Here is a 57671-nt window from a genome sequence, read left to right on the forward strand (position 1 = left end):
ACGCGGTACCACTAATGGTAGTATCGTTGGCAATCCCCCCTTCCCCTATGTTTTGAGTCTCGAGGGCCTCCAACGTTTCCCCTGTCACTTCTTCCCCAATAACCTCGGGGGTAAAGGCGACTGAAGCGCAGGGACTGCCTAATATACCGAAAATAAGAAGCGCTAAAACTGACAGGTTGCCACGAGGATACTGGCGTATTAATTGTGCTCCACAACCAACCGTTGCAGAGCGATTAATGGGATTGGGATTTTTATTCATATCTAAAAGACCTAATGATTTATTGATTGAAACTTCACTGGTGAAATAGGATGTGCAGAAAATAACTTCATAATATCCATCGAAAAATTAATTTATGTTTGGATTTTTGATAACATCACTAATAAAAAATTAACATTACAGCATCTAAAATAATAAAGTTCAAAAGTGCACGTGTATTTATTATTGCTTATATATACAAAGTGTATTCTCGCTATATAGTAAATGACTATTTTACGGTTGATATAAGAAGCGGCCATTTATTTGTGGGAAATATCCCAAACTAAAATATTGAGATATTTCACCTATTAGTGACCCATGTCAGGTGGGTAAGATTACTGATTCCGGACAAACTCGTTCATATGTTGAGTAAGGATAAGTCTCACGCTATACACTATATAATTGAGGGTTCCCCCCTCAAATGCGAAGTTAAACAGGCTTCAATTGTCTTCAGTGAATGCCTCCCGACCAATGGGTTTGAGAAAAATATGAAGCAAGACTACTCTAACTGATATCCAGAAGGAGTTTTCTTCGGTGACATACAAACCTGTTGTTGTGTGGATAAATATAGTCTTGCAACTGCTATTGCCGTTGAGCCTATTCTTTTCCCCAGTAATCGCTAAAATGCTAACCCCTTCCTCGCAGACAGTTCCGAGGATGCTATATGAAACAATGCCATACACCTTAGCACCGGGTGAAACGGTGTTTATAGTCGCGAAGAAATGTCATCTTACAGTGGATGAGTTAAAGGAAGTTAACCAGTTTCGCTCATTTTCAAAGCCTTTCATTCAACTGGGCAGCGGCGATGAAATCGATATTCCGCGTATTACCCCGTTACCCGAGAAAATCACGACAGCAGAAAATGCTAAAACTGTATCCTCTTCGCAATATAAAGAGCGGTTGGCACATAATTTATTAAAAGGGGCCACAGTCCTGGCTGATGACAATACGCCGTTGGCGGCAGCAAGCATGGCGCGTTCTGTTGCTGTCGGTGAGGCCAATGACGCCGCGCAGCATTGGTTGAGTCAGTTTGGTACCGCACGTGTCCAACTTAATCTGGATAATAATCTTAGCCTGAAAGGCAGTGCATTCGACATGTTGCTACCGCTTTATGATGACCAGAAATCCTTGTTATTCAGCCAATTTGGTCTACGTAATCATGATAGCCGCAATACCATTAATATTGGCGCGGGTGTACGAACCCTACAGGATAACTGGATGTACGGTGCCAACGTTTTTTTTGACCGAGATATAACAGGGAAGAATAACCGTATTGGTTTTGGCGCTGAAGCCTGGACGGATTACCTGAAGTTATCGGCTAACAGTTATCTGCGTCTTACAGATTGGCATCAGTCCCGTGACTTTGCCGATTATAATGAACGACCTGCCAATGGCTATGATTTGCGTGTCGAGGCTTATTTACCCGCTTACCCTCAGATCGGCACTAATTTGAAGTATGAACAGTATAAGGGTAATGAAGTCGCATTATTTGGCAAGGACGACCGGCAGAAGAATCCCTATGCATTCACGGCTGGAATTAATTACACGCCAATTCCCTTGATCACTATCGGGGCCGAGCAACGCGCCGGCAAAGGCGGTAGAAACGACACCAATATTAGCATTCAACTGAATTATCGCCTCGGGGAGCCATGGCAATCGCAAATAGATCCCTCGGCGGTGGCAGCCAGCCGTACTCTGGCCGGTAGCCGTTATGATTTGGTGGAACGTAATAACAACATTGTGCTGGAATATCAGAAGCAAGATCTAATTCAATTAGTATTACCGAACCAAATGACTGGCAGCGCATTTGAAATTATCAAAGTTGAAGCGCAGGTAACGGCGAAGTATGGGCTTAAAAGAATTGACTGGGATACCGCCGTAATAGTGGCGGCGGGTGGAGTGGTGACACAAACCTCTTCACAAAATATCTCGATAAAACTGCCGCCTTATACCGCAGGCAGTAATGTCTATATGCTAAGTGCCGTAGCTTACGATAATCAGGGTAATACCTCAAACCATAGCACCACCCAAATTACTGTCACGCAACAAAGTGTCAGCCACCTCAATTCTACTCTACAGGTTTCTCCAACTGAAATATCTGCGGATGGTGTTGCCGTCAGTCTTATTACCCTTAATTTAAAAGACGATAATAACTTGCCAGTTAAGGGTATGGGGGATCAACTGACACTGGATTTACATTTTACGCCAGACACCACGGCAACGCAGCCTGTCAGTTATCCTCTATTAAGCACTGTGACTGAAACCGCTCCAGGTATTTATACCTATCAGTTAACCGCAGGGTTCACTCAGGGAGAGGCTAATATTGCTCCAACTATTCAGAATATCTCTCTGGCATCAGCTAAAGTTATTTTAACAGCGAGTGATAACGCATTGAGTCCCGAGAACTCTCTTTTCAGTGTCGAGCCTACAGAAATTATTGCTGATGGAGTACAGACCAGCGTTCTTAGTTTTACTGCTCAGGATATTCATCATCTGCCGATTAAAGGATTAACAGTGGCCTTTGATGTCACCGGTATTCCTGATGTGATGTTGAGTGCAGTAACGGAAAATAACGGCGTGTATGCCGCAACATTGAAAGGAACTGTAGCAGGCACCGTGACAGTGGCTCCTACTGTAAATGGTTCTGCCATAGTGGGAAAATCACATGAAGTGATACTCACTGCAAATCACAGCACCGCCAATGTGGATCTGACGGTGATTATCGATGATGCATTCGCTAATGGTGTTGATGTGAATAAAATCAAAGCACATGTCATCGACCTACACGGTAACCCTGTTGAAGATGTGGCGGTGAAGTTCGAGGCGGACAATGGTGCAACCGTAATCACTCCCGAAGGCATCACCGACACCGAGGGGATCGCGATCGTGGAACTGGCCAATATCAATCCGGGAGTGACCACTCTGAACGCAATAATCGATGGTCATGAAGAACGTGTTGAGACCTCGTTTATGCCAGAAATACCGCTGAAATTGTTGATATATCGTAACGGGGCCGAATTGATTGGGCATCCCGCCGTCGGAGATACCTTGGTGGCGGTGGCAATGTGCTCAATTGCCCTATGTAACGGGGTGCCCATAAATTACCAATGGGAAATTGAGTCTTCTGTTGGGTCAGGGGGGTTCATCGCCATTGCTGGTGCCACTTCAGAAACCTTGACGGTAACCGGTGATTTACAAAAACGAGCTATTCGCGTGGTTTCGCATTGATACTGGTTTTTTATCATCATTTCAGACAAGCCCAAAATGTGATTCAAACATTGATATTGAGTACAGAAGAGGAAAGAAAACTATGGACAACAGGATTAGCTCTTTGCTTGCGGGGATGTTACTCAGCATGTTGATAGTTGGATCAGCATGGTCAGCTATCTCGTCCACACCGACCTCTACTGTCAGAGGGCGAGCGCCGGCAGTGACGCCAAGTACGATTGTTTCTGACAATGCCAGCGGTAATGGGTTAATCGACATCGGAGACACGCTAAGTATCAGCACCTCAGGGACATTCAGCGATGAAGACGGTGATGTGGCATTACCGGAAACCTATCAATGGCAGGCTGATGGCATAGATATTCCTGGTGCAACGGGTAATTCCTACACCATTATTACCAGTGAATTGGGCCGAACTATTACTCTCTTGGTGACCCCTCATACCGACCCTGCCATCACTGATCCGGCAGAGGGTTTACCTGTAGCCTCTAACGCCTTGACGGTCGTTGCTGGCGGCACAGTCACAGGCATAACAGTAACCGGTGAAGTGGGTGGCTATCCACAAGTTGATACTGCTCTGACTGCGACAGCAACTTGTGCCGGTGGTGCATGTACCGGTGTGACCTATCAGTGGCAGATTGAGACTGGCGTCGGTACCAATACCTTCAGCGACATCAGTGGAGCAACTAGCAGTACTTATACTCCAGTACGGACAGACCAGAGATTGAGAGTTCAGGTAGTTGTTAGCAACTCACCCGCTCAGTAAGACAGAGCCAGCCCAGACACATGCTTGAGGCATCAAATGTGTCTGGGCCAATTAATTCAACAAATCAGTATGATGGATACGCTGGATGCTGCACTGTTACGGTAATTTTAATGGTTTTTCATTCATTATAATTCTGGTTCTGATTATCGTCATGAGCCATACAGTGCAGGCCGTCCAGCAATCCACAACACCCACTAACGGGCGAGCGCCGACGACGACTCTCTCGGTAAACAATACACAACCGCAGGTTGGTGATGTTATTACCGTGACCTCGGCTTTCAATGATGCCGATGGTGATGCCGAACACGGAACAACCTATCAATGGATGTTAGATGGTGCTGCGATTAGTGGTGCGACCAGCCCAAGTTACACCTTGAGTCTCAGCGATATTTTGACTGGCAGTGAACTGAATGTGGTCGTCACCCCGCAAACAGACCCCAATATCACTATTCCCAGTGAAGGATTACCGGTTCAGCTACCCACTGCGATTAATATCAGATGGCAACAGATGATTGCCAACCTCGAATGGATTGACTCGCCATTAGGCGTGGTTGCGGATGGACAGGCAGTGAATACCATCCGCGCGACCATTCAGTATCTGGATGGCTCACCTGCTGCGGGGGTTACCGTACTGTTTGATGCAGATAATATGGGCAAGGTCTCAGCGACTGCGCAAACTGGAGTTGATGGTGTGGCAAAGGCTTACGTGACGAACACTCTCGCGGGTATCACTCAGGTTACGGCCAGCATTGATAATGATACCCAATCGATAAGCACGTTGTTTGTTGCCGGCTCAGCAGATGCGGTATATGCGAAAGTGACTCAAAATAATGCATTGGCCAATGGCATTGACTATAACAAGGTGCTAGTCAAGGTCGAGGATAAGCATGGCAATTATGTTGTCGGTGAAACTGTTAATTTTACCGCAACAAACGGCGTAACGTTGCTCGCAGTCAGCGGCCAAACCGACAGCAATGGTGAAGTGGCAATCGCCCTGACAAGTGACTTGGCCGTCAGTAGTGAGGTGACGACCACTGCCAGCACCGGTGTCTCTGATACCGCTACCGTTGAATTTTTCGATGAAATCCATCTGACACACATCCTCGTCAACGGTGTCTCCTTCTCAGTGAGTGACGGATTCCCTGGAACCGGATTTGTCGGCGCAGAATTCCAGTTAGTGGTGGGCGAAAACCCAGTAGAGAATAGTGCTTATCACTGGCATGCTGATCAGAGTTGGGTTAGCGTTGATGGCAGTGGCAATGTCAGATTTAATCAGGAACCAACATCGGCCAATAACAGAGTCACCATCACAGCTGAACATCAGGACAATGGTTCATCATTGACTTACCAATTTGCCGTCAACCGCTGGTTTAGAAATAATAGCTCAGCGATTATGCCATACAGTGATTCTGCGGCGTGGTGCAGTTCCCAAGGTAATGGTTACACAATACCCGGTTATAGCCAGATGACTGACAGAACACCCACCCTCCAGACCGGAGCCAGTCGTTATGCCAATGGTCGACTGTGGAATGAATGGGGTGTTATGAGCCGCTATGCTAACGGTTGGTTCGCGGGTAACTACTGGGCAAGTGAACTTACCAGTGACGGTAATGCTCGACATTATGCTTATTTGGGGAATGGTAATCTATTCAGCTTCCCATTGGACGGTTCGACTTATGTCACGTGTTCGACAAATCTCTAAGCTCATCGATATTGATGCATTGTAATGTCCAGACTTTGAGTCAGTGATTGCTGTCCGGGTTCAATTAACAAGATACAACAACCAAGAACCGCCCCCAATATCTCCATTCTTGTTGACTCTCTGGTTGTATCGACTTAATGCGAGAGAGCCATATTAAATGTTAGTTTCTGTTTTAGAAAACGTCATTATCCAATGATGAATAATGTATTCATGAAAAACTCTTTTTGTTTGGGATATTTCCTACAAATAAATTAACTTATCCTATTTTAATTCTTAAATGGTTAATTTAATGTGCGTAAACATCATGGCTTATATGTGTAAATAAAGGTAACAAATACATTTATTATTTTCGGTTAGATTAATTAAATATGTTAATTTTAGGTTTGTTTTTATTGAAAGCTCATAACAAAACCATACCAAAATTAATTTTTCGATGGATATTATGAAGTTATTTTCTGCACATCCTATTTCACCAGTGAAGTTTCAATCAATAAATCATTAGGTCTTTTAGATATGAATAAAAATCCGAATCCCATTAATCGCTCTGTGGCTGTTGGCTGCGGAGCAACATTAATACGCCAGTATCCTCGTGGTAACCTGTCAGTTTTAGCTCTTCTTATTTTCGGTATATTAGGCAGTCCCTCCGCTTCAGCCGCCTTTACCCCCGAGGTTATTGGGGAAGAAGTGACAGGGGAAACTCTGGAGTCAGGAGATACTCAAAACATACGAGCAGGAGGGATAGCCAACAATACCACCATTAATCGCTGGGGGGAGCAGCATGTCCATGATGGAGGGATAGCCAACAATACCACCATTAATAGCTGGGGGGTGCAGCATGTCCAGGATGGGGGGAAAGCCAACAATACCACCCTTAAGGATAATGGGGAGCAGTATGTCCATGATGGGGGAATAGCCAACGATACCACTATTAATGACTATGGGTTGCAGTCTATCTTTAATGGCGGCATCGCCAATGACACCACGATTAACTATGGTTATCAGCATGTCCACAATGACGGCATCGCCAATGACACCACGATTAACGATCGTGGTGGCCAGAATGTCATTGGCGGCATCGCCAACGATACCACCCTGTATGACCGGGGGGCGCAATTTATTAGCAATGAAGGCATAGCCAACAATACCACCATGTATGGCAGTGGGTTGCAATTTATTGGCGATGAAGGCATAGCCAACGATACCACCATTTATGATGATGGGCGTCAGCAGGTCTACGAAGGTACAGCCCATAACACCACAATATACAACAATGGTAGTGTCGATGTGAATGCAGGGGGACGACTGACGGGCCTGACCACCGTCAACGACCGGGGAACCATGATTTCTTATGATGGCCCCGTACACAACGAAGGCGAGTTGATTTTCCAGCGTAGCGACGATTACACCCTGAATTTCGACCTCACCGGCACCGGCGGTCTGACACAAAATGGCCCGCACACCCTGACCCTTTCCACCGCCAGTTCCTATTCCGGTGCCACCACGGTCAATGGCGGTACACTCAAAGCCGGAGCAGACAATGTGTTCAGCGCCAGCTCTGATCATATCACCCAGGCCGGCGGCACGCTGGATTTGGACGGCTACCACCAGACACTTCAGTCCCTCAATAATGGCGGGGCTGTGAACTTTGGCGGACTCGGTGGCAACACCCTGACCATTACCGGCGATTATACCGGCAACAATGGCCTGCTCAATATGAATTCGGTGCTGGAAGATGACAGTTCTGTCACTGATAAACTGATTATCGCTGGCAATACCTCGGGTAACACCTATGTGCAGGTCAATAATCTGGGCGGCAGTGGCGCGCAGACCCTGAACGGCATTGAGCTAATCACGGTGGGCGGGGTGTCTGAGGGTGAGTTTACTCAGCAGGGACGTATCGCTGCCGGAGCCTATGACTACTATTTACAGCGCGGGGCGGGCAGTAATGCCGCCAACTGGTACCTGAGCAACGCTATCCCGACAGAGACCCCGGAAGTTCCGGGCGAGCCATCTCCCCCAATGGTTGAGCGGCCTGAAGCCAGCGGTTACAGCGCTAACCTCGCCGCGGCCAACAACCTGTTTGTCACCCGCCTGCATGACCGTATGGGGGAAACTCAATACATTGATGCGCTGACCGGCGAGCAGAAAGTTACCAGTTTGTGGCTGCGTAATGAAGGCGGGCACAACCGTTCGCGCGATTCTCAGGACCAACTACGCACCCAAAGTAACCGCTATGTGATGCAACTGGGCGGCGATATCGCCCAGTGGAGCAGCAGTGGACAGGACCGTTTCCATCTGGGGCTGATGGCCGGTTACGGTAACAGCAAAAGTACCAGCGAATCACGTTTATCCGGTTACAGTGCCCGTGCCTCGGTGGACGGCTATAGCACCGGCGTCTATGGCACCTGGTATGCCAATAGCGCCGATAAAACCGGCCTGTATGTCGATAGCTGGGCACAATACAGCTGGTTCAATAACACCGTTAATGGTCAGGGTTTGGCGGCTGAAGAGTATAAATCTAAGGGCGTAACGGCTTCTGTTGAAAGTGGCTATACCTTTAAAGTCGGTGAAAACACCGCGAAAAATGCCACGTATTTCATCCAGCCGAAAGCCCAGGTCATCTGGATGGGTGTCAAAGCCGACGAGCATAAAGAAGCTAATGGCACAAATATCTCCGGCGAAGGCAATGGCAATATCCAAACCCGTTTAGGGGTAAAAGCCTTTATGAACGGCTATGCCGAACAGGACAAAGGCAAAGACCGGGTATTCCAGCCGTTTGTGGAAGCCAACTGGATCCACAACACCAAAGACTTTGGTACTACCCTGGACGGCATCACCGTGAAGCAGGACGGTGCGGCGAATATCGCTGAGTTGAAACTGGGTGTGGAAGGTCAGTTAGGCAAGAAAGTCAATCTCTGGGGTGTTGTTGGCCAACAGGTCGGTAATAAAGGCTACAGTGATACCGCAGTGATGTTAGGGGTTAAATATAACTTCTGATTGACGCTGCACTGATGAATATAAAAGGCGCATACATCAGCTATGCGTCGTTTTATATCAGGGCTCCGTTTGGGAAACGGAAAATATTTAGCACTGTGCAATAGTGCTAAATTAAGACAGGGAGTTGCACATGCAAACAGCCAACGCACTGGTCTTTGACCGGCATCCTTTAATCAGAGATACCCTCAGGTACCTGCTTGAGGAGCGGTCTTTCACGGTTTACGAGACAGATTGTGAGCGTGAATTAATCCGCAGGGCCTCAGAAAAAAAGCCCACCATCATCACGGTTGATATCACCTCACCGGTCAGCGCGATAGAAATATTAATCAGTCAATTAAAAGCAGTCGCCCCTCAATCAAAAGTATTAGTGATAACGTCATTGCCCACCGAGCATTACTCGTCTTGTTGCATCAGGGCGGGTGCGTCAGGGCTGGTATCAAAAAAAGTCAAAATGGTGTGCCTCAATGCGGCGATTGATGCGGTTATCCATGACTATCTGTTTTTTCCGGTCAGGGATTTGCTGGTGATATCAGAGGGAGCCTGGTCATTTAACAGGGAAAAGCCCAATTCCCTTGATGGCTTAACGAAAAGAGAAAAATACGTGTTGTATAAAGTGTTACAAGGGAAATCGCTGACCCACATGGCTGAAGACCTGGGCGTGAGTGTCAAAACAGTCAGCACCTATAAAAGCCGAATATTGAAAAAATGGGGGTGACGAATGTGGTTGAACTCTCACAGCAATTAGACAAGATTTTACTTAAGAATAGCGACAGGCACAATTGCAAATAGGGCTACTGTTCACAACTATCGCGTTTGAAGAAATTTCCCACATAAAAAAAGTCATTTCTTATATAAGGGCAATCATAGCTAATTTATTCTTCAAATAAGTTAGCTGAGAAAATAGATTTAAATCCGTGCTTCCACTCCAATCAATAAGATTAGAGAGTATCTCCAGTAACTTATCTCAATTATCTTTCACCCGTAAATAGATAATCGAATAATCAACATTAAGAGTCTCCATTCATATGAATAAAAATCCGAATCCCATTAAGCGCCCTGCAATTGTTATTTGTAGGGCAGCATTAACTATTATTACTTGCGTGGCTTTGAGCCATACCCCTGCATTGGCGGCATATACTCCTGAAATTGTTGATGACATCGTCACTGGTGAGGTTCTTGATGCCGGTGATGTACAAAATATAGGATTGAACGGTGTTGCCAACGAGACCACCATTAACGGTGATAGGTATTCGCCTTCTGTTCAGTATGTCTACAGTGGCGGAATAGCCAACGATACCACCATTAATGATGGTGGGGAGCAGTCTGTCTACAGTGGTGGAATAGCCAACGATACCACCATTAATGATTATGGGCGGCAGGATATTTACAGTGATGGCATAGCCAACGATACCACCATTAATGATTATGGGTTTCAGTATGTCTACAGTGGCGGAATAGCCAACGATACCGCCATTAATGATGGTGGGTGGCAGGATATCGACGCGGGCGGCATAGCCAACAATACCACCATTCATAGTGATGGAACTCAGTTTGTCTACAATGGCGGCATCGCCAATGACACCACGATTAACAGTGGGACTCAGAGTGTCTGGAATAGCGGCATAGCCAACAGTACCACCATTCATAGTGATGGAACTCAGGATCTTAAAGGTATAGCCAACAATACCACTATTCATGGTGGTGGAGTTCAGAATGTCAAGGATGTCGGCATAGCCAACAATACCACCATTCATGATGGTGGGTCTCAGTATGTTTGGGATGTCGGCGGCATAGCCAACAATACCACTATTAATGATGGTGGGGATCAGTATGTCCACGATGGGGGAATAGCCAACAATACCAGCATTAATGATGGTGGGGAGCAGTCTGTCTACAGTGGTGGAATAGCCAACGATACCACCATGAATGGTGGATATCAGGGTATTGGCGGCATAGCGAACAATACCACCATTAATGACGATGGGCGGCAGGGTATCGACGGGGGTGGCATAGCGAACAATACCACCATTAATCACAACGGCCTCGTACAGGTAGGCTTCAGGGGAACCCTGACGGGCCAGACCACCGTCAACGACCGGGGAACCATGATTTCTTATGATGGTGTCATACACAATGAGGGAGAGGTGATTTTCCAGCGTAGCGACGATTACACCCTGAATTTCGACCTCACCGGCACCGGCGGCCTGACGCAAAATGGCCCGCACACCTTAACCCTTTCCACCGCCAGCTCCTATTCCGGCACTACCACGGTCAATGGCGGTACACTCAAAGCCGGAGCAGACAATGTGTTCAGCGCCAGCTCTGATTATATCACCCAGGCCGGCGGTGCGCTGGATTTGGACGGCTACCACCAGACATTTCAGTCCCTCAATAATGGTGGGGCTGTGAACTTTGGTGGGATTGGTGGCAACACCTTAACCATCACCGGCGATTATACCGGCAACAATGGCCTGCTGAATATGAATTCGGTACTGGAGGATGACGATTCCGTTACCGATAAACTGATTATCGCTGGCAATACCGCCGGTAACACCTATGTGCAGGTCAATAATCTGGGCGGCAGTGGCGCACAGACCCTGAACGGCATTGAGCTAATCACGGTGGGCGGGGTGTCGGAGGGTGAGTTTACTCAGCAGGGGCGTATCGCTGCCGGAGCCTATGATTACTATTTACAGCGCGGGGCGGGCAGCAATGCCGCCAACTGGTATCTGAGCAACGCGATCCCGACAGAGACCCCGGAAGTTCCGGGCGAGCCATCTCCCCCACTGGTTGAGCGGCCTGAAGCCAGCGGTTACAGCGCTAACCTCGCCGCGGCCAACAATCTGTTTGTCACCCGCCTGCATGATCGTCTGGGTGAAACTCACTACATTGATGCGCTGACCGGCGAGCAGAAAGTCACCAGTTTGTGGCTGCGCAATGAAGGCGGCCATAACCGTTCACGTGATAGTCAGGACCAACTGCGCACGCAAAGTAACCGCTATGTGATGCAACTGGGTGGCGATATTGCCCAGTGGAGCCATAATGGCACAGACCGTTTCCATCTGGGGCTGATGGCCGGTTACGGTAACAGCAAAAGTACTAGCGAATCGCGACTGTCTGGTTACAGCGCCCGTGCCTCGGTGAACGGCTATAGCACCGGCGTCTATGGCACCTGGTATGCCAATAGCGCCGATAAAACCGGCCTGTATGTCGATAGCTGGGCACAATACAGCTGGTTCAATAACACCGTTAATGGTCAGGGTTTGGCGGCTGAAGAGTATAAATCCAAGGGCGTCACGGCTTCTGTTGAAAGTGGCTATACCTTTAAAGTCGGTGAAAACACCGCGAAAAACGCCACGTATTTCATCCAGCCGAAAGCCCAGGTCACCTGGATGGGGGTCAAAGCCGACGACCATCAAGAAGCCAATGGCACAAATATCTCCGGCGAAGGCAATGGCAATATCCAGACGCGTCTGGGGGTAAAAGCCTTTATGAACGGCTATGCCGAACAGGATAAGGGCAAAGACCGGGTATTCCAGCCATTTGTCGAAGCCAACTGGGTTCACAACACCAAAGACTTTGGTACCACCCTGGATGGCATCACCGTGAAACAGGACGGTGCGGCGAATATTGCTGAATTGAAACTGGGTGTAGAAGGTCAGTTAAGCAAGAAAATCAATCTGTGGGGTAATGTCGGCCAGCAGGTGGGCAATAAAGGCTACAGTGATACGGCGGTGATGTTAGGGGTGAAATATAACTTCTGATTGACGCTGCACTGATGAATATAAAAGGCGCATACATCAGCTATGCGTCGTTTTATATAAGGGCTCCGTTTGGGAAATGGAAAATATTGGGTACGGTTGCAATAGTGCTAAATTAAAACAGGGAGTTGCACATGCCAATAGCCACCGCACTGCTCTTTGACCAACATCCCTTAATCAAAGACACTCTCAAGCATCTGCTTGAGGAACGGTCTTTTACGGTTTTCGAGACAGAATATGAGTGTCAAAATAGTCTGCACCTATAAAAGCCGGATATTTAAAAATAGGAGTGACGAATGTTGTTGAACTCTCACGGCAATTAGACGGAATTTTACTTAAGGGTAAAAATTGATCTGAGTCAGGTTTTTCGATATTAAGAACCGCGTAATGATATTACCGCCACATCGAATAACCTTTTTACTCAAATTTTTATCGATGCCCGCTAATGGAAGCATGACCTCATAAAAGTAGCTATTCTACCTTAATGAACTGTTTTAATATGTTATCTGACGATGTCTCTGACCCGAGAACTTCCTTAACTGGTTGAATCATCTCGTTGATATTATATCGTGCAGTGCTTACTACGGGTATATTTACAGTGAACTGATTCGATGATGTTGTGTTACTGCTATTTCCCGTCTTGTTCTGAACAGAAGTTTCCAACCAGGCTATTGATTTAATTAACCCTCTTTAATTTTGATAATAAGATGAACAATGAAGCAATAAAATGTAATGACAGAGAATCACAGATACTGGCCCAATTGCGAGAATTATGTTTAGCGCGTATGGGGCCGGGGGCTTTGCCGCATTTACCCCCGCCAGAACGATGGCCAAAAACCCGGGAAGTAGCAGACCAGAGCGATGAAGATATCTATGCAACTCGCACCTTGCTACTGGCGTTGGAGAAAAAAGGGAAGGTTCACTGCACACATCGCTCTATCAACAATTCTTTGCGTTGGTTTATCAATGTTGAAGACATGCTTTCAGATTTAAACGAACAGGCAGGTATTTAATGTGTTGTGCTGCAAGGACTATCTACTACAAAAGCGACATTGTGGTGTGTCAACGTTCACGCAGCGTTCGGCCAGCATCTCCTACAGTTCACGATAGCTAATACCGTATTTACAATACCAACTGATGGCCCACAGGATGATATCGCGAGTAAAGTATCGGCCTTTGAAAGGATTTATGGCAAGTCCCTCTGACGAAATCATCGCCAGACGGTATCAGCTACCGAAGTTTTGCAACAGTGCCTTATTTTCTGACTAAACAATTTTAAACCATTTTTAATCGTGCCATATTTTGTGCCTGCTGCTTATCTATTCAAACAATAGGGAATGAAAAATTCAATACTGGCCATAATAGGTGTTTTGAGATATTTCCTACACAGAAAAAGGAACATCCTATATCTAGCACACAGTGATTGGTTTACTGTTTGCTGCAATAATACAGCGTCATGTATCAGGCTTAATAATAGATATAAGGTTTTCTGGCAACGATATTAAGGAACCGTTAAATTAATGTTTAACTCCATGAGGTATTATCGTCGCTTAATTTTTCTGTAATGAATTTATTACCGAATATTATCAAGTTACCGCTTACTCATCTCATTATTTTCCCCTCATAACGTTTCAATCTAATCATCAATATTGAGAACCTTTTCAGCTATGCGTAAAAACTCCATCAACCGCTCTGCGGTTATTTTCCCCAGAGCAAAATTAAGATGTCAGTATTCACAGGTAAAGGTATCAGTATTAGCCACTCTTATTTGTGCGATTTTGGGTCATACCCCGGCATTGGCGGCGTTTACGCCTGACGTTGTTGATAAAGTAGTGACTGATGAAGTTCTTGATAACCGTAATATACAAACTATAGGGTCTCACGGCACGGCCAACAACAGCACCATCAATATGGGTGGGCTGCAGCATATAGTCAATGGCGGGACAGCCAACAATACCACCATTAATGGCATGCCCGGCAGTGGCATTAATGGTGGGATTCAGACGGTCATTGATGGTGGAATAACCCACAACACCACCATTAATGGCAAGAGTAGTCAGGTAGTCAATAATGGCGGGACAGCCAACAAGACCATCATTAATGAGGGACATCAGGAGGTCAATAATGGTGGGATAGCCAACGATACCACGGTTAAACAATTTGGGCTGCAGACTGTCGCCGGTGGTGGTATAGCCAACAATACCACCATTGAACACGGTGGGTATCAGTATATCTCGAATCGCGGCATAACCAACAACACCACGATAAATGCTAATGGCGCTATGTCTGTATATAACGGAGGCATAATTACCGGCAAGACAATAATCAATAGCCTGGGAGTCATCAAACTTGGAAGTGGATACAAGAATAACCTCGTGTACAACGAAGGCGAGTTGATTTTCCAGCGCAATGGCAGTTATATTTTGGACTTCAACCTCACCAGCACGGGTGGCCTAACACAGAATGGTCCGTATACTCTGACTCTTTCCACTGCCAGCTCCTATACTGGTACCACCACCGTTAATGGCGGTATTATCAAAGCCGGAGCAGACAATGTGTTCAGCGCCAGCTCTGATTATATGACCCAGGCCGCCGGCACGCTGGATTTGGATGGCTACAACCAGACACTTCAGTCTCTTAATAACAGCGGCACCGTGAATTTTGGCGGTATCGGCGGCAACACACTGACGGTCACCGGCGACTATATCGGCAGCAATGGCCTACTGAATATGAATTCGGTGCTGGAGGATGACGATTCCGTTACCGATAAACTGATTATCGCTGGCAATACTTCGGGTAACACCTATGTGCAGGTCAATAATCTGGGGGGCAGTGGCGCACAGACCCTCAATGGCATTGAACTGATTACCGTGGGCGGCGTGTCGAATGGTGAATTTACTCAGCAGGGCCGTATTGTCGCCGGGGCTTATGACTACTATTTACAGCGCGGGGCGGGCAGCAATGCCGCCAACTGGTATCTGAGCAATGCTATCCCGACAATGACTCCAACCCCCGGGGTTCCACCAATAGTCGAATCGCCCGAAACACCAGAAGCACTAGAAACACCCGAAACACCCGTGACACCAGAAACATCGTCACCGATGGTTGAGCGGCCTGAAGCCAGCGGTTACAGCGCTAACCTCGCCGCGGCCAACAACCTGTTTGTCACCCGCCTGCATGACCGTTTGGGCGAAACCCAGTACATTGATGCGCTGACCGGCGAGCAGAAAGTCACCAGTTTGTGGCTGCGCAATGAAGGTGGCCACAACCGTTCCCGCGATTCCCAAGACCAACTGCGCACGAAAAGTAACCGCTATGTGATGCAACTGGGCGGTGATATTGCTCAGTGGAGCCACCATGGTGCAGACCGTTTCCATCTGGGACTGATGGCCGGTTACGGCAACAGCAAAAGTACCAGTGAATCACGTTTATCCGGTTACAGCGCCCGCGCGTCGGTGGACGGTTACAGCACCGGCGTCTATGGCACCTGGTATGCCAACAGTGCCGATAAAACCGGCCTGTATGTCGATAGCTGGGCGCAATACAGCTGGTTCAATAACACCGTCAATGGTCAGGGTTTGGCGGCTGAAGAGTATAAATCTAAAGGGGGCACGGCTTCTGTTGAAAGTGGCTATACCTTTAAAGTGGGCGAAAATGCCGCGAAAAGTGCCACGTATTTTATCCAGCCGAAAGCCCAGGTCACCTGGATGGGGGTCAAAGCTGACGAGCATAAAGAAGCCAATGGCACAAATATCTCCGGCGAAGGCAATGGCAATATCCAAACCCGTTTAGGGGTAAAAGCCTTTATGAACGGCTATGCCGAACAGGATAAGGGCAAAGACCGGGTATTCCAGCCGTTTGTGGAAGCCAACTGGATCCACAACACCAAAGACTTCGGTACTACCATGGATGGTATTACGGTGAAACAGGACGGTGCGGCGAATATTGCTGAATTGAAACTGGGTGTGGAAGGTCAGTTAAGCAAGAAAGTTAATGTCTGGGGCAATGTGGGCCAGCAGGTCGGTAATAAGGGCTACAGTGATACGGCGGTGATGTTGGGTGTTAAGTACAACTTCTAATTGACGCTGTACTGATGAATATAAAAGGCGCATATATAAGCCATGCGTCGTTTAATTATAGGCTCTACCGTAATTCTTGTGCTCTTCTGGAGGCAAGTATTGTAGATAGCAGATTCAATTAACTCCCTGAATTGTCGTTCCATCAACCTAATATGATAATTCGACATATTCCTTAGTTTTTATTATGTTCTGTTGAGGTAGATTTCACTTACTACCTCAACAGGGTACATCACTACTACAAAATGATAATCAATTCGTACTCGCTACCATCGAGCGCCACTCGTAACCCATCTGGTTGATGAGATAGAAGTGAACCATTCAATGTCGCCGAAGTGATGCCCTGACAGCGCTGCTCTGGGTTTTCAACACGGATAACGTAGCGAGTATTTGCTAGGTTAATGGTCGCCTCAAACCCCTGCCAACGGGTAGGGATACAAGGGTTAATCACCAGTTCTTCTCCCTCACGCCGGATTCCAAGAATACCCTCAATACCCGCGCGATGCATCCAACCCGCAGAGCCGGTATACCACGTCCAGCCACCACGCCCGACATGGGGGGCAACAGAATAAACATCAGCAGCCACGACATAAGGTTCGACTTTGTAACGCGCAATGCCGTCCGGAGTGTTCCCATGATTGATCGGGTTAAGTAACGCGAACAAGTCACCGGCTTTATCTCCTTCTCCCAATTTGGCAAAGGCCAAAATCACCCACATGGCAGCATGGCTATATTGCCCACCATTCTCACGCAATCCTGGTGGATAGCCTTTGATATAGCCGGGATCATCGGGTGTGTTGTCAAACGGCGGTGTGAACAGTAGCGCCATCCCCTCATTGTGACGAATAAGGTGTTGTTCCAAAGAGGTCATCGCCTGTTCCGCCCGCTGTGGATCTGCTGCCCCCGAAAGCACCGCCCATGACTGTGCAATAGAATCGATGCGACACTCTTCGCACTCTTTGGAACCCAGCCAACTGCCGTTATCGAAAGTGGCACGCCGATACCAGTCACCGTCCCATGCTTCTCGCTCCAATGCAGCAATCAACCCAGTGAGATGATGCTGCCACTGGCTAGCACGATGCGGATCGCGCTGAGTGGCTAGCGGAATAAACATTTTCAGTGTTGCCGCCAGCAGCCAACCTAACCACACACTCTCTCCTTTGCCTTCTTCACCTACCCGATTCATACCATCGTTCCAGTCACCGGTCCCCATCAGTGGCAGGCCCAGTTCTCCAGTCAGTTCAATACATTGATCCAATCCTTTCGCGCAGTGTTCAAACAACGAGGCTGTTTCTTGTGCCTCTAGCGGCTGGAAGAAAGCATCGTGTTCACCCGGATGCAATACCGGTCCTTCAAGGAAGGGGACAGTTTCATCCAACACCCCGACATCGCCACTGGCGAGAATATAGGTGGCCGTAGCATAAGAGAGCCAAACTCGGTCATCAGAGATTCGGGTTCTAACCCCTTGGCCTGAATGAGGTAGCCACCAGTGTTGGACATCACCTTCAATAAATTGCCGCCCAGCAGCACGTAGCAAATGGTGGCGGGTGGTATCTGGCTGAGCAAAGGTCAGTGCCATACCATCCTGTAATTGGTCGCGGAAACCGTAGGCACCACTGGCCTGATAAAAAGCAGATCTTGCCCAAATTCGACACGCCAGTGTTTGATACAACAGCCAGCCGTTGAGCATGATATCCATATGCCGATCCGGGGTTTTGACCTGAACCGCTTCCAATAGACTGCGCCAGTAAGTGATAACTTCACTTAACACCGCATCCAGATTTGCTGCGCGGTAGCGCGTAATTAAAGTCTGTGCCGCACTGACCGAGTCACTCTGGCCGATAAACCAAACCACTTCAACCTGTTCACCCACCGCCAGTTCAATCGTCTGTTGTAATGCACTGCATGGGTCGAATCCAGCCCCGGTCGCACCCGATAGCGGCATTGTTGCCAATAAAGCCCGCGGCGCGGAATAATCCCCATAATGACCAAGGAATTCACTGCGGTCAGCTGTCCAGCTGTTTTGCTGCCCATTTAGGTCAGCAAAAGAAATTCTGCCGGGAAAGGCGGTACTCCACGGATTGCGCGCCAACATGGCCCCGGTTGTTTCATCCATCTCGCTGATAATAAATGGCCCGGTTGCCCCACGAGAGGTCGCCAGCACCCATTCGGCATAAGCGGTTACTGAGATACGCCGTGGTTTATCCGACATATTGTGCAGTGTTAGGCGAGATATCTTGATAGGGTCAGCCAGTGGAACATATTGCAGCAACGTCATGCCAATACCGTTAGCCTGATGCTCAAATCGGCTATAACCATGCCCATGGCGAGCAATATAGGTGCCGCTATCACGAATCGGCTGCGCTGTCGGGCTCCAGAGTTGGCCAGAGTCCTCATCTCGCAGATACAAGCATTCACCTGAAGGGTCGATAACTGGATCGTTCTGCCATGGCGTTAACTGGTTTTCCCGGCTATTTTCAGCCCAGGTATAGCCACTACCGGTCACGGACACCTGGAAGCCAAAGTTCTGATTAGCAATAACATTGATCCACGGCGCGGGGGTATTTTCTCCCTCATTCAGACAAGTGATATATTCCCGCCCCTCGAGACCAAAACCGCCAATACCATTGAAAAACTCGAGATTCTCGGGTTGCGGTAGCAGGGTTTTGGATAACGGTAACCCTGTTGTCGCCAGCGACAACGACTTTTCCGTTGGAAAATTAGCGGATTTAATCAGTGAAAAGCGCGTTTTCTTATCCGCAATAATTGTTTTATTCGCAACGAGTAGAGCCTTATTCGATGACCGATGCTTCTTATCTTGGGCGATTAACTGTTTATCAGACATGAATGATTTTTTGTCTGATGGAACCACTTTTTTGTCCAGAGTGAACAATAACTGGTTGAGTTGATTGCCTAATTTTCCATAGCGGGCTGAAAGTACCACCCGCGCTACTGAATGCAACAATGCACGTGTTTCTGCATTCATCAGATCGGCCCGCAAAGCATATGCCGAACCTTGCCGCAGTTCATCACCCAAGCGAGGCCGCGACTGGCTGCTGCGTACCGCAGTTTCAATGGCGATTTGTAAGTCTTGCACATAAGAAGACGCCCGCTCATTGATAATAACCAAATCAACGGCCAGACGTTTCATGCGCCAGTATTCATGCGCGCGCAATAATTGCCGCACTTGCTCAATGTCTTCGATATCTTCAATGCGCAGCAAGACTATCGGTAAATCGCCCGAGATTGATTGTGACCACAGTGCTGACTGTACCCCAGCACCCCGTATGATAGTGGCGGATGGCGAGCGGAAGCGGGCATCGGCATAGAGAATAGGGGCGGCCAGTTGCTGAAAATCAGCCGCTTCTTCCGCTTTAATTTCCAGATGACGTAACTGCACCTGCGCCTGAGTCCATGCCAGTGTTTTAGCCCGGTCATAAGCGCTACGATCGCGGTGTTTATCTATCATATCTAGCAAAGCTTGTTTTGAAGAAGCGATCAGCGTCCAGAAGGAAACTGTGACGGTTTTACCGCCTGGTACCAATAGACTTTGGCGTAATGAGAATATTGGGTCCAGCACCGTCCCGACAGTATTTGACAGCGCCACCCCTACTTGCATTGCTGCCGAAGTGGCAACCCGATTGCCACGACCAATAAATTTGGCGCGATCCGATTCATATTGCAGTTCAGTGGCTGGCAGGCCATCGGCTACCAAGAAATGTGCCGCCCAGATCTGAGGCTCTTGTGCCGTGCGGGGCCGACGCGTTGCAATTAATGCGCCTATTGCCGGTAGATACTCAGTAACCACAAACATTTTGGCGAATGCCGGGTGGGCATTGTCTGCCGACACGGCAGCGAGCACCACTTCAGCATACGATGTCAGTTCAATCTCCCGAGCTCGACGGCCGGTGTTAAGTAACGAAATCCGCCGAACTTCCCCATCATCTTCACTGGAAATCAGCACATTCATCGTGCTGGTCAACGTACCGTCGCGACAAATAAACTCAGCATGATCCTCACCAAAAATCACTTCGCGGTGTGCATTGTCGCTGGCGGCCAATTGCGCCCCAGCCGACCAACTACGCCCACTGCGTAAATCGCGCAAGAAAATAAATGAGCCGTAATCGTCGCAAGTGGCATCTTCCCGCCAGCGGGTGACGGCAACATCCAACCAGCGGCTGTAACCCGCACCAGCAGTTGTCAACATCACGGCATAGCGGCCATTGGATAACAGGTGGGTGATGGGGGCGCCAATAACAGGGGACGATAGGCGGCGCATGGTTGGCAATGCATTGTCTGCCACTGCGGAAAGCAACACTTCGTCGGTTCGTGGGTAGGATATCGCTACATTGCGCGGCATGCGTTCTTGTAGCAATAACTCGCAGGCCTGTATCATCGGCTCATGGTGGAAGCGGTTGCGCATTCGCCCTTGTTGCAAGGTATTAGCGATCGCCACAATGGTCATGCCCTGATGGTGCGCCATATAGTTACGTACAATGACTGCCTGCTGATTTTCTGGCAAACGGGAGCGAGTAAAGTCCAGTGCCTCATAAAAACCATAGCGCCCCAATGCGCCCATTTCGGCTAACCTTTCATAGTTTTTCAGGGCACCGTGCGGGTCAATCATCGTCGCCAAACCGGTGGCATAAGGGGCAATAACGGTGTTTTCTGATAGGCCGCGTTTTAATCCCAGGCCCGGCACACCAAAATTCGAGTATTGATAGGTGAATTCAATATCCCGCGCACTGTACGCCGACTCAGATATTCCCCACGGGATATCCAAGCTGTGCCCGTAAGCCTGTTGGCGTTCAACCACCAACTGATTAGTTTGTTCCAGCAAGCTGCCTGCGGGCGCACGCATCACCAGTGAAGGCATCAAGTACTCAAACATTGAACCAGACCATGAAATCAACGCCGCCCCTTTGCCGATAGGTGTGGCAGCCCGCCCTAAACGAAACCAATGACGGGTGGGTACATCCCCTTTGGCAATAGCAAACAAGCTGGCAAGTCTGGCCTCTGAGGCCAGTAGGTCGTAGCAACTCGGGTCAAGGCTGTTATCCACCAGAGAGTAACCGATGGACAACAATTTGCGTTCAGGATCAAGTAGAAAAGCAAAATCCATCGCCAGTGCCATGTGGCGAGCCTCTGCGGCTAATTTGAGCAGTCGATCAATGACTTGCTCTTGCATCTCTTGGGGTAACCGTTGGTCATATTCATGTTCTGCCGCTGCCAGAACCAGAGATTCAATCCAATAACTCATATCAATAAATGCATTATCATCGATTGGACGAGCGACGCCATGCACCATCGCGGAGGCTTTCGCAAAGAGTGTTTTCAACGCCAATGGCAGCATTTCAGCCTCACCGACGCCTTTTAAATCCAGGCGAATTTGTTCCAGAACAGCCCAAAGTTTGCGTTTAAAATCCGCATCTCCCGGAGGTAGCTGCCGGAATGAAGCCTCAGCCAGCAGCAGATTATCCATCAATCCTTTTGCACCATTCGCGGCCAACGGCTCTGCAGCCCACTCTTCACAGGTATTAGCCAGCACAATCAAATGCCCAGCCAAATTCCCACTGTCGACGGAAGAAACATAAGCGGGCTCTAATGTCCGCAGATCCTGCGTGCCATACCAGTTAAAGAAATGTCCTCTGAAACGTGCCAATTTATCTAAAGTCTCAAAAGTCGCTTCTAGCCGCAGTAATGTTCGATAGGTACCTGCCCAACCAAAATCACGAGCGACCACGGTCGAGAGCAAATACAGGCCCACATTGGTTGGCGAAGTTCGGTGTGCGACTACCGGTTTTGGGTCCTCCTGAAAATTATCCGGCGGCAGCATATTCTCATCCGCAGTGACAAAAGTTTCGAAGAAACGCCATGTGTGGCGAGCGGTCAGACGCAGCTCATGAATATCGTCTGTTGTCATGGGTTTATGCGCGATTACCTGATGGGCGCGACTGGCCCACAATGCAATGGCGGGCGCAAAAAACCAGAGCGCGGCAAAAGGTAAAATCAGTGGCCAGACTGCAGGAGAAACAATGAGTGCAATGGTCGCCATCAGCAAACCAAATAGCGTTCCTCCGGCCATATGGCGATAGAAACCGGATAATCCGGGGCGTGGCTTCCCGGCAGATTGAGCCGCTGTCGTCCACTCCAGTAAATTGCGCTGAGTCATAAACAGACGAATCAGTGTCCGTCCGATTGCATCAGCCATTTGCCAGGCGTGGTCGGCTAGAAAAATCAATGAAAGTAATGTCTGGCTGGCGGACCGTTTGGCGTCGTCTAATAAGGTGTGTAAATGGCTACTGAACCGAATATTTTGGGCGGGCCATAGTGAGAATAAAACCGGCAAGAAAGAGGGTAATGCCATCAGCAAGATGACCAGCAGCACCCCAGCCCATGCAGTTGGCACCGGTAGCATCCAACTACACCCAAGCAACAGCAACGCAAAAGGGGCAACCAATGAGCGCCGCAGATTATCTACCATTTTCCAACGCCCCAGCAGCGGCACACCGTGACTGTCTTTGCCATTTTTGACAATCCAGGGCAATAACTGCCAGTCACCTCGTGTCCAGCGATGCTGGCGCTTAGTTACCACGTCATAGCGGGCCGGTGACTCTTCGACCACTTCAATATCTGAGGCTAATCCAGCGCGGGCAAAAATTCCTTCAAACAGGTCATGGCTGAGTAGGGCGTTTTCCGGCACTCGGCCCGCCAGCGATGCTTCAAATGCATCAACATCATAAATACCTTTACCGGTATAAGAACCTTCGCCAAACATATCCTGATAAACATCTGAAACTGCTGCAGCGTAAGGGTCCATACCGCCGGGGCCGGAAAAGACCCATTGGTACAATGATCCGCCCTTACCCATTGGTAGTGCCAATGTCACTCGCGGCTGAAGAATACCGTAGCCATCAATGACCCGTTGCTGGTCAGTACTGAAGCGCGGCCGATTAAGGGGATGAGCCATTTTGCCAATCAGACGTAGGGCAGCATCCCGAGGCAGCCGGGTATCGGCATCGAGTGTAATGACATAGCGCACATCCGCAGGCACCCAAGGCTCACCGGCTGCGGTGGCAATAAATGAAGTATCTGTTGCTCCACGTAGCAGGCGGTTAAGTTCATGTAACTTACCTCGCTTGCGCTCCCAGCCCATCCAGCAATTCTCACTTTCATTAAATAGCCGTTGGCGGTATAGCAGCAGGAAGCGCGGGCCTGCCGGACCGGGGCCATATTGTTGATTAAGCCGCGCAATAGCTTCATCGGCTAATGCCAGGAGTGGGCCATCACTTGTGACCACTTGGGTGTCAGCATCAATGCCATCCAATAGCAGGGCGAAAGTGAGCGAGCTGGTGGAACCCGACAAATAGTGAACTTCTAACTGCTCGATTTGCTCCAGTAAATCCACTTTACTGGTCAATAATGTGGGCACCGCCACCAAGGTCCGTAGTTCGTCGGGCACGCCGTTGGTCAACTCCAACCCCGGTAAAATTGTGGCACCAAAGCTCCAGGTGATGGCTCTATTTACTAGTGCTGTAGCCACTTCAGTCACCGGTATAAATCCAATTGCAGCAAACAGCACCAACCAACCTGCCGCCAAGCCGGGGAAAGAGACCATCCACAAGGCCAATGCCAATAACCCGACAGTAACCAGTAAAATAGCCCCTATGTAACCCCCGACTCCCAGACTGACACTCAAACGGCTCAACCATAAACGTATTGAGGGGCTGAATCTGATCTGGTTTTCTAAATCATGCCGTCCGGCACCAATCAGATGATAGCCTGGATCACGGCAGCGTTCGGCCTGGTCGGGTTCTGCGCTGGCTGCGGCATTCTGGGCTGCTTGCAAGGCTAGACCGGCAATTTCCAACTCGGTGAAGGTCGAACCACGGCATAATTGCTCAATGGCGCTGCGGTACAGATTGCGAGTTTGAAAATCCATGCTGCCAAAGGCACTTCCTTGGCGTAAGCATTCATCCACCAAACTGATACTCTCAAATAAATCAGCCCAATCAATATCTGAAATCAACCTCATGCTGGTAATAACATTTCGTACCGAAACGTTAGATGCTCCCTGCCGCAACTGGGCATGCTGTACCACTTCACTGACCGATAGTCCCTGTAATTTCAGTCGGTCTTCCAACCAACCCAGTGCAGGTGTGGTACGCGGATCCTGATCCCGCAACCGTTTTGCCAACTGAGATGCAAATTGCTCTGATAGGGGTTCAGTAGAGCGCACTGCAATATCGGACTCCAGAACTAACCGGCTATCCGCTGCTTTCAATAAGCGATTCGCTAATGCTTCAGCATCGGCACGCGCTTTGCGCCCTTGCGATATTTGATCCGCCAGACGACGCAAATTCTCTATCAGCACGATACGCAGAGTGATCGCAACCGCCCAAAGTTCGCCGATGGTCAACGGCTGAACACGTTGATACGCCATGATAAAACGGCACAAGACATCGGGGTCCAAGTGGCTGTCGGTATGAGCCACAAATGCCCAGGCAATCCCAAACACGCGTGGATAACCTGCAAAGGGCCCATCAGCGAGTTTGGGTAACTGCCGGTAGTAGCCCGGAGGTAAATCATCGCGGATCTCTCGGATTTGTTCTTCAACCAGATGGTAATTATCCAGCAACCACTCAGCCGCAGGTACCACAGGGCGGCCATTTTCCAACTCTGCGGCACTAGCCCGGTATGCAGCCAACAAGGTATTAGCGTTATCATTCAGACGAGCATGGAGAGTCGAAACCCGTGGAGGATGGCGAGTGATCGACTGTGCTTTAGCAAGGCTTTCAGCATGTTGCTCCAATCGCTCCACGCTAAACAATTCCTCCCTAACTGGTGCAAGATCATGCCAGGGGGTGACTGTCTTTCGTGATCCAAGAATTGTCTTTAGAAATAAGTTCATAGATACCTTTCTGGTCAGGTGCTAATACAGTCTGGTGGTAATCTGCATAACAAAAAGTCGACAAAACGCCTAAAAAAGCGCATCTAAACGCGTTACTCAGATGATTTTCCTGAGTTATGTGAGCTGTGTGATATTGAGCAGTCAACGCCATTATCGGCAAAATGCTGTCAAAAAATGTTAAATGAAGGTGGAAAGCAAAAGACTGTCACTAAGGCATACAGTCATAAAAAGAGGCGAGTATAAAAGCTGCCGATACGCAATAAACGTACTACAGCAAAAAAACTGAATAGTGCTAACTATAGTCCAAAGAGGAGATTACGGATCATCAGTTGATATAAGATAAATAAATCAATATCTTAGAGGGGGTGTATTGTCTCTGTCGCATTAACGGAAAGAAGAGGAAGAATGGGGTTACCTATTTTTTAGGTGGCCAACAGATAAAATGGTTCAGCCGGTGACAACGCGGTGCCAGCAGGATGATGAAGTTGTCCTTTGCGTATCATGTGCACTAACTCAATACCGGCCAATATCGTTTGTTCGCCGAAATGAGCTGAATCCCAGCATCGGCCTTATTCGTCGTTTGATATTGCGGCGACGATTGAAGCGCCGTTATCAGACGAAGGCGTAATACAGCAGAACCACAGCTAGCTTTTATTGTCGGGTAAAAAACCGTTTTTTTGCCAGAAATCCAGATGCAGCAGTAACTGATTCTTATCCATTGGTGTGAATTTTAGTTGGCTATTAGCTGCAGCCAGAGCCGCTTGTGTATTGCTGGCGTCATATGCGGGCATGTTTTCATATACTTCCCAACGAGTCTGTTTTTGATAAACCGTTTCGGACAGCATCGGCAGTAACGGCATTAGCGGGTTATCAAAAAGCTTGGGGTCAGCATCCAGTCTGGTGATCCACTCGGAGTATGGCAGCCTTTGCAGTGGATACCCGCTTTGGCATATCAATTCGAAAAATTGATCCAGATCGATGGATTGAGCATAGTCTGGCGGAACCAGATGATAAGCCTGTCCAAGATTATTGTTGTCCTTTGCGATGGTTAATAATGCCGTGCTGACGTAATCAACCGGAATAAACTCTTTGCGCTGGCGAGGAAGGATAGGGTAAGCACCGATCGCAATGCATCCTCTGATCAATCGAGAGACAAAATCTTTCGGGTTTCCCATGCCGTTTATGCTGTCCCCCATAATAAATCCGGGTCGATATACCGATAACGGGATCCCTCGTTTTTTAGCTTCCCAGATAAACTGCTCGACAACCCATTTACTTTGTGAATAACCGGAGTCATATTTCATGCCTTCAAGATATGGTTTTAAATCGTCATTTTCATAAATTCTGTCGACTTTATTCAATAGTCCGGCAGGGCCATAAACAGCAATAGTTGACATATAGTGCAGTGACTTAGGTTTACTTTGTGTCGCCAGACGTAAAATATTCAGCGTCCCTTCAATATTACCTGCACGATGAGCCTGATAAGGTTGGATGTAATTAACATGCGCACCCAAATGAAAAATCACATCACTCTCTGTTGCCAACTGATAATATAGTTCGTCACTTAACCCTAATTTTGGTAGAGACAAATCGCCAGTAATGATGGTAATACGCGGGTTAAAAATCAGGTCACACAAACCATATTGCGAGAGGTTCTGTTCAATACGTTGACGAGCAGCCACCTCATCGGTTGCACGAATAAGGCAAATAACCTGCTTAATATTCGACATCGCCAATAGGTCACACAACAAAAATGCAGCAAGGAAACCAGTAGAACCGGTCAACAGCACTGTTGCATCGTTTAAAGTGCTCCAATTTTGAAGGTCTCCTGATAATGGCTGAATGTCATCTGGCAACTGAGCATCCTGCAGCCACTGTGCAACATCATTGTGTATACGAGCTACGTTTTCTTGTGAAATTATGTCAGCAAGTTCTCGCAACGTAGGGGCATCATAGAGTGTTTGTACTGAAAAATGCCGGATGAATTGCCGCCCTAATTCAATAATCAAGCTTGCTGCCTGTAATGAACTGCCACCCAGTTGGAAAAAGTTATCATCCAAATTAATATCTGTCTTATTCAGGATTTTCCGCCAGAGAAGTAACAGTGAATATTCCGTATCATTGAACACTTCAGGTCTTTCGACTCTCACGGTGTTTTCTTCCATATTTATTAGTAATTGTTGTTTATCAGTTTTCCCGGTTGATGTTAGAGGAATAGTGTTGACGACAAACAAGCGTGGCAGCATATATTCTGGTAAATATTGGTGAAGTTTTTTATCCAGCGCTTTTATCTTAAAATTGTCTGGTTTGTGGGGAACGATAAATGCTGCCAAGAAGGGATCAGTATTCTCGTTTTTGACCAAAATAACCGTTGCTGCTTTCACCAGTTCACTGTTTAAAAGTTGGAATTCAATTTCTTCTAATTCAATGCGATGTCCGCGAAGTTTGACTTGGTTATCCATACGCCCATGATACATAAATACCCCATCGGGACGTTGACAACTTAAATCACCAGTTTTGTAGAGTCTCAGCGGTTTTGAATCGCCAGGCAAAGTGACATTTACGAATTTTTCTTTGTTCAGTTCATCACGGTTCCAATAACCACGAGCTAGCCCTTCACCGCCGATGTACAAATGGCCAATTACCCCTTGAGCAACAGGTAACAAGCGATCATCGAGGATGAAAGCGAGAGTACGATCAATAGGTTGGCCAATGGGAATACTTCCGCTTGTTAAATCATCAGCTTGAATATTATACGCTATGGAAAATGTAGTGCTTTCTGTAGGACCGTAGACGTTAAAAAGACGTTTTGGCGGGGCTGCATCCAGAATAAGCTTCAGAGTGTGTGGGTTCACTGTTTCGCCACCTACCAATAAATTACGTAAAAACCGAAATGCTCGAGGTGATGTTGTAGCGATCAGATTAAACAAGGCTGTGGTGATAAACATAATGGTTATCTGCTGCCGAATTATCTCCTTCTCAAAATCCTGGATATTCAGAACGTCTTTTTTTGGGATAATGACCGTGGTGGCTCCATTAAGTAATGCCCCCCAAATTTCAAACAGTGATGCATCAAAAGTCGGATTGGCAATACAAGCAATGCGATCATCGGCAGTTAAATCTACATAGTGGGTATTCACAACTAAACGTAAAATACCTTTTGCTTCAATTTCAACGGCCTTTGGTTTTCCCGTTGTTCCTGATGTAAATAAAATATGGGTCCGATGTTTCAGTGAAATATCTTCATAAGTATTTTCGATATGCTGTTGGTTTATTAGTAAACTATGAAAATCAAGCAGTGTAGTATGCAGATTTCTATGTTCTTCCCGTGAAATTGCGATTGTCCACTGAACATGTAAATCGTCCAACATACTGTTAAGACGCTCTTCAGGTATATTGGGGTCCAAAGGAACACAACTTCCATTAGCTATCAGGATACCTGTTTGGCTGATGATTTGTTCAATACCGGGTGGTAAAAGAATGGCAACAGGTGTCTCCCGAGTAACCCCTTTGTTCTGTAAGGCTCGTGCAATAATTGCCGCTTGTTTAGCCAGGGTATGATAAGTCAGCGTCTTTTCAGGTGTAATAATGGCTATTTTATCTGGTAGGTTATGAACTTGCGTAAAAAAATGCTGGAGGAAACCGGTAGGTTGATGGGATGACAATTCAGGGAGTTGATTGAATTTGGTATCCACGATACTTATCTCCAAAAGAGCACTGGAATATTACAGTCTCAATTGAGTGTAGAACGTTATAATTAAATTATTTCTCTGATTAAAATTCAATTAGTTATAATTAGCGACTAAATAGTTATATGGCCCAAGATGGCCTAGTTACCTTAAGGTGCTGTTGTATTACACACTGTTTTTAATGGTGTTTCTGTTAATTCCGCTGTTCGGAAACGCTTTCAGTCGCCTGCATTATCCCGTCGATGTTATCGCCCAACGTGTTCGCCGTTGGGTTATTCGTCAGGTGCCTGTTTTTGGATAAGGTTTTTCGCCAATACAAGCGCACAGTAGATCGGCGGTGGTGAATAGAAGGGACCTACATCAAAATCAAAAGCCAGTGGAAATATCTATACCGGGCACTTGGCTACAATGGCCAAACCATCGATTTCGGCTGACTGCTAAACGTGATTGCGCAGCTGCACTGTGTTTCTTTCGCAAAGCCATTCGACACTATGATGAGCCAGAGATTGTTACTATCGATAATAGTGGCACCAATACTGCGGCTTTGGCCTCGTTCAACGCGGTAAATTTGGATGAGGAAACTATTATTGTTAGGCAAAGTAACTACCTGAATAACCTGATTGAGCATGAAACGCAAAGGGCAACTTCATTATCCCGCTGGAGACGGATGGTCACCCGCGGAATAATTTTATCTGTTGACCGTCTAAAAAACGGCAGCGCAATTGTTGCTGACTTGCTCACATTATGCGCCGCTGCTGAGTGGAGCGGGTCTAGCACCTGCGATAGCTCATATCGCTATCCATCGTTAATAGGTAATCGACCGGTTGGCTACATTGCAATACCTTAAGCACATTGGGGCCGTCGGTCGCGAGGTAAAACTCCTCGGCCTGCTGTGGTGATAAACCACCGCGGATCTTGCGTTCAATAAGGCGGTCCCGTAATAATTCCGGTGCTGCATTAATAAAAATAGTGTAATCAGCCAGTGCTTTCAACTGCTGCCAACCGGGTTGTTGGAGTAATAACCAATTGCCTTCCAGCACGATAATCGGTGCTTCGACAATAATGGCATCTTCAACAGGGTCGTGTAACTGGCGATCATAGGTAGGCCAAGTGGCACCTGTTTGCTGCAAACGCTGGATTGCCTGATGCAGCTTAGGTAAATCAAAAGTTTCAGGTGCCCCCTTTTTACTGCGCAATTGGTGGGCATCAAGATAGTGATTGTAGTGGTGGAAACCATCCATCGGCAGGCATTGTACCGGCGTTAGTGTGGTGTCCTGTTGGGAAATCCATTGCCAGAAAGTCGCGAGGGTTGATTTACCGGTACCGGGTGGCGCACATAAAAAGACGACCATACGGCGCTGAAGTTGTTGCTGCTGCTGAGACAGTGAGGCTAATAGTGGCAGGTGCAGATGAGTAATATCTCGGTCGGGAAAATGCGCGCTGTTCTGTAGCCCATTAATGTTAAGTTCCACTCTCATAAGTCAATTCCTGTAATAATGACGTCACTGCCAACGTCAGCCCGGTTTTCACCATATTTCCGTAGCGTGTCTGATTAAAGATAGTGAAGTCAGAAAACTTCATTTTTTCAATCAGTTGAAATAAGGTTTTATTCTGGGTTACGGCATTGAGATTACCCATAAATTCATAAACGATGTCGTCATGAAATTCGGCGATCTCACCTGTTTCCTGCAAATGCTCACTGAGCTGAGAAAATAACAAAATATCGGCATACACTGCTTTTGTTATTTGTCCCAATGCATAAATTAAGCGCAAAGAAACATCCAGACTATCCAGCGGACCTGATTTGGCTAATAAAGGTTTGACGGCGTATTCCTGAATATCTTCATCATTATTGATAAATAAATAGGGTAGGAGGCTTTTAATACCCTGAAATAAGATCTCATTAGCATTCAGCAGAAAATCATTGAGATTTTCAGGGCTGGCAAGCCTCTCGAGTACGTCATCTTCAGTTAATGCAGTCATCCTACCCTTAACACCATTATCGATAGTGGAGGGAGTTGATGATATTACAGGTGTTATCCAGTCCGTTAATCAAAAGTGTTTGGGTTTGAAGTTGGCCCCCATTTTTTTCCTTAATACCTGTAACGATATCGCCCTGAGTTATCCCGGTTGCGGAAAAAATAATCTGTTCAGAACGCACCAATTCTGTCAGAGAGTAGACCTGATTAATGTTAACCCCCATTTGCTGGCAGCGTTGATGCTCCATGATAGCAATCTCCCGATTTGCCACGCTTTCGCCTTTGGCCTGACAAAAGTCAATTAATTCAGCTTGCATATCGCCCCCCAGAGCACGAATGGCACAGGCAGAAATTACCCCTTCCGGTGCGCCACCAATGCAATACATCACATCGACTTGGCTGTTGGATAAGCAGGTCATCAGGCTGGCGGCCACATCACCATCTGCAATGGCATAAACCTTGACCCCTAATGCATTGGCTTGTTCAATGGCTTGCTGATGGCGCGGTTTGTCGAGGGTAATCATACGTAGTTCATTCAATGACTTGCCTAGTTTGGCGGCGACACAACGCAGGTTATCTGCGAGTGACTGGCGCAAGTCAATTGACCCTTTTGCTTGCGCCCCCACCACTAATTTACGCATATACATATCAGGGGCATGTAGCAACATACCTCGCGGGGCAAAGGCAATCACGGCCAATGCATTGGCTTGCCCCATCGCGACCATGCGGGTACCTTCGATAGGATCAACGGCAATATCAACAGGAGGGCCACCAGCACCGAGTTGCTCGCCAATATAAAGCATTGGCGCATGGTCAATTTCACCCTCTCCAATAACAATGCTTCCTTGCATTATCATCTGATTTAAGGCCTCGCGCATGGCGCTGACAGCAACGCCATCAATCAGATTTTTATTGCCGCACCCAAGCAATGGCCATGCTGCCATTGCGGCTTGTTCAGTGGTGCGAAAAATATCATATGCCAGTGTTTTCACTATCCACTCCGGTATCCACGTTAAAGTGCGCTAATAGGTAGCGTTCCGCCCTTTCATTCCAGACTCCATGGGTTTCGGTAACAAGTTCCGCCAATGCTGCAAATAGTGGATCTGTTTTACCTCGCTCGGCAAAATCATCAATGGCGGTCAGAGGCATGGTAATACCGTTATAAATCAATTTTTTCCCACCGGGAATGTGGGGCAGATTGAGCACGGTTTCAGGTACGGCGTCCAGACCACCAATATGCGTAATCATAAAAGAGGGCTGTATGCGCAGCTGGGCTGACAGCGAGAGGGCTTCTTCCATATCACCGGTAGATCCGCCGGAAGTACCAACAATATGTGTGCTGGAATAATGGACGTGATAGAAGTTAAACGGCACTTTAAAGTGCTTATCCGTCGGGCCCGCGAAGAAGTTCAGACACCCATCTTCCGCGAGCAAGTCATCACCTAACTCAATCACTGATGGCACTGCGGCGTAGACAAACACATCATCAAAGCCATGGTCATCTGTTAACTGACGTAAAAAGCTGCTTGGGTTATCAAGCTTGCTGCTATTGATATAAATCAGTTCAATACCTTGATCTGCCGCCTGTTTTACGGGCAGGAGTTGCTCCGCACGAGCCAGGCGAGTTTCATCTATGTCCACCACAACTACACGGGAGGGTTTGATATCTCCGTTAATAGCATAATCGATAGCCCCCATTCCCATTGGTCCAGCACAAGCTAAAAGGGCCAAGTTACCGCCGGGTTTAATTCCCATGCGATGTTCATAAACATATTGTGTGGTGTGATAACTGGCATGATAGGCCCCGATAATGCAACACATGGGTTCAGCCAGAGATGCTGCCGCAAAATAGCTGCCGTGATAAGGCAGCACGCAACCAAGCTCAATAGCCAGTTTGGGAATAATCATGTAGGTGGCATTACCACCAAAATATTCGTAGCTGTAACCAGCTGAATAGCCACTCGGCAACCCCATGGCTGGTTGCAAGACAAAGCGCTCACCGGCACGATAGCGGGCAGCCAGATTCTTACCGACTTCAACAATTACCCCTGCACATTCATGACCGGTAATCGCTGGGTGTTGTTCCACATCTTCTGGCACACGTTTATGCTCGCTACCCAACAGAGCAGCCTTGTAGGTTGATAGACAGACACTGTCAGAAATTACGCTAACCAGCAGTTCATCGTCACTGATAGGGGGTAATTCAAACTCACGCAGACGAACATCTTGCTTCCCGTATATTGCTGCCACTTTTGTTTTCATACTGATTCCTCTAGCCTGTCACTGGTGGTCAATTGTTCGAACAATACATCCAGAGTCTGGTCGCCAAGATAATTTTTAATCAGTATCAATGGCTTGTCGGTAACACCTCTAGCCCGATCCTCAAGGCTGGCATGAGTAACAATGATGTCGGCATCGGCCGGAATGTTTTCAATGGCGTAATGTTTCACTGCAATCGGGTAACCGGCTTTCTCCAGTTTTTTTCTAAACGTTGTTGCTCCCATGGCACTGGATCCCATTCCGGCATCACAGACAAAGGCAATCAATCGAACCGGGCGGTCACTCTTAAGATTATTGGCCAGCACACCCACACCTTCGGCTTTTAAATTCTTCATCGTCGTTTGTGATTCTTCAAAGTTTTCTTCGCTGACAGTTTTTTCCATTTTGAGGATGACCGAGCCGACCAAGAACGACACCGCCGTGCCCGCAAAGACACCTGCGATAGTTGCCAGGAAGCCACCACGAGGTGTTAATGCCAGATAAGCGAAGATAGATCCCGGACTCGGGCCTGCAACTAAGCCAGCACCTAATAATTCAAAAACATATATGCCACTCATAGCTCCGGCGATCATGGCAATGATCATCAGTGGTTTCATTAATACATAAGGGAAATAAAGCTCGTGAATACCACCGAGGAAATGAATAATCATCGCACCAGGCGCTGACTTCTTACTCATGCCTTTGCCAAATAAGGCGAAGGCCAACAAAATACCTAGCCCTGGTCCTGGGTTTGAGGCGACCATAAAGTAAATTGATTTACCGTGGATGGCCGTTTCCTGCATTCCCAGTGGGTAATAGATACCTTGGTCGATAGCATTATTGAGGAATAACACCTTGGCTGGTTCATTAATGACTGCCAGCAGAGGTAAGAAACCGGTGGAAACCAGCGCTTCGATACCTCGTTTGACTATATTATTGGCTTCCATAACCGCCGGGCCAATGACTTCATATGCCAGTAGGCACAACAACATGCCGCTGATACCGAGTGAGAAGTTATTAATTACCATCTCGAAACCGGCCGGAATATGTTTATCCAGTCGTCTATCGATCTGCTTAATTAAATATCCTCCCAATGGCCCCATGACCATTGCGCCGATGAACATCGGAATATCAGCACCCACAATGACGCCCATTGTGCCGATACCCCCCATTACAGCACCGCGTTTACCACCAATCAGGTGCCCGCCAGTAGAACCAATCATCAATGGCAGTAGGTAGGTAATCATCGGGCCGACTAACTTGCCGAAATGCTCGTTCGGTGTCCATCCGGTCGGAATAAATAATGCCGTGATAAAACCCCAGGCAATAAAAGCGCCTATATTAGGTATTACCATTGCGGTTAGAAAGCCGCCAAAGGATTGCACCCTGGCGCGTATTGATTTATTAGCCATATTAATTCCTTGTTATTCTATTATTGGAATAAGTTAATAGTGCTTAAGAATTTCTTTTATATTCTCAGTGTTGGTTGCGTTCAGTAATGAGGTAATCGAATCATCATCACAAAACATTTCACTTAATGCCTGAATAGCATAAATATGGGAGTCAGCATCTTTCGCAGCCAATCCAATCAGTAATTTTACCGGCTCACAGTCAGCATCGAAAATCACACCTTCACGTAACAATGTCAGGCTGAGTGCCGTATGGTTCACGCCGTTTTCTGGGCGAGCATGTGGCATGGCTATTTCTGGGGCCAAGATATAATAAGGTCCTATTTCACGAGTAGCATCTTTGATCGCCTGACTATATTCGGGTTTAACAGCATGGCTCTCTATCAGGCTTGCCATTGATAGATCGATAGCCTGTTCCCAGTGTTCAGCAGAGGGATATATCGCAATACTATTTTCAGGAAAAAAATCGATGAGCGTTTGCATCGGGGATCCTTATATTATTTTATCTTGGTGTCCCATTAATTCATTTTTTGGGAATTAACTGAAATGGAGCTTATTCTTGAGAGCGCGCTTAATCAAACCGATGGAAAAATGTGATCTGTGAGATCAAAAAGACGCAAAAGACAAAAAACAAAAAAAAAAAAAAAAAAAAAAAAAAAAAAAAAAAAAAAAAAGTATTGCATGCATTTGTATTCGTATTTTATTGCAGAATAAAAGCTACCGAGTAGGACCAGACAAAAGAACGTATATGTTTCTGATCGGAAACGCTTTCAGTCGCCTGCATTATCCCGTCGATGTGATCGCCCAACGTGTTCGCTGGTATCTGGTTTACTCAATGAGTTTGCACAACTTAGAAGAGAGGATGGCAGAGTGCGGTATTAAGGAAGAGACCTACATCAAAATCAAAAGCCAGTGGAAATATCTATACCGGGCACTTGAGAGCAACGGTCAAACCATCGATTTTATGAGGCCAAAACGTGTCAACGATACCTAGGTCTATTCAGTGCCGATTATGACGCCCATAAGGGACTGTCTTTTATGTATCCCATTATTCATAAATTAGTCTAATTATTAACCATAATTGTCGAAATGCTCACATTGTTCTACAGTCAAAAGGAGCTAATGTTTTCAAAGGAAAATGGGATAGGCCGATAAATAAATGCTCCCCTTTTATTGACAGCTAATTTTAGCGGGTGATTGGATGATTCGTGCATTTTCTGTAATTGAAGATAAATGTAGGACAATATCTACATGGGTAAAATCATTTTGCTATATATCATCAGGTAAGTGTGATTTAAGGATTGATCTGCTGCGAGGTACTGCTCTGGTGATGATGATAGTCGCCCACATTGAAGTGATGTTGGTCTTGAATATCTTTACCTGGGAGCATTTTGGCCTGACAACTGGCGCTGAAGGATTCGTTATTCTCTTGGGATTTATGTTGGGTGTAATCAATCGTCAACGTTTAAAAAAAGAAGTTCTGCTAACTGTAAGCTACTAACAATATGTTATCTGGTATTGAGTTACCTTTGGAAACCAATAAACAAGGTATACGGTTGGTTCTTAATAACACTAGGCCAATATTCTTTGTCTGTGGTTTTATTGGTTAGTCAGGTAGTAGACTTTGACTTATGGCATCGGGCATGGTTGCTAAATACACTGGTCCATCTCTGTGCCTTAATGATGCTGTGGCTATTTGCAAAATATGATGTCGGTAGGAGATTCATTCCTAACTGATTTGTATTTTTTCGACTCAATCTTATAAAGAGGTCAGAAGTGAAAAATACTCCATCGACTCCAGATAATAATCAGATTAGCGAACTACGTAATAACATACTTTATGAGCTGAAATATTCTCTTGGGGCGAGACTGTCAACAGCGTCATCCAGTGATATTTTTAGTGCATTAGCACTAGTTGTGCGACGTAACCAAACTGATGATTATTTTAACACTCGAGAACGACATCATCAGGCAAGAAAAAAACGTATTTATTATATTTCTATGGAGTTTTTGATTGGTCAATCTCTGAGGAATAACTTAATAAATCAGGGGATGATGGAGATAGCTAAAGCTGCATTAGAGTCTCTTGGAGTAGATTTTGAAGTTATTGTTAAAAGTGAAGAAGATGCAGCATTAGGTAATGGGGGATTAGGGCGTCTTGCTGCATGTTTCATTGATTCACTGGCAACCTTAGATATTGCTGGTTCTGGTCACGGTATCAAATATGAATATGGCCTGTTTCACCAACAAATTCATGATGGACAACAAGTAGAAAAGCCAGATGATTGGCATTCCGCGCACTCACCTTGGCTGATAGAACATCAAAGTCAGGCAATGATAATTCCGCTGTATGGCCGCATAGTTGAAGTAGAAGATCAGCAAGGAAATTACAATCCAATGTGGATGGATTGGAAAATAATTATTGGTGTGCCCCACGACTATCTGGTCTCTGGTTACATGAATCACACCGTAAACTCGTTGCGTTTATATAGTGCTTGCGCTTCAGATTCATTTGATATTCATATCTTTAATCATGGTGATTATCTGAATGCTGTTAATCAAAAAATAGCATCGGAAAATATCTCTAAAGTGCTTTATCCTTCCGACGAAGTGCTGGCAGGGAAAGAATTACGCTTAACACAAGAGTATTTTCTGGTGGCTTGTACACTACGCGATGTTATGCGTGATTTCTTCTTACTTTCCTGTGATATTAATCAGTTACCTGAGTTTGTAGCTATTCAACTAAACGATACCCATCCAGCGTTGGCGATTGTTGAGCTAATGAGAATATTGGTAGATGAACATAATGTTGATTGGGATACCGCCTGGGATTTGACACAACGGGTTTGCTCCTACACCAATCATACTTTAATGCCAGAAGCGTTAGAGAAGTGGTCAGTCAATTTATTCGAGCTGTTGCTGCCTCGGCATCTACAAATCATCTATGAAATTAATCGCCGTTTCTTACTGGAAATATATAGATGGCGTCCTGAACGTGCGGATTTATTAGCATCAATGTCTTTGATTGAAGAGACGCCTGAAAAGAAAGTGCGAATGGCCTATCTTGCTATTATTGGTAGCCACAAAGTGAATGGGGTGGCTAAACTTCATTCAGAATTAATTAAATCTAATCTTGTACCCGATTTTTATCATTTAACGCCTGAGAAGTTCACTAATCAAACGAACGGTGTGACTCCTCGTCGCTGGATTCAGCAGGCTAATCCTCGTCTATCAGCATTTCTGGATTGTCACTTAGGCCATGAATGGATTACCGACCTAACTCTTCTGACCAGACTTAAATTGTTAGCTCACGATCGTGACATTATTGCCGAACTGGCAGAAATCAAAAAATTTAATAAACTAAAATTAAGTCAAATAATTACGCATCAGCAAGGAATAATTATTAACCCAGAAGCTATGTTTGACTGTCAGATTAAACGAATTCATGAATATAAACGGCAATTACTCAACATCCTCTATGTGATAAATCTTTACCAGAAAATGATGAATGGAGGGAAGGTTATTTCACCGAAAGTCCATATTTTCTCGGGAAAAGCCGCACCAGGTTATGCAATGGCCAAATTGATTATCCAGTTGATTAATCAAGTTGCTCTTAAAGTGAACAATGATCCTAGAGTCAATGAACAACTAAAAGTGGTTTTTTTAGAAGACTATAAAGTATCACTAGCTGAAAGTATTATTCCAGCCGCTGACTTATCAGAGCAGATATCTACTGCGGGTACTGAAGCCTCGGGTACCAGTAATATGAAACTGGCTATGAATGGTGCTTTAACTATCGGAACGTTAGATGGTGCTAATATTGAGATCAGAGATGCTGTGGGTCATGAGAATTTCTATGTTTTTGGCTTGTCCGCGGAGGAAATTGCTGAGCAAAGAGCTAACGGACGGTCATCGTATGACAAGTATTTATCCCACCCAGAAATTAAAGAAACTGTTGATTTACTGATTTCCGGTACTTTTCATCCCAATAAAAACCTATTTTTACCAATATTCCATATGTTGGTAAATCACGGTGACCACTATTTTCATTTGGATGATTTTGATAGTTATTGTCATGCACAGTATCAAGCATTGACCGATTATAGTGATACTTACAGTTGGCATAAACGAGTATTAAATACAATAAGTGGTATGGGGGAGTTTTCCAGTGACAGGACTATTCGTGGGTACAGCAAGGATATATGGGGGGAGGGTAACTTTAAGTGATATATTACAATCCACTAATATTATTACTCGGTGGGCTACTTTTCAGCCCACTAGTGACTGCGAGTAAAACGACTAATACACACGCTGTTAAATTATTTACCAGACCCTTGGTCTCGTCTTTCTTCTGGTATTGATAATACATTTTCGACGGTACTGACCTATAGCTCACCACTTTAAAAAGGAGATTCATGTCCCTACTGGGAAAAGCACGTCGATGCCTCATCAACTATCAAAGAAAAGATATCAAAGAAAATAGTTTGCTAGGTCGTTGTGATTATACCTTTCAACAACACTATTTTTGCGCTTGTCCGCATTTAACTATCCTGATCAGAATCAGCAGCAACCTTGGAATTATGATTACACCTCTTATTTTGACTATACATCTGGCTACCTTCAGGGCTTGGACGCTTTTTTATGGCAATTATATTGGAGTCGCTACCCGTGGCGGCAGAATGTAAATGCTAACTTTCTTAGTGGAAAATTAAATCTCAGTTGGACATTACCTTGTAAATTGAAGGTGTAAGAATTTGTGCTACGCTTAATTACGTTATTAATAGTTAAGAATATGTAATGCTTTTGGTGAGTATGAAAAGTTCATGGATTTTGGGTATCTTCTATTGAAGATGATGTTTGATAAATTATGTTCATATGAAGTTCATGGGTAACTTATGCATCCACATCCTTCTGCTACAGGTGTGACATCTATTCTTGTTGTTGATGATTCAGCAAGTTATCGTTTTTTACTGGTTAACCTACTAAAAAATTGGCAATTTACTGTTTTTGAAGCAGAAAATGGTCAAGATGCTCTGGTTATCCTTGATAATAATGCCATTAATATGGTGATCAGTGACTGGGAAATGCCAGTTATGGATGGGTTGAAACTCTGTACCACTATCCGTAAACATTATTCCGATCGCTATATTTATCTAGTATTGATAACAGTGCGGCAATCCGTCGAGGATTTGATCACGGGATTAGATGCCGGAGCCGATGACTTTCTATCAAAACCGATAAATCAAAGCGAGCTACGTGCACGTTTACATGCGGGTGAAAGGATATTAATGCTAGAGGCAACCCTTGATGCTCGTAATCAGAAATTGTCCCAAGCCTATCAACAAATTGAAGATGACTTGCAGGCCGCGGCAAAATTGCAACGTAGCGTTTTACCTGCAGAAAAGTTAATGGTGAGTGATTTTCAAGCTGAATGGATGTTTATACCATCCGCTTATGTTTCGGGTGACTTGTTAAGTTTTTTTCAACTGGGCAATCAACACATTGGTTTTTATAGTATTGATGTTGCAGGACATGGTGTGGCCGCAGCGATGCTCTCACTGTCAGTTGCACGCCAATTTCTTAATGGACGCACAGTAGATAGCTTACTTATTTCACTTACAGATACTCCCTCAGGTTATCTGATTACCCCGCCACATAAAGTTGTGAGCGAACTTAATCGTCGTTTTTGTGTAGAGAATGATGATATAGCCAGTTATTTCACGCTTATTTATGGCGTTATTGATGTTCAAACTGCAGCCGGAGTGCTTTGTCAAGCTGGGCATCCTACCCCATTTATTGTCAGTAGCTCAGGTGAGACCACCCCTATTGGTGGGGGGGGGGCACCAGTTGGACTTATTGATTCGATGGACTATGAGGACACTGCGTTTACTCTTGCTTTGGGTGATCGGCTCTATTTATTCACCGATGGCATTGTTGAGTGTGAAAACGCTGAGCAAGAGCTATTTGGTGAACGGCGATTACAAGATTTACTGGCAGAGAGTCAGAGCGACAGTGTGCAAACTGTTTTTCGGCGAGTACGGCAGGCGTTGAAATGCTGGCATCCGGTAGAAAAAGATGAGCATCAAAGTGATATTCAAAATGGACGTTCTGTATTTAGTGATGATATTTCGTTACTGGTGATTGAACGCAATAACAATCCCCCTCTCCTAACAGCATTGTAAGGAAGAAATAATGAACTTTGAAACTCAGACAATTGATAATGTATTGGTGATAACTCCTTTGATCAGGCGACTCGATGCATCTGTTTCCGTGAAATTTAAGGAAGATATACAAGCAATGATTGCTCAGGGAACCAATAATATTTTATTGGATTTTAGTCGGGTAGATTTCATCGACAGTAGTTGTTTAGGTGCTCTGGTTTCATTGTTGAAAACCTTAAATGGGAAAGGTGAGCTAGCTATTTGCTCACTGAATAACAATATCCACGGAATGTTCAAGTTAACCCGGATGGATAGGATATTTACTATTGGAGCGAATCAACCCGATACATTACAGCAGATGCATTCCGTAGCACCTTAATTTTTTAAGGAATACCTATTTATGAAAGCCATGATTCTTGCTGCCGGGAAAGGAACCAGAGCCAGACCACTGACCACCATCCTGCCAAAACCAATGATCCCATTGATTCGAAAACCTATTATGGAATCGATTATTGAGCATTTAAGAAAATATGGTTTTAATCAATTAATGGTGAATACCAGCTATCTGTCTGCGGACATCGAGAATTATTTCCGTGATGGTCATGCTTGGGGAGTGGAAATAGGTTACTCCTACGAAGGAGTTATGGAGGGTAATACTTTTGTTGATAATGTCCTGGGGTCTGCCGGTGGCATGAAACACATCCAAAACTTCTCAGGTTTTTTTGATGAAACTTTTGTGGTTGTATGTGGTGATGCATTAATTGATGTGGATTTCGATGAGGTGTTGGCTTTCCATCGAGCCAGAAAAAGTGTGGCAACTTTGGTTATACGCCCAGTCTCAGCAGACCAGGTAAACAAATACGGTATTGTTGTTACTGATGAGCAGGGGAGAGTTAGCCAGTTTCAGGAAAAACCTAAAACTGAAGATGCATTATCAAATAATGCCAATACTGGGATCTATGTTTTTGAGCCAGAGATATTCGATTATATTCCTGATGGTGTTGAATACGACATTGGTAGTCAGTTGTTCCCTAAACTTGCTGAACTAGGTATTCCTTTCTACGGTATTGCCTCGCCATTCCAATGGGTAGATATTGGATCGCTACAGGATTTTTGGCATGTGAATCGCATGATCCTTAATCAGGATTTACCGGATTATCCCATGCCGGGAATTAAGATTGCACCTCAAATTTGGTGTGGGCTTAATGTTAAAGCCGACTTTTCGACTTTAGATATTGAAGGGCCCGTCTATATTGGTAGTAGTACAGAAATACAGTCTGGCGTGACGATTAAAGGACCTACGATTATTGGCGCAGGATGTTTATTAGAGCAGGGAGCTATTATCGATCAAAGCTTTATTGCTGATTATACTCGGGTTGGCGGTATTGCGCATTTGTACCAACAGATGATTTTTGCTGGGAAAGTTATCTCACCAGATGGTACGGCAATTGATTTATCTGAGGCGGGTTTAAACTGGCTTATTGATGATAAACGGCGTAAAGATATTATTATGGCAGAGAAATCGTTGTTCGATGAGTTCCTACATAAAGATACGTTGATATGAGTTATCACCAGTGTGACTCACAGGGTTGGTTAATGAGAATATGTTTGCCTGCATCATTGTCCAGCCTGCATGTTTTACATGAAAAGTTACTACAATTTATTCAACCTTTACAAATTGATTCATCCTGCAGTTATGCTATGGAACTTGCATTGAATGAAGCATTTATCAATATTGTAAAGCATGGTGTTAATTATGATGCCACTCAAAATGTTATTATCGTGATGCATTATGGCAATAATCAATTAGCCGTGACCTTACAAGATAAAGGGAAGTCTATACCCGCGGAATTTTTGCAAAATAAAAGTGGGTTATCTCATATGCCTGAGTTGTCAGCGCCGGATTCTTGGCCAGAAAATGGAATGGGATTAATGATGATGTTTAATGCTGTTGATGACGTCAGTTATAAAGTAAAAGAGGGTGTCAATTATCTATCGTTGATCAAGAAAGTAGAAGAGAAGACATGAACATTATGTTTATTCATAGCATGATGCTCTTTGGACTCTCCTTAACATGGGCTGATGTATCTCGCTTATCTTCATGGATTGACTGAGGTTGTGATAATGGCTTTTTATTTTCTTCGTTTGAAAACAGGAAACCACCATTACCACTGAAAACTCATTGGGCTTTTGAGTTTTTATGGCAAAGTCTGGCTATTGCTGCGCTTATCTTAGGGGCAAACTTGTTTATTGTTAGCAGAGAATACTTAAGTTAGATTTGATTGTGGCCAATACTATCTTAAGTTACAGAGTGATCCTATGCTTTAGCCAATAGTGATTATAAGGGTATAGATATTATATGACTCCTTCTCCATTCAATGCCCAAAAACAGCAATCGTCCTCATCTTGGCTTTCATTTAAGTTACAACAAAATATTTTGCTGCCACTGGTTATTTTCATTATTGGGCTGGTTATTTCAGGTATAGGAGCTGGGTGGCTCTATAACGAAATTGAAACCGATGCAAAAACAGATTTTCAACGTAATGTTGATCGGGTTTCTGGAGAGGTTGCGCTGCGTTTCTCTCAGCCAATATATGGATTGAATGGGTTAAGAGGTGCTTATGCTACCAACAGTCATTTAAACCGTGAGCAATTTAATGCTTATGTCGCCTCGCGTAATTTGCCAGTGGAGTTCCCTGGTGTCCGGGGATTTGGTTTTATTCAACGGGTGCAACGCAGCCAGTTAAATGAGTTTATTGCTGATACCCGAGCTGACGGAGCTCCTACATTTGCTCTTCATCAGCTTCAGGATAAACAGCATAATGACTTGTATATTATTAAATACGTTGCTCCAGCGGAAAAAAACCAAGGCGTAGAGGGGCTTGATATTGGCTCAGAGTCAGTCAGACGAGAGGCCGCTTTGTTAGCAATAAACAGCGGGAAACCCACTCTTTCTGGCACTATTCATCTAGTTCAGTCTAATGTTAAAACTCCCGGCGCATTACTTTTCGTCCCGGTTTATAAGTCGGGTTCCAACCCTACAACAATTGCTGAACGGCAGGCATCGTTGCTAGGTCTACTCTATTCGCCCATTGTTATTGCTGACCTATTACGTGACATTCCCGAATTTATGAATGGGCGAGTGGATGTTGAGTTGTTTGATAGCCTCAATGATTTATCTAATAAAACGATGGTCTTCGATGCTGATGGCAGCAAATACGACAATTTAATACCAGATGAAGAGCTTCATGATGAAGCAATAGCCGCCAGAATATTTCACAATACCAGCGTATTACCACTACCTGGTCGAGAAATGACACTGCGAGTCAGTAGTACACCCGTCTTTGAAGCGCTGACTGAACGTTATGTCCCTTGGTTGGTGTTTGCTTTTGGTCTTTTGCTAAGTTCGGCATTGGCTTTACTTATTCGCCAGCAAGTCAGTGGGCGTAATAGGGCTGAGATGCTGGCGCGGAATATGACCGCCGATCTTGAACGTCTGGCTTTAGTTGCCAAGAATACCTCTAATGCCGTCGTTATTACCGATGTAAAACGTAATATTGTCTGGGTTAATGATGGTTTTGAACGCATTACCGGATACAGCCAAGACGAAGTAATAGGCAAGTCCCCAGGGAAATTACTGCAGTGTAGTAATACAGACCAAAGCGTAGCAACTGAAATGAAAACTGCTCTAGATGCCGGAGAGTCATTTAAGGGGGAAATAGTCAATCGCACTAAATCGGGTCAAGAATATTGGATTGAGTTGGAGATTCAACCGCGTTATAACGATAAAAATGAACTCATCGGCTTTATGGCTATTGAATCTGATATCAGTGAACGTAAAGCGACTTATCAACGACTTGAAGCAGCCTTACGTGAAAATAATGCCTTACTTAGCACCCTTAATTTACACGGCATTATTTCTACCGCAGACCGAGATGGAATAATCACGGATGTTAATGATGCATTTTGTACTATCAGTGGCTACAGTCGCGAAGAACTGATAGGGCAAACTTACCGCTTAGTTGATTCTCATACACATTCGACTGATTTTTGGCAATCAATGTGGAATAACATTGCTAATGGGATCTCGTGGCGTGGGGAGATTTGTAATAAAGCTAAAGATGGTTCTTTATATTGGGTCGATACCACGATTGCTCCGTTTAATAATAGTGATGGCCAGATTGAGCGATATATCTCTATTCAAGTTGATATTACCGCCAATAAAAATCAACAAGCCAATCTAATTATCGCCCGAAATCAATTAGTCAGAGCGGCGGATGTTGCTGAATTAGGTATTTGGACCTGGAATATTACAGAAAACACATTTTCTTTCGATGACCGGATGAATGATATCTATGGGGTCCCTGAGGAATTACACAATGCTCCTATCCCGTTATCATATTGGTATAGCTGTTTGCATCCAGAGGATATTCCCGATGTTAAAAGTGCGATAAAAACGGCGTTAGAAAATGAAAGTGTTTATCGTCAGATTTTCCGTATTGTGGTAAGAGATCAAATCCACTTTATTCAATCAACAGGAACGGTTGAACGGGATGAAAGTGGAAAAGCCATGTTGATGATGGGGATTAATCGGGATATTACTCAACAACGTGAGGCTGAGGATATTCTCAAAACAGCAAGAGAAGCTGCTGAAGAAGCCAATAAGGCCAAATCGGCATTTTTGGCCAATATGAGTCATGAGTTACGGACCCCGATGAATGCCATCCTTGGCATGCTGACATTGCTGCGTAGAACAGGCCTTGATAGAAAACAAGCTGATTATGCTGTTAAAAGTGAAGCCGCCACGCGCACTTTGCTGCGCTTGCTGAACGATATTCTGGACTTCTCCAAAATCGAATCCGGTAAAATGGAACTGGAATGCATTCCTTTTGATATTCATGTGATGCTGCGTGATTTGGCCGTTATCTTATCGAGCAATCTGAAGGTTAAAAAGGTCGAAGTCTTATTTGATATTGACCCCTCACTTCCCCAATTTGTTGAGGGAGATAGCATGCGGCTTCAACAGATATTAACCAATCTTGGGGGCAATGCGCTGAAGTTCACTGAACTTGGAGAGGTGGTGCTTTTCATCAAGGTTATCACGCAGGATAGCCATCACGTGACGTTACATTTTGGGGTGCGCGATACCGGAATTGGCATTGCACCAGAGAATCAAGAAAGTATTTTTAGTGGTTTTACACAAGCCGAAGCCTCGACAACGCGCCGGTTTGGTGGCACGGGCTTGGGGTTGGTGATAAGTCAGCGTTTTGTTGCACTTATGGGGGGGACGCTCACCTTAGAAAGTCAACCAGGTCAGGGGAGTCTATTTCATTTCACCCTAACGCTGTCGCTGCCTTCTTATACCAATCTGGTTATTAATAATGAAACACCAGACACGTTGGTAAGCAGAGCACAGGCATTAAATAATTTACGGGTCTTGGTTGTTGATGATAATCCGACGGCCTGTGACCTAATTCAACGGATGGGGGAATCGCTAAAATGGGTCGTTGATGTCGCAACCAGTGGTAATGATGCATTACAACTGATGAGACAGCAGCATGAGAGTGGTATTACCTATGGGGCGCTCTTTATTGACTGGCAAATGCCGGGCTTAGATGGCTGGCAGACCAGCAAATGTGTGCGTGAACTGATGCCCGTAGATAACGGCCCTATGATTGTCATGATAACTGCCCATGATCGCGAAATGTTATTACAGCGTAGTGAAGAAGATCAGGCATTGCTGGATGGTTATTTGGTTAAGCCGATCACGGCCTCTATGTTGTTGGATTCAGTGATCGATGCATTAAGTGAACGCAAACAACCTGATGTCGCGAAACCGGTAATAGCCGAATCTTTACACCGACTGTCTGGTATAAGACTGTTAATTGTTGAAGATAACTTGAATAACCAGCAAATAGCCCGCGAGTTACTTGAGGATGAGGGGGCAGAGGTCAGTATTGCCAATCATGGCAAAGAGGCGATTGAGATATTAGAACATCATCCGTCTTCATTTGATCTGGTTTTGATGGATTTACAAATGCCGATCATGGATGGCTACAATGCGACGAAATATATTCGAAAAAGTCTTGGATTAAAAAACTTACCGATTATAGCCATGACAGCCAATGCGATGAGCTCTGATCGTGATGCCTGTCTTGCAGCTGGAATGAATGACCATATTGGTAAACCCTTTGACTTGAATAATCTAATACACATCATACGAAAATACAGTGGGCAAACTGATGTTGCCGATACGGTTAGCTCTATAACCCCTGTCTTGTTATCTGCTGAATTGAAAAATGTTGCGACAACAGCGGGAATTGACGTTGATGCTGCTGTTAATAGATTAGGGGGCGACCTTACGCTGTATCAAAAAATGTTATCGCTGCTCAATGAGGATTTAACTAATTTCCCTACCCAGTTGGAGACATTGCTGGCTGAAGGCGACAATCTGTCGGCATCTCGCCTGCTACACACCATTAAAGGACTAGCCGCACAACTAGGGGCGACTGAACTCTCTTTGAGTGCGGGGCAGGGAGAGAAGTTATTTAGCCAGGGTATCACTCCTACGCCAGACACGATAAATCAATTACTGAGCGAGATGCGAAATAAAGTATCCGTTATACAAGCTGGGATAATGACATTAATCCAAATGCTATCGCAGGGTCACGAAAATAAGGTCGAGGTAGACGCAGTTGATATACAACCAATTGAGTTGGAACTGGATCGTTTGATGTTGTTATTAAAAAATTCTGATATGGCTGCGTTAGAGGTGATGAATAAATTAATAATGACTTCTTCCGAGCAACTTAATGAACAATTATCTACCCTTAATGATGCAATAAATCAATTAGACTTTACCAAAGCTATCCAGCTATGCCAAACCCTAATAGCGAATCTCCCTACTCGGCGAAATGAGAATATATGACTAAAATCCATTCTTTTTCTCAAGATTTGGCCTTGAAATTACCCAGTATGGGGAACTCCAAGATCCTTATTGTTGATGATCATCCGATAAACATTCAGATGCTCTATCAAGTATTTTCTTCTGATTATCATGTGTGCATGGCAACCAGTGGTAAACAGGCACTCGACGTTTGTGTCAGCCAACATCCAGACTTGATTCTGCTGGATATTGAAATGCCTGAAATGAATGGTTTTGAGGTTTGTACCAGACTCAAGGCATTACCAGAAACTCAGGATATTCCGGTTATCTTTGTCACTGCGCATATTGATGAAGAGACCGAAACCCGCTGCTTTAGCGAAGGGGCGGTAGATTTTATTAGTAAACCGATTAACAGGAATACTGTTCGGGCCCGAGTGAAAACACACTTATTGCTTAAAGCTCAATCCGACTTATTGCGCCAATTAGTTTATTTAGATGGCTTAACCGAAGTACATAACCGACGCTATTTTGATAAACAGTTAGAACGGGAGTGGAAACTCTCAAATCGCAACCAGACGCCACTTAGCATGATTATGATTGATGTTGATTTTTTCAAAAAATATAATGACTTATATGGACATCAGAAAGGGGATGATTGTTTACGGAATATTGCAAAAGTTATCCGAGATACACTCAAACGTCCTGCGGATTTGGTTGCGCGCTATGGCGGCGAAGAATTTGTCTGTTTGCTCCCCGACACCGGGCTTGCCGGAGCAATGGATATTGCAGAAACTATCAGGCTGCAAATTCTTGAACAAAAAATTCCACATTCAGGTTCCTTGGTTTACCCCTTTGTCAGCATTAGCCTTGGGGTTTGCTGCAAAGAAAATCAAAGCGACGACATGCCAACAACACTTCTGCGTCAAGCTGACCTACAATTGTATCAGGCAAAAGAATATGGTCGGAATCAAACCATTGGTGTGCCCTATCAACTGAGTGACGCTTAAAATCCAGTCATAGGCACCGTATCATTTATGCCATTGAAGGACCTGATTGAATCCTTCAAATTTTTGTTTGTACCTCTTTGTCCCAGGTTTCTGGTGTATGGCTGTCTGCTCACACTTTCAGCTAGTAAATCCCGTCATGATTGTCAGTGGGATTCAGCCTGCTTTTCACGCAATAAACGCAAAGCATCTCGAAGCACTTCACTTTGAGTTCTATAATCACCAGAACTCACCTGCGAGTCTACGAAGTCGCGAAGTCCCTCACCAATATCTACTGTCATTGTTCTAGCCTTAGCTCTAGGTAACAAGCTCGGTAATAAGCGATGATTATTTTCACCCAGCTCAGTAGTCTAGTCACTATCTACCTATAAAGAGGTATGCAATTGATTTAATGTAATATTTGATCGATGAGGTGAGATTTTTTGAACTGCTTCATAAAAGTGAATACCCACACAAAAATTGTTTGATCTAAAACAAGCATTCTTACTACAACAAACCTTTTATACCCAATTATCCATACTATCTGCCTAATCCCGCAGGGTGATCTCTGTTATTGGTCTCTCTTGGCTGAATGCTTTTTGTGGGATTTAAAATAAAAAAAATGGCTATCTGGTGCGGGCACTGGCTACGTCCGGTATGGAAAAACACACTGGAGTATATATTGTGAGCAAATTTATAAGGCGGTTGTCGGTAGGGATAGTGGCTTTTTTGGCAATAGGTGGGATATTTTCTCTGTCGGCTGCACCTACGCCGCCGATTGAAGCCCGCAATGATAAATTCGCAGAGCAGCATGCTGATCAATTCACCTCTTGGTTGAAAACCAAAGAGAGTGGACCACGAGAAGATGCTCTGGCGGAAGATCCAAACCTAGTCATTTTGTGGGCAGGTTACCCCTTTGCGAAAGATTATAATAAACCTCGTGGACATGCTTATGCCGTAACTGACGTGCGGGAAACATTGCGTACTGGCGCACCGAAAACCGCAGAAGACGGCCCATTGCCGATGGCCTGCTGGAGCTGTAAAAGCCCGGATGTCGCCCGCATGATTAATGAACAGGGTGAAGAAGGGTACTTCAAAGGGACCTGGGCCAGGGGCGGCCCGGAAGTTGTCAACCAGCTAGGATGTGCCGATTGCCATGATACTGCCACGGCTGATTTTGCCGCTGGAAAGCCCGCACTGGTGATCTCTCGTCCTTATACTGAGCGCGCACTACAATCTATCAATAAACCTTTCGAGCATGCCAGCCGCTTGGATCAACAATCCATGGTGTGCAGCCAATGCCATGTTGAATATCACTTTGCCGGTAAAGATAAAGCAGTGAAATTCCCATGGGATAAAGGTACCGATGTGGGGTCCATGGAGGAATATTACGATGAAATCGCTTTCTCTGATTGGGTCCATCCCCTTTCCAAAACCCCGATGCTAAAAGCCCAACACCCAGAGTACGAAACCTGGCGGGCAGGCATTCACGGTAAAAATAATGTCAGTTGCATCGATTGCCATATGCCGAAAATCCAAAATGCGGACGGCAAAGTGTATACCGATCACCAGATCCGCAATCCATTCGATAGCTTCGAAACTACGTGTGTTAATTGCCATACCCAAGACAAGAAAACCTTGCAAGACATTGTGGCTGAACGCAAAGCCAGTATTCAGGAACTGAAACAGAATGTTGAGAAACAACTGGTTCATGCGCATTACGAGGCGAAAGCGGCCTGGGATGCCGGCGCGACTGAGCTGGAAATGAAGCCTATTTTGCAAGATATCCGCCATGCCCAGTGGCGTTGGGATTATGCCATCGCGTCCCACGGTATTCATATGCATGCACCTGATGTGGGTCTGAGTGTACTCGGCGGCGCGTTGAATAGAGCCGCTGATGCTCGAACCAAACTGGCGCGCTTGCTGGCCACCAAAGGGATTAGCCACGAAATTCCACTGCCGGACATTTCAACCAAACTCAAGGCGCAACAAGCTCTGGGGATGGATATGGATAAGTTGAACAGTGAGAAGCAGGAGTTCCTGCAACAAGTGGTGCCCGCCTGGGATGAACAAGCCAGAAAAGCGGGCCGTTTGAGCCAGTAAGAAGCGTTCCGGTGCGGAGATAAAGCCTTCCGGAGCTATTCCAGGGATAAACTGGCCCCTGATTGGGGCCATAGCAAAGGTGGAATAACTATGCGCGTTTTACGTTCATTCTGTCACGCGGTGTTGCTGGCAGTATTGACCCTGTGCACGCTGCCTACATTCGCCACAACACAGGCCGCTGCATCGAAAATAACGGTGCCAAAAACAGTAGATGCACGTCATGTGGTTGAACCGCAGCGTAATCCAGATGCGGCCTGTGTCCAATGTCATAAAGAGCAAAAAGATGAGTTGCACGGCAAGCATGCTGGCGCAGTAAATCCCAATACACAATTAGCGGTCACCTGCACCAATTGCCACGGTAAGGCCTCGGTATTACACCGCAATGGCGTCAAAGATGTGATGCGTTTTAATAGCGATATGTTGAATACCGATAAGGCAATGTTCAGCGTGTCCCAACAAAACAGTGTCTGCATGAGTTGCCATCAGCCAGAAAAATTACGTGAAGCATTCTGGCCACATGATGTGCATATGTTGAAACTTTCCTGCGTCAATTGCCATCAGTTGCACCCTAAAACAGATCCGATGCACGGTCTTGATGACAAGGGGCGGGTCAAAATCTGTGTGGATTGTCATCGCCGCCAGCAGGAGCTGATACCGAAGGACGCGCCATGAATACCAATCGTCGTCACTTTATCGTCAGTATGGGGGCACTGATTTTCATGACCGGTTCAACCGGGCGTTCACTGGCACTTAGCGGCACTGTCGATGGCGTTCGTTACGGCATGTTGCATGATGAAACCCGCTGTATTGGGTGTACCGCCTGTATGGACGCCTGTCGAGAAGTCAATCATGTGCCCGAGGGTGTCTCGCGGTTAAATATTATCCGGAGTCAGCCAATTGGCGAGTTTCCATCGGTGAAATATCAGTTTTACCGTCATTCTTGCCAGCACTGTGATAAGGCCCCTTGTGTGGATGTCTGCCCAACGGGTGCCTCTTATCGAGATAAAAAAACCGGGATTGTTGATGTTGATCCTGACCTTTGTGTCGGGTGCCAATATTGCATTGCAGCTTGTCCGTATCGGGTGCGTTTTATTCATCCGGTGACGAAAACTGCCGACAAATGCGATTTTTGCCGGAAAACCAATCTCAAACAGGGGAAACAACCGGCTTGCGTGCTGTCGTGCCCAACTAAAGCGCTGACCTTTGGCAATCTGGACGATCCTGATAGTGAACTGGTGAAGCTGTTGCATCAGCGCACGGTATATCGCGCCAAGTTACATCTGGGAACACAACCAAAACTGTATCGTGTTCCTTTCCAGTATGGGGAGATAACCGGATGAATCCTGAACTGAATACGCCATTTCATTTTGAATCATTAGTTTGGGACTGGCCGATTGCTATCTATCTGTTTTTGATAGGTGTTTCTGCTGGCATGGTAGTGGTTAGCCTGTTGGTCAAGCGGCGAGTGTTAGGGGACGATGCCGCGCAAAGCGGGCTACTCAAATCTACGGCGATTATCGCGCCACTGGCGGTGATCTTCGGTTTGTTTATCTTGATTCTGCACCTCACCCGGCCGTGGACCTTCTGGAAACTGATGTTTTTCTACAGTACCAGTTCAGTGATGTCACTGGGGGTCATGCTGTTCCAAATCTATATGTTGGTGTTATTGGTATGGCTGGCAGTGATATTTCGCCACTGGCTGACCGCCTTATTGCAACCCTACCCAAAATTGACTTGGGTGAGCGTGGTGCTGAATCGGTTGGCGCCCTTTGAACGCAAACTAGAGCCACTGATGATGTTTCTGGCGGTGGCTTTAGGGGCTTATACCGGTTTTCTGTTATCGGCACTGAAGAGTTACCCTTTGCTGAATAATCCGGTATTGCCGGTATTATTCCTGTTCTCGGGGGTCTCTTCCGGTATCGCCGCAATGGTGCTGTGCTCGGTGGCATTTTTTAAAGAGCCGATTCACAGCCCGGCACTGGCTTTTGTCCATCGGTTAGAAAAACCGGTGGTCTGGCTGGAGCTGTTTTTACTGTTAGCATTCTTTACCGGACTCTGGTTTGGCGGGGGACAAAAAGAAGTGGCCGTGGGAGTTGCACTCGGCGGCGGCTTCTGGGCGCTGATGTTCTGGTTTTGGGTTATTGGCTGCGGCATGGTGCTGCCAATGGCGTTAAACCGCTATTGCAGTTATCACATTCGCCACCGGGTTTCCTACCTGCTGATGATGTCTGGCTTAAGTTTGTTTGGCGTTTTCGTATTACGCTTTTTCATCCTTTATGCCGGCCAGATGACCGTTGCTTAATGGATGAGATTTAATGAGGCAGGCAATATTGTATGGTAGGTGAGTTGGGGCTGTTGTCACTGCTGACCGCGGCGTCACTGGCGCTGTTGCTCGGTTGTGTGCCTTTTATTGCTTTGCATGGGCGGCGCTTACCTTTGCTGTATTGGTTAGCGTCGCTGAGTTACGGCGCGACCTTATTTATCTTACTGGCCATAGTGTCGTTGGGCTGGAGCTTGGTGACTGATGATTTCTCTGTGTTATATGTTGCACAGCACAGTAACAGCCAACTCCCACTGTTTTATAAGATAGCGGCAATCTGGGGCGGGCATGAAGGCTCCATGCTGTTTTTGCTGTTCGCACTGAGCTTATGGAGTAGCGCACTAACCTTGTTTCGCCGCCATTTCCCATTGCGATTTTTTGCCCGCTCGCTGGGGGTGCTGGGGTGGCTGCTGGTTATCTTGAGCCTATTTATCCTCTTTTTCTCCAATCCGTTTGAACGACTTTTTCCCATGCTTGCAGAGGGGCGTGATTTGAACCCCATGTTGCAGGATCTGGCGCTGATATTTCATCCTCCTTTGCTGTATCTGGGCTATAGCGGTTTTGCTATCAGCTTTGCTTTCGCGTGCGCAACCTTACTTGAGGGGACTCGGGGCCAGAATATGGCGCGCTATTGCCGCCCGTGGGTGCTGGGTGCCTGGAGTCTACTGACTATCGGCATTTTGTTAGGCGCCTGGTGGGCATACAGCGAATTGGGTTGGGGGGGATGGTGGTTTTGGGATCCAGTGGAAAATGCGTCATTGTTGCCTTGGCTCACTGGAACGGCCTTATTGCACGTGTTGGCTATCAGTGCGCGGCGCGACTTATATCATCAATGGGGTATTTTGCTGTCATTGGTCACCTTCCAGCTTTGTTTGTTGGGAACTTTTATCGTCCGATCTGGCGTATTGACCTCTGTTCATGCTTTTGCTGTGGATGCGGCCCGTGGCGAGGCGCTACTGGCGTTATTTGGCACCGTGACATTGGTTTCATTATCTCTGTTTGCCTTGCGGATTCAGGGGAATAATCCCTCAGCCAACTTCAAGCTTTTCTCATTAGAAACACTGCTTTTGGCTGCATTAGTGTTGTTGAGCATTGCCGCTATCACCGTGTTGATTGGCACATTGTATCCTTTGATTTTCAGTGCATTAGGGCTGGGTTCGCTGTCGGTCGGCGCACCTTATTTTAACTTAACACTGACACCTTTCGTGTTGTTGCTGTTATTGCTGATGGGATGGGCTCCCTTTGCTCACTGGCAGCAAAGCCCAACACCGCACGGTTGGCGTATTGCGGTTCCGGCATTGTTAGCCATTTGCGGCGGGTTACTCAGCTCAGGTGTGTTGGATACAGATTGGCAGTTGGAAATGGTACCGGGCGTCACATTGGCTTTATGGGCATTATTGGCTCCGATGTTTGCCCCAACAATACGTTGGCGATCATGGCTGATGCATGGTGGTGTCGCCATAAGCTTACTGGGTATGTTATTTGCTTCGTATCACTCGGTGGAGCAGGGTAGTCGCATGTCACCTGGTCGGCAGGCCACATTAGCGGGCTATCAATTCACTTATCAGCAAACTGAGTTATTAGTTGGCCCTAACTATACTAGCGAGCGGGCACATATCATTGTCAGCCAGAATGGACGACCGGTCGCGACACTGCTTCCTGAGCGGCGGCACTATCGAGCCCGTGAAATGCTGATGATTGAACCGGCAATCGTCAGCGGTCTGGCGGCCGATTTTTATGCCGTTTTGGGAGACAATCTGGGGGCTGGAGAGTACAGCGTGCGTCTATATCATAAGCCCATGGTGAGCTGGATTTGGGGCGGCGCTCTAATGATGGTATTGGGTGGGTTACTGGCGTTATGGCAACGGATTCGCGATGCCAATGCGTGTTCGGAGGATCAATGAAACAACGATTGCCTTGGCTGATTGTCCCTCTACTGGCCCTAATCTTGGGTATCGTGCTTTATAGCGGTTTAAATCGCGACCCACATCGCATTGAGTTAGCCGAGCAAAACCTGCCATTCCCGGCTTTTTCTTTATCTGAGCTTCAGCAGCCGAAACAAAATCTAACCAGGGAGCAACTGCTGGGCAAAGTGACCGTGATTAATGTCTGGGCCAGTTGGTGTGCCAGTTGCAAGCAAGAACTGGCGGCATTAGGGCAGATTGCCAGCAGCTTGAATGGGGTTCAGTTCTATGGGCTGAATTACCGAGACTCTCGTCAGGCGGCGCTGAATACATTGCAGCGCTATGGCAATCCTTATCAACAGAATCTCTATGATCCACAAGGCACTTTGGCCTTGGCAATGGGTGTGTATGGCACCCCCGAAACCTGGCTAATTGATGCTAATGGGATTATTCGTCAGCGTTATGCGGGAGAAATGACTGCAGAGATATGGCAGCAACAATTTATGCCGCTATTGGTGCAATTCGCTAAGGTAGATACGCCATGAAAGCCGTTTTGCTGATGTTATCTCTATTATTTTCACCTTGGGTAGTTGCTGATTTGGTGGATACCTACCATTTTAGTTCGCCACAAAATCAACAGCAGGCATTAACCCTGGCAAAAGAGCTGCGTTGCCCACAATGTCAGAATCAAAACTTATTGGAATCAACATCCCCAATTGCACAGGATTTGCGTTTGGAGGTTTATCAATTAGTGGAGTCAGGGCACAGCTCAGCGGAGATTTTGACATTAATGACCCAGCGCTATGGTGATTTTGTGCTTTATCGTCCCCCACTGCGCAGCGCGACCTGGGTACTGTGGTTTGGGCCTGGTGTGTTGTTAATCGGCATACTGGGCGGGTTGGTTTTAAGAATAAGAAGCCGCTCGGCCTCAGATTCAAGAGGTTCGCGCTGATGATATTGGCATTCGGGCTGGCAATCTTTTTGCTCTTGATTGTGATGGGAATATGGAGGCCCTGGCTGGTGCAGCATGGTCGTCTGAGTTGGCGTTGGCCGTTCGGGTTCAGTCTGTTGGTCTTGGCGCTTATCTTGCTGGGGTATCAACAATTAGGCCACTATACAGCGGTACAGCAGGAGGTTTTACGCCAGCAAGAAGCGACACGACTGAATACCATGCTGGATAAACAGAGTGGTGACCCTACCTTGTTTCGATTGCAACAGCGCATTCGTCAGGCGCCTGATAAGGGCGAGCTGTGGTTCAGTTTGGCGCAATATTATCTATATGGTAATGAGTTTGAGGATGCACTGGTTGCCTTACAGCAGGCCGAACGTCTACAGGGGAGCAGTGCCGCGCTCGATGCGGCTCGGGCAGTGGTCTTTTATTACCAGTCAGGGCAAAAAATGACCTCTGATGTGCACTATTGGTTACAACAGGCGCTAACCAAAGAGCCATTGCAATACACCGCGTTGATGTTACAAGCCAATGATAATTTTAGCCATGCTCACTATGCTGAAGCCATCACTATTTGGCAGCGGTTACTGGACAGTGACAACCCTGAGGTCGACCGGGCAATAGTCATCCGTGCAATCACCTTAGCTCAGGTTATGCAGCAGGGCTCTTAACTAAGCAGTGAACCCACTCTCAAATTACAGGCCAAAAAAGGCTCTGTCGCAGTAACGGAAAGAAGACGAAAGAATGAGGGCTACCTATTTTTGGGCTTGTTGCAAATAATGATAGCGGGTGATTTTACTCATAAACAAAGAGGAGTATTAGGCTAAAACCGTCTCAATATTAAAAAGGCAATTTATAAAGGTAGCTCTTTCCTGTACCCGAACATTCTGGTCGTCTCGGCGTAGCCAAATATCAAACTGGCCTTTATTTAGTCGTCGCAACGTTTCAAATCCCTGCAGCGTTGACCAGGCTCGGTTTGGTTTTTTGAAACTGCTGGCTGCTTCCACTCATTTTTTGATGGGCATGGTCAGACTCTATTCGGTTGTTCAGGTATTTAACTTGCCGTTGTTTTGCATCATCCCGCAGCTTTCCTTCTTTGATTAAACGAGTGATAGCGTAACCGTATGATGAATGTTTATCGGTATTGAGCGTTTTAGGCTGTTTCTCAGTAGGATAAGGTTTTAGCACTCGCTTAAGAAATTAATAGGCGGCGTTTTTATTTCGTTTAGGTGAAAAGTAAAAATCTAATGTGGTGCCATGCTTATTGATGGTGCGATAGAGATAAAACCATTTTCCGTTGACTTTGATATAGGTTTCATCAAGTTGCCATGAGGA

32 protein-coding genes and 7 pseudogenes (1 of these 39 running past the window's edge) are annotated in these 57671 nt (G+C 46.1%); 26 read left to right on the forward strand and 13 right to left on the reverse strand.

What is annotated here, in order from left to right:
* The coding region (locus DJ58_RS23600) for a hypothetical protein (protein WP_032913192.1) at positions 1–259 on the reverse strand (259 nt) is incomplete at its 3' end.
* A gap of 669 nt (positions 260–928) precedes the next feature.
* Between DJ58_RS23600 and DJ58_RS18120 the strand changes: the two genes are divergently transcribed.
* From DJ58_RS18120 to DJ58_RS18100, 7 genes are all read left to right on the forward strand, one after another.
* Complete coding sequence (locus DJ58_RS18120; protein WP_115155710.1) at positions 929–3484, forward strand: ZirU family protein; 2556 nt, start codon at positions 929–931, stop codon at positions 3482–3484.
* 82 nt (positions 3485–3566) lie between these two features.
* A complete protein-coding gene (locus tag DJ58_RS18115) occupies positions 3567–4247 on the forward strand; it encodes a ZirU family protein (protein ID WP_032912283.1) in 681 nt (226 codons plus the stop codon).
* Between the two features lie 151 nt (positions 4248–4398).
* Positions 4399–5949, forward strand: coding sequence for an Ig-like domain-containing protein (locus tag DJ58_RS18110; protein WP_226977657.1), 1551 nt, complete (start codon positions 4399–4401; stop codon positions 5947–5949).
* A gap of 513 nt (positions 5950–6462) precedes the next feature.
* Positions 6463–8946 carry an autotransporter outer membrane beta-barrel domain-containing protein gene (locus DJ58_RS0121530; protein WP_050504529.1) on the forward strand — a complete coding sequence of 828 codons (2484 nt, stop codon included), beginning with the start codon at positions 6463–6465 and terminating at the stop codon, positions 8944–8946.
* Between the two features lie 130 nt (positions 8947–9076).
* Positions 9077–9661, forward strand: a complete 585-nt coding sequence (locus DJ58_RS18105; RefSeq protein ID WP_004712755.1) for a response regulator transcription factor — start codon at positions 9077–9079, stop codon at positions 9659–9661.
* A gap of 310 nt (positions 9662–9971) precedes the next feature.
* Positions 9972–12710, forward strand: coding sequence for an autotransporter outer membrane beta-barrel domain-containing protein (locus DJ58_RS22155; RefSeq protein ID WP_050504530.1), 2739 nt, complete (start codon positions 9972–9974; stop codon positions 12708–12710).
* 704 nt (positions 12711–13414) lie between these two features.
* Complete coding sequence (locus DJ58_RS18100) at positions 13415–13720, forward strand: hypothetical protein (RefSeq protein WP_050413937.1); 306 nt, start codon at positions 13415–13417, stop codon at positions 13718–13720.
* An 84-nt stretch (positions 13721–13804) separates the two neighbouring features.
* On the opposite strand, the pseudogene DJ58_RS23325 reads toward DJ58_RS18100, so the two are convergent.
* A pseudogene (locus DJ58_RS23325) lies at positions 13805–13897 on the reverse strand (IS6 family transposase); the annotation flags it as partial.
* 477 nt (positions 13898–14374) lie between these two features.
* Between DJ58_RS23325 and DJ58_RS18095 the strand changes: the two are divergent.
* Entirely contained in the window at positions 14375–16786 is a 2412-nt protein-coding gene (locus DJ58_RS18095) for an autotransporter outer membrane beta-barrel domain-containing protein (RefSeq protein ID WP_072013964.1), read from the forward strand.
* Between the two features lie 235 nt (positions 16787–17021).
* On the opposite strand, the gene DJ58_RS18090 is transcribed toward DJ58_RS18095, so the two are convergent.
* From DJ58_RS18090 to DJ58_RS18085, 3 genes and pseudogenes are all read right to left on the reverse strand, one after another.
* Complete coding sequence (locus tag DJ58_RS18090) at positions 17022–25694, reverse strand: GH36-type glycosyl hydrolase domain-containing protein (RefSeq protein WP_032911839.1); 8673 nt, start codon at positions 25692–25694, stop codon at positions 17022–17024.
* Between the two features lie 422 nt (positions 25695–26116).
* Positions 26117–26285 (reverse strand): annotated as a pseudogene (locus DJ58_RS22500) (IS6 family transposase); the annotation flags it as partial.
* A 53-nt stretch (positions 26286–26338) separates the two neighbouring features.
* Positions 26339–29389, reverse strand: a complete 3051-nt coding sequence (locus DJ58_RS18085; protein ID WP_004712013.1) for an amino acid adenylation domain-containing protein — start codon at positions 29387–29389, stop codon at positions 26339–26341.
* A 190-nt stretch (positions 29390–29579) separates the two neighbouring features.
* Between DJ58_RS18085 and DJ58_RS22505 the strand changes: the two are divergent.
* Positions 29580–30014: pseudogene (locus DJ58_RS22505) on the forward strand (DDE-type integrase/transposase/recombinase); the annotation flags it as partial.
* 139 nt (positions 30015–30153) lie between these two features.
* Here DJ58_RS22505 and DJ58_RS18080 read toward each other — a convergent pair.
* Genes DJ58_RS18080 through DJ58_RS18055 form a run of 6 tightly spaced genes read right to left on the reverse strand, consistent with a single transcriptional unit; the run spans position 30154 to position 35513 of the window.
* On the reverse strand, positions 30154–30861 hold the full coding sequence (locus DJ58_RS18080; RefSeq protein ID WP_032911835.1) for a nucleoside/nucleotide kinase family protein: 708 nt from the start codon (positions 30859–30861) through the stop codon (positions 30154–30156).
* The gene (locus DJ58_RS18075) at positions 30845–31366 is read right to left on the reverse strand and encodes an MltR family transcriptional regulator (RefSeq protein ID WP_004712008.1); all 522 of its coding nucleotides are present in this window, start codon (positions 31364–31366) and stop codon (positions 30845–30847) included. The genes DJ58_RS18080 and DJ58_RS18075 overlap by 17 nt, the downstream gene beginning before the upstream one ends.
* A gap of 16 nt (positions 31367–31382) precedes the next feature.
* Entirely contained in the window at positions 31383–32306 is a 924-nt protein-coding gene (glpX, locus tag DJ58_RS18070) for a class II fructose-bisphosphatase (RefSeq protein ID WP_004712007.1), read from the reverse strand.
* A gap of 28 nt (positions 32307–32334) precedes the next feature.
* Entirely contained in the window at positions 32335–33624 is a 1290-nt protein-coding gene (locus tag DJ58_RS18065) for a zinc-binding dehydrogenase (RefSeq protein WP_032911832.1), read from the reverse strand.
* Positions 33621–35033 (reverse strand): PTS mannitol transporter subunit IIBC, encoded by a 1413-nt coding sequence (locus tag DJ58_RS18060; RefSeq protein WP_004712003.1) that lies wholly within the window; start codon positions 35031–35033, stop codon positions 33621–33623. The genes DJ58_RS18065 and DJ58_RS18060 overlap by 4 nt, the downstream gene beginning before the upstream one ends.
* Positions 35034–35066: 33 nt before the next feature.
* Positions 35067–35513 (reverse strand): PTS sugar transporter subunit IIA, encoded by a 447-nt coding sequence (locus DJ58_RS18055; RefSeq protein ID WP_004712000.1) that lies wholly within the window; start codon positions 35511–35513, stop codon positions 35067–35069.
* Positions 35514–35778: 265 nt separating this feature from the next.
* Between DJ58_RS18055 and DJ58_RS18050 the strand changes: the two are divergent.
* From DJ58_RS18050 to DJ58_RS18015, 9 genes and pseudogenes are all read left to right on the forward strand, one after another.
* Positions 35779–35997, forward strand: a pseudogene (locus tag DJ58_RS18050) (DDE-type integrase/transposase/recombinase); the annotation flags it as partial.
* Between the two features lie 234 nt (positions 35998–36231).
* A pseudogene (gene opgC / locus DJ58_RS23085) lies at positions 36232–36767 on the forward strand (OpgC domain-containing protein).
* Positions 36768–36806: 39 nt separating this feature from the next.
* Positions 36807–39257, forward strand: coding sequence for a glycogen/starch/alpha-glucan phosphorylase (locus tag DJ58_RS18045; protein ID WP_032913193.1), 2451 nt, complete (start codon positions 36807–36809; stop codon positions 39255–39257).
* A gap of 668 nt (positions 39258–39925) precedes the next feature.
* Positions 39926–41212 (forward strand): PP2C family protein-serine/threonine phosphatase, encoded by a 1287-nt coding sequence (locus DJ58_RS18040; protein ID WP_050300097.1) that lies wholly within the window; start codon positions 39926–39928, stop codon positions 41210–41212.
* A gap of 10 nt (positions 41213–41222) precedes the next feature.
* On the forward strand, positions 41223–41570 hold the full coding sequence (locus tag DJ58_RS18035; protein ID WP_032911831.1) for an STAS domain-containing protein: 348 nt from the start codon (positions 41223–41225) through the stop codon (positions 41568–41570).
* 30 nt (positions 41571–41600) lie between these two features.
* Entirely contained in the window at positions 41601–42755 is a 1155-nt protein-coding gene (locus DJ58_RS18030; RefSeq protein WP_244875209.1) for a nucleotidyltransferase family protein, read from the forward strand.
* Positions 42752–43219, forward strand: a complete 468-nt coding sequence (locus tag DJ58_RS18025) for an ATP-binding protein (RefSeq protein WP_226977656.1) — start codon at positions 42752–42754, stop codon at positions 43217–43219. Before DJ58_RS18030 ends, DJ58_RS18025 begins: the two co-directional genes overlap by 4 nt.
* 331 nt (positions 43220–43550) lie before the next feature.
* Positions 43551–48119, forward strand: a complete 4569-nt coding sequence (locus DJ58_RS18020; RefSeq protein WP_004711984.1) for a CHASE domain-containing protein — start codon at positions 43551–43553, stop codon at positions 48117–48119.
* A complete protein-coding gene (locus DJ58_RS18015; RefSeq protein ID WP_370447122.1) occupies positions 48116–49084 on the forward strand; it encodes a diguanylate cyclase in 969 nt (322 codons plus the stop codon). The genes DJ58_RS18020 and DJ58_RS18015 overlap by 4 nt, the downstream gene beginning before the upstream one ends.
* Before the next feature lie 149 nt (positions 49085–49233).
* Here the strand turns inward: DJ58_RS18015 and DJ58_RS23090 are convergent.
* Positions 49234–49362: pseudogene (locus tag DJ58_RS23090) on the reverse strand (type II toxin-antitoxin system ParD family antitoxin); the annotation flags it as partial.
* 355 nt (positions 49363–49717) lie between these two features.
* On the opposite strand from DJ58_RS23090, the gene nrfA reads away from it, so the two are divergent.
* From nrfA to DJ58_RS17975, 8 genes are all read left to right on the forward strand, one after another.
* On the forward strand, positions 49718–51163 hold the full coding sequence (gene nrfA / locus DJ58_RS18010; protein ID WP_050413916.1) for an ammonia-forming nitrite reductase cytochrome c552 subunit: 1446 nt from the start codon (positions 49718–49720) through the stop codon (positions 51161–51163).
* 90 nt (positions 51164–51253) lie between these two features.
* A complete protein-coding gene (gene nrfB, locus DJ58_RS18005) occupies positions 51254–51835 on the forward strand; it encodes a cytochrome c nitrite reductase pentaheme subunit (RefSeq protein WP_032911829.1) in 582 nt (193 codons plus the stop codon).
* Complete coding sequence (gene nrfC / locus DJ58_RS18000; protein WP_032911828.1) at positions 51832–52503, forward strand: cytochrome c nitrite reductase Fe-S protein; 672 nt, start codon at positions 51832–51834, stop codon at positions 52501–52503. Before nrfB ends, nrfC begins: the two co-directional genes overlap by 4 nt.
* Positions 52500–53465 carry a cytochrome c nitrite reductase subunit NrfD gene (nrfD, locus tag DJ58_RS17995; protein ID WP_032911826.1) on the forward strand — a complete coding sequence of 322 codons (966 nt, stop codon included), beginning with the start codon at positions 52500–52502 and terminating at the stop codon, positions 53463–53465. Before nrfC ends, nrfD begins: the two co-directional genes overlap by 4 nt.
* Before the next feature lie 32 nt (positions 53466–53497).
* Positions 53498–55387 carry a heme lyase CcmF/NrfE family subunit gene (locus DJ58_RS17990; RefSeq protein WP_004711975.1) on the forward strand — a complete coding sequence of 630 codons (1890 nt, stop codon included), beginning with the start codon at positions 53498–53500 and terminating at the stop codon, positions 55385–55387.
* A complete protein-coding gene (locus tag DJ58_RS17985; protein ID WP_032911824.1) occupies positions 55384–55932 on the forward strand; it encodes a DsbE family thiol:disulfide interchange protein in 549 nt (182 codons plus the stop codon). The genes DJ58_RS17990 and DJ58_RS17985 overlap by 4 nt, the downstream gene beginning before the upstream one ends.
* Entirely contained in the window at positions 55929–56339 is a 411-nt protein-coding gene (gene nrfF / locus DJ58_RS17980; RefSeq protein ID WP_032911823.1) for a heme lyase NrfEFG subunit NrfF, read from the forward strand. Before DJ58_RS17985 ends, nrfF begins: the two co-directional genes overlap by 4 nt.
* Entirely contained in the window at positions 56339–57007 is a 669-nt protein-coding gene (locus tag DJ58_RS17975; protein ID WP_004711970.1) for a TPR domain-containing protein, read from the forward strand. Before nrfF ends, DJ58_RS17975 begins: the two co-directional genes overlap by 1 nt.
* Positions 57008–57154: 147 nt before the next feature.
* On the opposite strand, the pseudogene DJ58_RS22165 reads toward DJ58_RS17975, so the two are convergent.
* A pseudogene (locus DJ58_RS22165) lies at positions 57155–57671 on the reverse strand (IS6 family transposase); it runs 219 nt beyond the window's last position.

This window comes from Yersinia frederiksenii ATCC 33641, from assembly GCF_000754805.1.
Lineage (GTDB): Bacteria > Pseudomonadota > Gammaproteobacteria > Enterobacterales > Enterobacteriaceae > Yersinia > Yersinia frederiksenii.

What these genes read in the sequence shown, in the direction of transcription:
- DJ58_RS17990 (WP_004711975.1), top strand. Translation starts at nt 53,498, where the DNA reads ATGGTAGGTGAGTTGGGGCTGTTGTCACTGCTGACCGCGGCGTCACTG.
- DJ58_RS18015 (WP_370447122.1), top strand. Translation starts at nt 48,116, where the DNA reads ATGACTAAAATCCATTCTTTTTCTCAAGATTTGGCCTTGAAATTACCC.
- DJ58_RS18035 (WP_032911831.1), top strand. Translation starts at nt 41,223, where the DNA reads ATGAACTTTGAAACTCAGACAATTGATAATGTATTGGTGATAACTCCT.
- nrfA (WP_050413916.1), top strand. Translation starts at nt 49,718, where the DNA reads ATGGAAAAACACACTGGAGTATATATTGTGAGCAAATTTATAAGGCGG.
- DJ58_RS18055 (WP_004712000.1), bottom strand. Translation starts at nt 35,513, where the DNA reads ATGCAAACGCTCATCGATTTTTTTCCTGAAAATAGTATTGCGATATAT.
- DJ58_RS18060 (WP_004712003.1), bottom strand. Translation starts at nt 35,033, where the DNA reads ATGGCTAATAAATCAATACGCGCCAGGGTGCAATCCTTTGGCGGCTTT.
- nrfD (WP_032911826.1), top strand. Translation starts at nt 52,500, where the DNA reads ATGAATCCTGAACTGAATACGCCATTTCATTTTGAATCATTAGTTTGG.
- DJ58_RS17985 (WP_032911824.1), top strand. Translation starts at nt 55,384, where the DNA reads ATGAAACAACGATTGCCTTGGCTGATTGTCCCTCTACTGGCCCTAATC.
- DJ58_RS18105 (WP_004712755.1), top strand. Translation starts at nt 9,077, where the DNA reads ATGCAAACAGCCAACGCACTGGTCTTTGACCGGCATCCTTTAATCAGA.
- DJ58_RS18095 (WP_072013964.1), top strand. Translation starts at nt 14,375, where the DNA reads ATGCGTAAAAACTCCATCAACCGCTCTGCGGTTATTTTCCCCAGAGCA.
- DJ58_RS18075 (WP_004712008.1), bottom strand. Translation starts at nt 31,366, where the DNA reads ATGACTGCATTAACTGAAGATGACGTACTCGAGAGGCTTGCCAGCCCT.
- DJ58_RS18110 (WP_226977657.1), top strand. Translation starts at nt 4,399, where the DNA reads ATGAGCCATACAGTGCAGGCCGTCCAGCAATCCACAACACCCACTAAC.
- DJ58_RS18030 (WP_244875209.1), top strand. Translation starts at nt 41,601, where the DNA reads ATGATTCTTGCTGCCGGGAAAGGAACCAGAGCCAGACCACTGACCACC.
- DJ58_RS17975 (WP_004711970.1), top strand. Translation starts at nt 56,339, where the DNA reads ATGATATTGGCATTCGGGCTGGCAATCTTTTTGCTCTTGATTGTGATG.
- DJ58_RS22155 (WP_050504530.1), top strand. Translation starts at nt 9,972, where the DNA reads ATGAATAAAAATCCGAATCCCATTAAGCGCCCTGCAATTGTTATTTGT.
- DJ58_RS18065 (WP_032911832.1), bottom strand. Translation starts at nt 33,624, where the DNA reads ATGAAAACAAAAGTGGCAGCAATATACGGGAAGCAAGATGTTCGTCTG.
- DJ58_RS18020 (WP_004711984.1), top strand. Translation starts at nt 43,551, where the DNA reads ATGACTCCTTCTCCATTCAATGCCCAAAAACAGCAATCGTCCTCATCT.
- DJ58_RS18120 (WP_115155710.1), top strand. Translation starts at nt 929, where the DNA reads ATGCCATACACCTTAGCACCGGGTGAAACGGTGTTTATAGTCGCGAAG.
- nrfC (WP_032911828.1), top strand. Translation starts at nt 51,832, where the DNA reads ATGAATACCAATCGTCGTCACTTTATCGTCAGTATGGGGGCACTGATT.
- nrfF (WP_032911823.1), top strand. Translation starts at nt 55,929, where the DNA reads ATGAAAGCCGTTTTGCTGATGTTATCTCTATTATTTTCACCTTGGGTA.
- DJ58_RS18040 (WP_050300097.1), top strand. Translation starts at nt 39,926, where the DNA reads ATGCATCCACATCCTTCTGCTACAGGTGTGACATCTATTCTTGTTGTT.
- DJ58_RS18100 (WP_050413937.1), top strand. Translation starts at nt 13,415, where the DNA reads ATGAACAATGAAGCAATAAAATGTAATGACAGAGAATCACAGATACTG.
- nrfB (WP_032911829.1), top strand. Translation starts at nt 51,254, where the DNA reads ATGCGCGTTTTACGTTCATTCTGTCACGCGGTGTTGCTGGCAGTATTG.
- DJ58_RS18080 (WP_032911835.1), bottom strand. Translation starts at nt 30,861, where the DNA reads ATGAGAGTGGAACTTAACATTAATGGGCTACAGAACAGCGCGCATTTT.
- DJ58_RS18090 (WP_032911839.1), bottom strand. Translation starts at nt 25,694, where the DNA reads ATGAACTTATTTCTAAAGACAATTCTTGGATCACGAAAGACAGTCACC.
- DJ58_RS0121530 (WP_050504529.1), top strand. Translation starts at nt 6,463, where the DNA reads ATGAATAAAAATCCGAATCCCATTAATCGCTCTGTGGCTGTTGGCTGC.
- DJ58_RS18025 (WP_226977656.1), top strand. Translation starts at nt 42,752, where the DNA reads ATGAGTTATCACCAGTGTGACTCACAGGGTTGGTTAATGAGAATATGT.
- glpX (WP_004712007.1), bottom strand. Translation starts at nt 32,306, where the DNA reads ATGGCAGCATGGCCATTGCTTGGGTGCGGCAATAAAAATCTGATTGAT.
- DJ58_RS18115 (WP_032912283.1), top strand. Translation starts at nt 3,567, where the DNA reads ATGGACAACAGGATTAGCTCTTTGCTTGCGGGGATGTTACTCAGCATG.